Here is a 55,574-nt window from a genome sequence, read left to right on the forward strand (position 1 = left end):
GACGGCGCTGCCGCCAGCACTTGCCGCCGGCGCCGTCGCCTCGATCCAGCATCTGAAGGTCAGCCAGTTCGAGCGCGCCCGCCATCAGGACCGTGTCCGCAAGCTGAGAGCACTGCTCGACCAGCGCGGCATTCCGCATATGCCCAATCCGAGCCATATCGTGCCGGTGCTGGTCGGCGATGCGGCCAAGTGCAAGTGGATCTCCGACCTGCTGCTCGACAATTGCGGCGTCTATGTCCAGCCGATCAACTATCCGACAGTGCCGAAGAAGACCGAGCGCCTGCGCATTACGCCGACGCCGCTGCATTCCGACGCCGATATCGCCCATCTGGTCGAGGCGCTGCATTCGCTCTGGTCGCGCTGCGCGCTGGCAAGGCACGTCGCCTGATTTTTCGATGATCGCTCCTCTGCATCCCAACAATCGGGCTCAACGTCTCTACCTATCGACCTGAGATAGCGGAGATCTCGGCCGTGAGATGCCGACGCGAACCGACAAGGTGACCCCTTGGCGATACGCCGATACATGCGGCGATTGAACGGGCCGCTCGCAAGACGGCCCCGGAACCGGCGGTATTCGGCGAGGCGCTTTCCGCCGGATCGATGAAGAGCGGTGATGCTGACAGACGATTTCCCAAAGCGGATCCGGCGTGTTTCTCGGCATATATCATCGCTGCCACAGTGCGGGTCGACGCAGGAAGTCCAGTAGATCAAGATCGCTCCGTTGTTGATCGCGATCAAAGACTGACCACTGAATTGGGGTGAAAAGACCAGTCGATGCAAACCAGGAGTTCACGGCATTGATGATTGCCAAGCACGACCGCCTCGCCGATACGCCTGCATGTTGCACGGAGGCTACGGACCTCGGCGCAGCGAGAGAAGACCGCTCCCGCAGGTCGCTAGCGGGACTTGGAAAGCTGACGCCTCTTCTGCGCGCCCACCGGTGGCTGGCGGCCGGCGCCGTCGTCTCCCTTACGGCCGCCGCTCTCATCTCCCTCGCGCTGCCGACAGCGGTCCGGCGTCTGATAGATCGGGGTTTCGCCCGCACCGACGGCGCATTCGTCGACCACTACTTCCTCATGCTCGTCGTGCTGGCGATCGCTCTCGCCGTCGCAAGCGCCTGTAGATACTATTTCGTCGCCGCGCTTGGCGAGCGGCTGGTCTGCGATCTTCGTCTCCAGGTCTTTCAAAAGGTCGTTCGTCTTCCTGCAAGCTTCTTCGATGCGAACCGCTCCGGCGAAGTCTCGTCGCGGCTCACCGCCGATGCGGCGCAGATCAAGTCCGCCGTGAGCCTTGCTGCCTCCGTCGCGCTTCGGAACTCCATTCTCTGCGTCGGCGCCCTTGCCATGATGTTCGTGACAAGTCCCGGCCTGTCCTCAATCACGGTCGGAGCAATCCCGCTCATTGTCGTGCCCCTGGTGGTGTTCGGTCGGTCAGTCCGGCAAAAATCCAGGTCCGCACAGGACGCGCTCGCCGAGGCGTCGGCCTTTGCAAGCGAGATCGTCGCAGGAAGCCGGACTATACAAGCCTTCAACGGTGAGGAAGCCGCTCAACGCAAATACGTCCGCGAAATCGAGGCGTCATATGCCAGTTCGGTGAGCGCCGCGCGCTCGAGAGCCTTCCTCACGGCTTTCGCGATCGCCCTCGTTTTTGCGAGCGTCGTCGGCGTGCTTTGGATCGGAGCGCAGAACCTGCTGTCCGGCGCGATGACCGCAGGAGATCTCGGGCAATTCCTTCTTTACGCGGTGATCGCGGCAGGATCGCTCGGTTCGCTTTCGGAGGTCTGGGGCGAGCTCGCACAGGCGGCAGGTGCGGCCGGCAGGCTATTCGAACTGATGGACGAAGAGGACGGGCGGCCAGAAGCAGGTGCGACGCTGCCGCTGCGAACGCCCGTCGCGGGTCGGATCGAATTCGAGGACGTGCGCTTCGCCTATCCGGGTGCGCCAGATCGTGAAGTCTTGCGGGGACTGTCGATGCGGGTCTCTCCGGGCGAAACCGTGGCCGTGGTCGGAGCATCGGGCTCTGGTAAAAGCACGCTATTCTCCGTCCTTCTCGGCTTCTACGGCGTAGGCGATGGAAAGATCGCAATCGACGGTCGCGACGTCGCTACTCTCTCTCCGGAAGAAGTGCGGCAACAGATGGCCATCGTCCCTCAGGACATCACGATTTTCGCCTCCTCCATCAAGGAGAACATAGCGATCGGCCGGCCGGAGGCCATCCCGGAAGAAATAGAGGCCGCCGCCGCCAGGGCGCAGGCGCATGACTTTGTCTCCGCTCTTCCCAACGGATACGGCACGGTCGTAGGCGAGCGCGGTCTTACATTGTCTGGCGGGCAGCGCCAGAGAATCGCGATCGCAAGAGCTGTCCTGAAGGACGCTCCGATCCTTCTTCTCGACGAAGCCACGTCATCACTCGACGCCGAAAGCGAGATGCTGGTGCAGAAGGGACTCGACGAGCTTATGGAGAATCGCACGACGATCGTCATCGCACACCGGCTTGCCACCGTCCTCAAGGCTGATCGCATCCTCGTCATGGACGAAGGCCGAATAGTCGAAGAAGGGACGCATCCGTCGCTCGTTCGCCAGGGCGGCGCATACGCAAGGCTTGCGGAGCTGCAGTTCGATGCTCCGGCGTCGCTTCCAGTCGAAAGGAATGCGGCGTGATGAGCGCACGTCAAGGACTCAGCAAACCTTTCAGGATAGGCACCCGCGCAAGCCCGCCTACCATCGCCCAGGCATCGGAGGTGGCCGCGCGCCTATGCGCCTGCCATGGACTGCCCGCTGAATCCTTTGCATCGTGCCGCTGACGACGAAGAGCGACCGGCTGAGCGAGCAGCCGCTTCCGGACATCGGTTCTATCGTTACTCCATGCCGAGAGCGTTCATGTAGGTCTGCAGGATCGACTCCTCCTCCATGCGCTCGTTGGCGTCTTTTTTCCTTAGCCGGATAATCGTCTTCATCGCCTTTGTATCGTAACCCCGGCCCTTCGCCTCCCCGAACACGTCCTTGATGTCGTCGGCGATGGTCTGCTTCTCCTCCTCAAGGCGCTCGATGCGCTCGATGAATGCGCGCAACTCCGCGGCGGCGACGTTCTCGGTGCTGGTTTCGATCTCGCTCATTTGCTTTGAATTCCTCTTTGTCGGTCCGGCCGTCGAAGGCGCTTGCGCATATCGTCGCGGCCGTGTATTTTGCTTTCAAATCATTGATTCTACACGTATAAACGCCGATTCACGGGGGTTTAGCAGCCCATTCCCTTGGCCTCGCCATAGGCGTCCTTGATGTCGACGGCGATGGTCTTCTTTTCTTCTTCCAGCCGTTCAATGCGCTCGATGAAAGCGCGAAGCTGATCGCGGGCGACGCCATGAGCATCAGACATCGTGTTCTCCTGGTTTTTCGGTGATCAATTTTGGATGCCAGTGACTGCCGCGAAGCGGCGCCACGGTCAAGCCTGTTCGCGGCCAGCCAAGCTATTTGTGTGGATTGTTCAGTTCAAAAGCAGTCTTTTGCACTGGCGAGGCCTCGTTCTGGTGAAGATTCTTCCAGTCCTCATAGGGCATGCCATAGACCATCTCGCGCGATTCGTCCCTGGTAACCGGGACACCTTCGGCCTCGGCGGCTTCGCGATACCAGTTCGACAGGCAGTTGCGGCAGAAGCCGGCCAGATTCATCAGATCGATGTTCTGAACGTCGCTGCGTTCGCGAAGATGTGCGACGAGGCGGCGGAAGGCGGCAGCTTCGAATTCGGTCTGTTGTTCCTTGCTGAGCGCGGTCATCTCGCTTCCTTTCGTTAAAGTGAGGCCTTTCGTTAAATGGGGGCCTTCGTTCAATAGGGGCCGGAGCGCGACAGATGAACGTCGTATCCGTGCAAGGCGGGATCGGCATTCATCGCCGCAAAGATCGGCGCCAGGCGTTCGGCCCATGCTGATATGCCGGTCTCGTCTCCGATCAGGTCCTGGCGCACCTCGAGCAGCGCATGCGGAATGCCTGTGATCATGCAATGGCGGTACATGGTATCGCCCTTCAGCGCGCCGTCATAGGGTTCGTTGTCGCCAACGGCGAGATCGGGATCGGCGCGCAGCATCTCGAGCAGCGGGCCGACGGCGCGATGGTCGCTATCCCAGAGTACGGCGGCGTGCCAGGGACGGGGAATGCCTTTCCAGGCCGGCGTGAAGGAGTGCAGCGACAGCACCAGCGGCGCCCTGCCGGTGGCATTCGCCACGCTGTCGATCGTTGCGGCGACGGCATGGTGATAGGGGCGATGGAAGGTTTCGATGCGGTAGTCCCATTCCTGCGGCGTGATCGGATGATTGCCTGATACGACGGCGCCGTCGGAGATCTTCATGATTAGCGTCGGATCGTCTTCGCCGCGATTCGGATCGATCAGCAGGCGCGAAAAGCCGCCGAGCACGGCGGGAACGCCGAGTTTTTCCGAAAGCTGCCGCGTCAGGCCCTCGATGCCGATGTCATAGGCGATGTGGCGGGCGAAGGCCGCGTCGGGCAGTCCGAGCCGGCCATATCGCGCGGGAAGGCGGTTCATCGCGTGATCTGCGAGGATCACCATGCCTTTGTCATGTTTGCCGGATAGGATTTCGAAGGATTGGAAGTCGTCCATCAGGAATTGCCGTTCGTCATTTGCGCCGTCGGGCGCAGTGATCGCATGCGCCTGCGGCGGGTTCAAGCGCGGCACGAGGGAGAGGTTGAACCGGACCCTCGACGGATGGGTTATGAAAGGAAATATAATCGATTAGCATTGCGTTGACTTTCGCTTGACGGCGGCGCAAGAAGACACGGATACGAATAACCGTGGAGCTATTTGGGAGCCGTGTTGATCCAAGCCGCGCCAAGTTTCCTCACGCGGTCCGGACCGCTGGTCCGTCTCGCTCTGTTCGCTCTTGCAGCCGCCATGCCGTTTTTCATCGCAGATGCCGCACGCGCTGATTTTCGCGTCTGCAACGGAACGCAGAATCTCGTCGGCGTCGCGATCGGATACCGGGCCAAGGATGGCTGGGTGACGGAGGGTTGGTGGCAGGTGCCGGCAACGACCTGCGCCACGCTGATCGAGGGAGAATTGCAGTCGCGCTATTATTACCTCTACGCAGAGGACGCCGCCCGGGGTGGACGATGGACGGGTGACGTGCAGATGTGCGTTGCGGAAAACGAATTCAAGATCGCGGGTGTGCAGGATTGTTATGCCCGCGGTTACCAGAAAATGGGATTCAAGGAATATGATACGGGCCGCCAGGGTAGCTGGATGGTTCAACTCTCCGACACCCCAGGGACGCAAGAAAGCCAGAATTGATGAAGCGTAATCGCAAAGTTAAAATCCTCGCCACCCTCGGGCCAGCCTCCTCCGAGGAATCGATGATCGAGAAGCTGCACCAGGCCGGTGCGGATGTCTTCCGCATCAATATGAGCCATGCGAGCCACGACATGATGCGTACGCTCATCCAGCGCATCCGCTCGGTCGAAGCGCGCTCCGGCCGGCCGATCGGCATTCTCGCCGACCTGCAGGGACCGAAACTGCGTGTCGGCAAGTTCGTCGACGGCAAGGTGGACCTGAGGCCCGGCCAGACCTTCACCCTCGACAACAACGAAGCGCTCGGCGATCAGAACCGCGTCTATCTGCCGCATCCCGAAATCCTGGAATCGGTACAGCCCGGCCATCGTCTGCTGATCGACGACGGCAAGCTCGCGCTGCGCGCAGAAAAATGCGACGGCAAGAGCATCGTCACGACTGTTATTTCGGGCACGCGCATCTCCGACCGCAAGGGCGTCAGCCTTCCCGACACGCTGCTCGGCGTTGGCGCGCTGACGGACAAGGACCGCGCCGACCTCGACGCCGTGCTTGCCACCGACGATGTCGACTGGGTGGCGCTTTCCTTCGTCCAGCGTCCCGACGACCTTGCCGAAGTGCGCAAGATCGCCCGTGGCCGCGTCGGCCTGATGTCAAAGATCGAAAAGCCGCAGGCTCTCGAGCGCATCGAGGAAATCATCGAACTGTCAGACGCATTGATGGTCGCCCGTGGCGATCTCGGCGTCGAAATGCCGCTCGAATCGGTTCCCGGCATCCAGAAGCAGCTGATCCGTGCCTGCCGCCGTTCGGGCAAGCCGGTGGTCGTTGCCACGCAGATGCTGGAATCGATGATCTCTGCGCCGGTGCCGACACGCGCCGAAGTTTCCGACGTCGCGACCGCCGTCTTCGAAGGTGCGGATGCCGTCATGCTCTCGGCCGAATCGGCCTCGGGCGATTATCCCGTCGAAGCCGTCACGACGATGGCGTCGATTGCCACCGCCATCGAGCGTGAGCCGCATTATCCCGGCATCATCTATGCCCAGCGTGCCCAGCCGGAAGCGACCGGCGCCGATGCGATCTCGCTTGCCGCCCGTCAGATCGCCGAAACGCTGAAGCTGTCGGCGATCGTCTGTTACACCTCGTCGGGCACGACAGGCCTTCGTGCCTCGCGCGAGCGTCCGCAGGTGCCGATCCTGGCGCTGTCGCCGATCATCAAGACGGCGCGCCGTCTTGCCGTCGTCTGGGGCCTGCATTGCGTCGTCACCCATGACGCGACCGATCTCGACGACATGGTCAACCGCGCCTGCCGCATCGTCGCCGACGAAGGCTTCGGCAAGCCGGGCGACCGCATCATCATCTCAGCCGGTGTGCCGCTCGGCACGCCCGGCGCCACCAACATGATCCGCATCGCCTATATCGGCTCCGACGGCCAGAGCGGCGTCTGATCCAATCGCATGCCTTCGAAAGTCCGCTGCGTGAAGAGGCGGCGGGCTTTTTCGTTGACGGACTGGCATTGCCAAGCTTGGCGACGCATGCAAGTTTCGCTCCCTGGAGCTGGACATGCTCCGGGTTCGGAGGAGCATCATGGATATCGTCACGCTTCTGGCTTTTGCAGCCGTTTCTTTTGTCGGCATCGCGACGCCCGGGCCAACCGTGTTGTTGGCGCTGACCAACGGTTCTCGGCATGGCCTGCGCCGGGCAGTTGCCGGCATGATCGGCGCGGTGCTGTCCGATTTCGTGCTGATCGGCGCCGTCGCGATCGGGCTCGGTGCGCTGCTCGCTGCATCGGAATTCTGGTTCTCGATGCTGAAATGGGCGGGTGCCGCCTATCTCGCTTTTCTCGGCATCATGTTGCTGCGCTCGAAGGGCACGATCGATGCGGCGTTGAAGTCCGGAGCGCCTGCGGGCGCGACTTCGCCCTTCTCGATCGGGCTGAAGAGCTTCATGGTCGCGGCGACCAATCCGAAGGGCTACCTGTTCTTCTCAGCCTTCCTGCCGCAGTTCATCGACCCGACCCTGTCGCAGGTAACGCAATACACGTTGCTCGCGCTGGTCTTTGCCGCGCTCGATTTCCTCATCATGTTCGGCTACGCCTTCTTCGGTTCGCAGGCCGTGCGTTTCCTCAAAACCTCCGGCGCAATGTGGCTGGAGCGGGCCTGCGGTGGCGCGCTGCTGGCGCTTGCCGGCTCGCTGGCATTCTATCGCCGGGCAACCGTTTGAGCCTTGGGTCGAGGCAGGGACAGGTGGCCGACGCGATAAGCCTGCGTATGCGCGCCGATCTCGGGAACCTCGCGCCATAGCTTGAAGCGTATTCGCGTCCATGTCGTCGGTTCGAAGCCGGAGACGGAGGCGAGTGCGCCGCCTGTTGCCAGGTCGGCTTCGGCCGCCACGCTTTCGACACGGCGAATGTCGGCGAGCGGTGCGTAGGGTTCGGTTTGCAGGATATCGCGTGTGGCGAACCTGGCTGCGGCGATGCCGGATGAAACTTCCGACCGCCAGACGATCCAAGTCCTCACCCGCGGCCAGCCGAAGGCGTGCGTGAGAGCCTCGAAACCCGGACCACAGAGGAAGTCGCTTGACCCTTCCGGCTTCTGCCAGAGATAGAAGGGCGCATAGAGATTGTTGCGGCTGCCGAACTCCCCCTTGCGGGCGCTGAGATAGGCTTTGAAGCCGAGATTGGGAAAGCCGTCGAGCAACGGTCCCTTGTCGCGGATGCGGCGGCCGATGATCGACATGTCGTAATCGGCTGGCAGGGTGAAGCTGTACTGCATGGCAATCATTGCCGATCTCCGATTGCACGAAGCCGCCAGTCGGGGTCGGTCATCTGGGCAATGCCATTGCCGAAGGACCAGTCTTCCGGTGTACTGGTGCTGATGACGATCATCACGTCCTCGGGCCGGAGGCCCGGTGACTGCGCCAAGAGATCGGCGAGCCGCCGATAGAGCGCCGCCTTCGTCTCGACGGTGCGAGGCCTGCCGATCGTGATCGAGATATAGACGAAGTCGTCCGAGCGCGGGCCGGCGAGATAGCTGCGGTCGAAGATCAATTCGTTCCCGTCATGCTGATGAATGGCCTGGAAGCGGTCGTTTTCGGGCACGTCGAAGGTCTCGACCAGGGCGCGCTGGATGCTGTCGGCCAGTGCCATGAGGTAGTCCGGCGACTTGCCTTTGTGAAGGGAAATGCGAACGAAGGGCATCGGGATCTCCATGGTTCAGACCGCGGTCGGCCTTGACAGCAGAACCATCGCACGGCACGATGATGCTGAAAATCAGAATTTTATGGATAAACGGTCCTGAAAATCGGGATAATGCAATGCGACGGACGACCTTCGATCTCGACGTGCTTCGAACCTTTTCGACCGGCATGGAACTCGGCAATTTCGCCAAGGCGGCCGAGCGGCTCGGCCGTTCGACCTCTGCAGTCAGCGCGCAGCTGAAGAAGCTGGAGGAGCAGGCGGGTACGCCGATCTTCCGCAAGGCGGGGCGCGGGCTGGCGTTGACCGATGCCGGCGAGACGATGCTCGGTTATGCCAGGCGGCTGCTGGAACTCAACGACGAGGCGGCAGCAGCCGTCAACAGCGTCGAGCTGGAAGGCTGGGTGCGGCTCGGCCAGCAGGAGGATTTCGGTGAGAGCCTGCTGCCTGATGTGCTCGGCCGCTTTGCGCGCGCTCATCCGAAGGTCCGCATTGAAGCGCGGGTGGTGCGCAATGCCGAGCTGCTCGAGCGCGTCACTTCGGGCAAGCTTGATCTGGCGCTTGCCTGGAGCGATGGCACGCTGACGGCGCATTGCGAGCGGGTCGGCGAAGTGCCGATGCGCTGGATCGGACCTGCCGAGGGGCAGCCGTGCTGGCAAGCCGTAAGCGGCGAGCCGATGCCACTCGCTTCGCTGGAGGCGCCGTGCCTGCTGAGGAATGCAGCGACCAAGGCACTTGATGAGGCGGGCATTTCCTGGCGGCTCGCCTTCGTCAGTCCCAGTCTCGGCGGTCTCTGGGCCGCGACAGCGGCAGGCCTCGGCCTCACCATCCGCACGCCGATCGGCCTGCCGGCGAAGGTCCGGCCGCTGGCGCCGGAGACGATCGGCCTGCCGGATTTGCCGAAGGTCGGTCTGGTCCTGCATCGGGCGGAAGCCGAACCGCAGCCGGCTGCCGCCCGGCTTGCCGAGCTCGTGCTTCAGTCGGTGCATGGCGCGCTGCGCGAGGTGTCGGCTTGACATCTCCGGATTGACCCCTCGGGCGCAAGCCTGTAGCCTCGAACTGCTATGAAGATGTTCACCCTCAATATCGCTTCGGTCTTCTTCATGAGCCTCTAAGGGCTCTGCCTTCGGGCATCAGAAGATGCGGCCGCTGACAGCCTTCGTGGCTGTGCGTTGCCGTGAACTGTAACCACCCTGCATCTGGCCAAGGAAAGAGCCAGCAGGTTTGGCGATAGAGAGATGTTTCATGACAGCAGATGTCTACCCGCCGGCACTGAGTGCCGCGCAGATCGAGCGATTCATCGATGACGGTTTCGTCAGGATCGACGACGCTTTTCCCCGCGAATTGGCCATGGAAGCTCGTGCCATCATGTGGCGCGATATTCCTTTCGATGCGGATGATCCAAGGACGTGGACGCAGCCCGTCGTGCGGCTTGCCGGTTATGGCGGCGGGCCTTTCGAGAAAGCCGTCAACATGCAGGTATTGCATTCGGCCTTCGACCAGCTCGTCGGCAAAGGACGCTGGGTGCCGCGCAATGGGCTTGGCAGTTTCCCGGTGCGCTTTCCCCATCGCGATGATCCAGGCGATGCCGGTTGGCATGTCGACCTCAGCTATCCCGGCGAGGATTCCAATCCGGATGAGCAGCGGGACTTTTCCGCCTGGCGGGTGAACATCACCTCGCGCGGCCGGGCGCTGTTGATGCTCTTCCTGTTCTCAGATGTCGGGGAGGAGGACGCGCCGACCCGCATTCGCGTCGGTTCGCACAAGGATATCGCCCGCCTTCTGGAACCGGCGGGCGATGCAGGGATGGCCCACCTCTGGCTGGAGCATGTCGGGGAGGAGCGGCCGCTGGCGTTGGCGACAGGACGGGCTGGCACGGTCTATCTGTGCCATCCGTTCCTCATCCATGCAGCGCAGATGCACCGCGGCAAGCAGCCCCGTTTCATGGCGCAGCCGGGCCTTGCACCTTCCGAACCACTTCGGCTCGAACGGGAGGACGGCGCCTATTCGCCGGTCGAGACGGCGATCCGCCGGGCGCTTCAAGAGCGGTAACGAGAACAGGATGCGTCCTGCCGTCGCAGGCTGGATGTATCACATCTGCAGCTCCTGCAGGGCGGCGCGCCGAATTGCCTGCGGCGGCTGGCCGAAAGCGCGAAGAAAGGCGCGGCGCATGCGCTCGCGATCGGCAAAGCCTGTTTCGCGGGCAACGACATCGATCGGGTGGCGGCCCTGCTCCATCATCAGCCGGGCCGCTTCCAACCGCAGGTTCTCGACGGCCTTGGCCGGCGATTGGCCGGTTTCAGCGCGGAAGGCGCGGCTGAACTGGCGGGGGCTAAGATGGGCCGCTTCCGCCAACTCCTCGACTGAAAGCGCCGATTTCAGATTGCTACGGGCGTGGGCGAGCGCCTTCTGGATGCGGTCCGATTTGGGCTCCAGTTCCAGAAGGGCGGAAAATTGTGACTGGCCACCGGCGCGGCGGTGATAGACGACAAGCATGCGGGCAACGGCGCGCGCCACTTCAATACCGTGATCCTTCTCGACCATCGCCAAAGCCAGATCGAGACCGGCCGTCATGCCGGCGGACGTCCAGACGGAACCGTCGATGATGAAGATCCGGTCTTCCTCCATCTTTATTTTGGGATAGCGGCTTTGCAGTTCGCGCGAGACATACCAGTGCGTCGTTGCGCGGCGTCCGTCAAGGATGCCGGCTTCGGCAAGAAAGAAGGCGCCGGTGCAGATCGACGCCAGGCGACGTGTGGCGGGCAAGGCGGTGCGGACGAAGTCGGTTTCCGCCGCATTCGGCAGCCTGATGCCGGGCGCTCCCGCCACGATCAGCGTGTCGAGGGCTAGGTCCCCAAAGGCCTCCGTCTCCATCGCCATGCCAAGCGAGTTGGCAATTGGCCCGCCATGTTCGGAGAGATAGTGGACCTCGTAAACCTTTTCCTCGAGTTCGATATTGGCGAACTCGAAGGCCGAGACGGCAGCCAGGCTCATGATCTGGAAGCCGGGATAGAGAAGAAAGCCGACGTGCTGCATGACCATCGCGTCCTGAAATGATTATGTCCTGAAAGGTGGTATATATGACATTTGAGACATTCGCAATCGGACGTAAAACTCTCCTCAAGCGCAGGGCATCGGGCCGGCGTATTCATGGAGACGGATCATGACACAGGAACATAAGGGCACGGCTCTGGTAACCGGCGCATCCTCGGGCATCGGCGCGATCTATGCCCACAGGCTGGCGAAGCAGGGTTACGATCTCATCATCGTCGCCCGCAACGGCGAGCGGCTGCAGGCGCTGGCAAGTCGGTTGAGTGATGAGACCGGACGGACCGTCGAGACTGTCGTCGCCGATCTCGGCAACAGGGCCGGCCTAGCTCGCGTCGAACGCGTGCTGAAGGAAGATCGGAGCATCACGCTTCTCGTCAACAATGCCGGTTTCGGCGGGACGGCGCCGCTGCTTGCCGCCGATGTCGACAAGATGCAGGAAATGATCGAACTCAACGTCACGGCGCTGATGCGGCTGACCTATGCCGCTGTTCCTGGCTTCGTTGCGCGTGGCGGCGGTACGATCATTAACATTGCGTCTATTGTCGCGATCGCACCGGAACTCTTGAACGGCGTTTATGGCGGTACGAAAGCCTTCGTGCTCGCCTTCAGCCAATCGCTGAAGCATGAGCTGGCGGAGAAGAACATTCGCATCCAGGCAGTTCTGCCCGGTGCCACGGCAACGGAATTCTGGGGCATTGCCGGCACGCCAGTCGAACACCTGCCCAATGAGATCGTGATGTCGGCGGAGGATATGGTCGATGCGTCGCTCGCAGGCCTCGGGCAGGGCGAATTCGCGACCATTCCGTCGCTCGAGGATGCCGGTCTGCTTGCCGCCTATGAGCAGGCGCGCGAGGCGCTGATGCCGAACCTGTCTCGCAGCGTGCCGGCGAAACGCTACAAGATCGCCTGACCTTAAAAGATAGAAACCATCCGCTGCTACTGCTGCGGATGGTCAACGGCGTTCATTTGCAACGATATTTAGCCGAACCGTTCCAGAGCCATGGCGAAGATATCGGCATCGACATTGCCGCCCGAGGTGACGGCGACGATCGTGTCGCTTTCCAGGGCGTCGCCATGGAAGAGGGCGGCGGCAAGCGCCACGGCGCCGCCGGGCTCGACGACGATCTTCAGCCGTGTGAAGGCGAGCGCCATGGCGTGCAGTGCCTCCTCGTCGGTGACGACGATGCCGGCGCCGGCGAGACGCTTGAGGATCGGGAAAGTGATATTGCCGGGTTGCGGCGTGACGATTGCATCGCAGATCGAGCCTGATACCGACGTGTTGCGTTCGATCTTGCCGGAGGCGAGCGAGCGGGTGGTGTCGTCGAAATCCTTGGGCTCGCAGGGGCGGACGCGAAAGCCGGGGGCGCTCGCTTCGAGGGCGAGCGCAATGCCTGAGGTCAATCCGCCGCCGCCGCAGGGAACGAGAACTTCGGCTGATGTCACGCCTTCCTCTTCCGCCTGTTCGGAGATTTCGAGACCGGTCGTGCCCTGACCGGCGATGACCAGCGGTTCGTCGAAGGGCTTGATCAGCGTCAGGCCGCGCTCGGCCGAAAGCCTGGCGCCGATCTCGTCGCGATCCTCATTGACGCGGTCGTAGAGCACCACTTCGGCGCCGAAGGCGCGGGTGTTGGCAATCTTCAGCTTCGGCGCATCGCTCGGCATGATGATGACGGAGGGGATATTGTGCAGCTTGGCCGCAAGCGCAACGCCCTGGGCGTGGTTGCCGGAGGAGAAGGCGATGACGCCCTTCGAACGCACCGCAGCATCGAGGCCGGAGACGGCCGACCAGCCGCCGCGAAACTTGAACGAGCCGGAATGCTGCAGACATTCCGCTTTCACGAACAGACGCCGGCCGGCAATCTCATTCAAAAAAGGAGAGGAGAGAAGCGGCGTGCGCCTTGCATGACCGCGCAGACGGGCGCGGGCTGCGACAATCATTTCAATGCTGGCCATTCGGGAATCTTTCTGCTTGCGGGTTCGCCCATGCATAGGGCGCGGCAGGCCAATTGTGAACGGCGACTTTGTCACGGTAACATGAATGGTGCCACCGCTGCTTCTCGAGCCGCGTTGCGCTTCCGCCGACCGTTTGATCAGGCGATCCCGAAGCGTCAGTAGCCGCTTGCAGACCCTTCCGTTGCGCGGCTGTCCATGGCGCCGTTATACCGGGCGCCGCCGCCCTTAGCGATGGCGGCAAGGCTCTTGCCGCCGACGAGGATGCCGGCGGCCTGGCCCCATTGCGGCGTGTCATTGCCGCCATCCAAACTGTAGCCCATGGCGGCGAGTGTCTTTTCCGTATCCGGCGAAAGTGCATAAGGTTCGAGAAAGACCTTGTCGGGCTGCCATTGGTGGTGGAGACGCGGGGCGTTGACCGCCTGACTGATATCCATGCCGAAATCGACGACATTGAGGATTGCTTCCAGCGTTATCGTAATAATGCGCGAGCCGCCGGGGCTGCCGATGACCATGAAAGGCTTGCCGTCCCGGGTAACGATCGTCGGGCTCATCGAGGAGAGCGGCGTCTTCTTCGGGGCGATGGCATTGGCCTCGCCCTGCACCAGTCCGTAGAGGTTCGGCACGCCGGGCTTGGAGGTGAAATCGTCCATCTCGTTGTTGAGCAGCACACCGGTGCCGGGCGCTACGACCGCGGCACCGAAGGAGCCATTCAGTGTATAGGTGACGGCGACCGCATTGCCCTCGTCGTCGATGATCGAATAATGCGTGGTCTCGGTGCTTTCCTTGCCGCCGAGCGGCTTCAGGTTCGCCGAGGTGCCGGCCTTGTAAGGGTCGATCTTGGCGGCGATCTCCAAAGCATACTTCTTGTCGAGCAGCTTTGTGATCGGGTTCTCAACGAAATCGGGATCGCCGAGTGCAGCATTGCGGTCGACATAGGCATAGCGCATCGCCTCGACCATGATGTGCACGGTTTCGGCCGAGTTATAGCCGAGATAGGAAAGCGGATATCCTTCCAGAACGTTGAGGATCTCGCAGATGATGACGCCGCCGGAAGACGGCGGCGGCGAGGAGATGATGTCGTAGCCGCGGTAATTGCACTCGATCGGCTTCAGCTCGCGCACGGCATATTGCTCAAAATCCTCCTTGGCGAGGATGCCGCCCTTGGCCTGGCTCGCCTTGACGATCGCCTCGGCGGGTGCCGACTTGTAGAAGGCGTCGGGACCTTTTTCGGAAATGCCTGCAAGGACTGTGGCAAGATCCGGCTGCTGGAGTTTTTCGCCTGATGCATAAGGTTTGCCGTCCGCTTTCAGGAAGATCTTTGCCGCGGCTTCATCTTTGGCGAGGCGCTTGGCGTAGGCGGCGAAACTTGCGGCGTCGCCCTGTTCCAGCGTGAAGCCTTCCCTGGCGAAGCGGAGCGCCGGCGCGATCAGTTCTTCGCGCGACTTGCTGCCGTATTTCTCGCGCGCGGTCTCGAAGCCCATGACGGAGCCGGGTACGCCGACGGCAAGATAACCGTCGAGGCTGGCACGCGGCACGATATCGCCCTTGGCGTCGAGATACATGGTCTTGGTGGCGGCAAGCGGCGCGCGTTCGCGGAAATCGAGGAAGGTCTTAGTGCCATCCTTCAGGCGGATGGTCATGAAGCCGCCGCCGCCGAGATTGCCGGCCGAGGGATAGACGACCGCCAGCGCGTAACCGACGGCGACCGCTGCATCGACAGCGTTGCCGCCACCTTTCAGCACCTCGACGCCGACATCGGTCGCCAGATGTTGGGCGGTGACGACCATGCCGTGTTCGGCTTCGACGGGCGCAGGCGAGGCGGCAAAAGCCGAGGTCAGGCTCAGCGACAATGCTGATATGACGGAGATCATCCCGATATGCAGACGGCCCATGATTTCCCCTCCTATGGACATGATGGAAAAACATATGGGACTGCCTGGGCCCGAGGCAATGCAAGGGGTTGGCTTTAAAGCATGTCATGCAAACTTATGCAGCGGTTTGCGACAACGACATCCGTCAAAACAAAACCCAAAGCGTCAGCAGTTCGGCGAGTTTCCGGTTGGTGTCGGCGTTATCGAGCGGCGTATCGACGATGAGCTTTATCTTCGCCGGCTGGGTTGGCGTCAGGCCGCCGGTCGAAGGACATGCGGCCCTGGGCCGCATAGTTATACAATTCAACGTGCTACAGGATCCTTTGTGCGTCGGAAAAGACACGCGGCGCTGCAGGCGCCAGCGACGGCGCGGTTGCGACCGTCCGATCGCGTGAGGTGGCGGCAAGCCTCTCTTCGGCCTTGCGCGCGATCGCCTGCAGGTCGCGCGGCTTACCTGATATCTTCTCCATGGCGGCGACGGCGACATCGGTTGCGAGGTAATCCGGCTTGTGGCCGACGCCGCTGACGGTAATGAGCTCGGAGCCTGATATATCGCGGGCAAGGCCGCGCGAATGCAGGTGTTCCCAAACGATCTCGTCGCGGTCACCCGTTATGATGACGGTCGGCGCGGTGATCTGCGAATAAAGCAGCGACTGCTCCTTCACATAGGCGAGCAGTCTTTTGAAATCGGCGGCATTGTTGTGGAAGGCGCTGGGACGCAGCACCAGCGACGGACCTGTTTTTTCGATGTAGTCGGCCGGGCGAGGATTGGGACGGAAGACATTCAGCGTGCCGCGCTCCAGCCGGCTGAGCCCAAGCGGCACGACGATCGCATGGTTGAAGAGCCAACCGACGATCGGCACGGTCGCCACATGATAGTACCAGTCGATGCCGCCCGGCCAGGGATGGGTGGCGGGCGCGAGGAAGAGCAGGCCGGCAGTCTTGTCAGGATGGCGCAGGCCAAAGGCGGCGGTGATCGCGCCGCCGAAGGAATGGCCGATGATGATCGCCTTCTCGATGCCGCGCTTCTCCATCAGTCTGGCGATCGCATCGGCCTGGCCGGAGGGGAAGGCGTTCTCAGGGCCGCCGCGTTCGGAATAGCCATGACCGGGGCGATCGACGAAGAGCATTTCCGCCCGGCCTTCGAGTGCGGCGCGGAAGGCAACGACCTGATCGAGCAGATTGCCGCTGGCGCCGTGAATGAAGACCAGCGCCGGCAGATCCGCATTTTCGGGACGCGCGACGTGGACGGCATTCATGCAGTAACCGCCGACATCCGTCAGTTCGCCAATATTCGGATAGGCGTGTTCGAATTGCCGCGCCTTATAAGTGGAATAACCGATGGCTGCGGCGAGCGGGGCGAGAAGAGCGGAAACTTCTGCAAGCATGATCTCAACGAGCGATAATTGCGGGACGTCCTGCGGCGGACAACCGCCACATCGTTCCCTCTCTATTCTAAAATTGTGCAGCGTGATCCGACGTCAAGATCGCTGACCGGGAATCAGATGCGGTTGCCGGCAAGTTTTTCCGCAAGCGTGTTGGCCTGTTCCTGGGCGGTGCGTTCGGCGGGATAGATATCGAGAAAACGCTCCCACGCCTTCAAGGTCAGCTGGTCGTTGCCGGAATTGCTGAGGATCGCCGCCATGCCGGAGAGAGCGCCGAAATGGCGCGGCTCGAGATCGAGCACACGTTCGATATCGGACATCGACTTGCGATAATTTCCCATGACGAAATTCAGCGTGGCGCGGCGGTTCCAGCTTTCGGCATAATCGGGCTTCAGCGCGATCGCCTCATCGAGGAAATCGAGGGCCGCGGGATTGCGCTTTTCCTCGATCGCCTTGTCGGCCCACTGCATCAGCAGATTGACGGTGGCGCTACCGGAATCGTTCCATTCCATGCGGATTTCATTGGCGATGCCGCTGGCCTTTTCGGGATCGCGTTCACGCTTCAATTGGCTGAAGAGCTGGTCGAGGTGCTGCTTCGGCGAATTGTTGGCATCCGTCTGCTCGACGATGACGTCCTTTTTCGCCGTGGCGGCCGGCTGCTCCGCGGCGGTAGCCGGAAAGGTGGAGGCGAACAGGATGAGAGCGAGCGGCAGCGCCGCTGATGTCAAAGCAAAAAAGCGCATGGCGGACATATTAGCCCGCCAGCGCCGAAGATCAAACAAATTTGACGTGATCACCGCAGCGACCCACCGGATATATATGCCCGCGCAAACTCATACGCAGGGCGATCCGACGCGCGAAATCAGCCCTGACGAGCCTTGAAGCGCGGGTTCAGCTTGTTGATGATGTACATGCGGCCCTTGCGGCGAACCAGACGGTTGTCACGGTGACGAGCCTTGAGCGACTTGAGCGAATTCTTGATCTTCATTTTTCTGATCCGCGATCTCTATGGGGGAATTCACATTCGCCCGTATCTTTAACAATCAAAAGCGCGCCATCGGGCGCGCTGTTTAGGTGGGGAGCAGATACCCCGTCACCTTTTCCGTGTCAACCACATGAAGGTGTTTTTCCCAAGGCGCAGGGGTGTTTTCTCAGGCCAAAACCGGCGATTTCGGCGTCAGGGTGGTGACATGGCCCATCTTGCGGCCGGGGCGCCACTCGGTCTTGCCATAGAGATGAACCAGCGTATCGGGGCGCCGCAGCCAGTCGGGAACGGCAAGGATATCATCGCCGATCAGGTTCTGCATGACGCAGTCGGAATGGCGCTCGGCATTGCCGAGCGGCAGGCCGGCAACGGCGCGGATATGCTGCTCGAACTGGCTGACGACGCAGGCGGCTTCCGTCCAGTGACCGGAGTTGTGGACACGCGGCGCCATCTCGTTGGCGATCAGTCCGCCATCGGCAAGTACGAAGAATTCGATGCCGATGACGCCGACATAGTTCAATGCAGCAAGGATTTTCTCGGCCGATTGCCGCGCGGCGTCCGCTGCCGGCGCCGAGATCGCAGCGGGAACCGTCGAGGTGTGGAGAATGCCGTTGCGGTGGACATTCTCGGCGGGATCGAAGCAGACGACCGTACCGTCGGGGGCGCGGGCGGCGATGATCGAGACCTCACGCTCGAAGGCCACGAAGCTTTCGAGGATGAGCGGCACGCCGCCAAGTGCTGCATAGGCGCCATCCGGACTGTCTGCGGCCGAGCGGAAAACCTTCTGGCCCTTGCCGTCATAACCGAGACGGCGGGTCTTCAGCACGCCCTGGCCGCCGAAATCATTCAGTGCCGTCTCGAGATCGGCCTGGCTGTCGATCGCATGGAAGCGGGCAGTGGTTATGCCGCACCCATTGAGAAAGCGTTTTTCGACGAGACGGTCCTGGGCGGCTTCCAGCGCCTTCGGCGGCGGATAGACGGACACGCTCGCCGAGAGCGTTTCGGCGGCTGCGACGGGCACGTTCTCGAACTCGTAGGTGACGACGTCGCAGATATCGGCGAGTTCGGCCAGTGCCAAGGGATCGTCATAGGCGGCGGTAATCTGCCGGTTGGCGAGCTGGGCGGCCGGACAGTCCGCCTGCGGCTCGAGGATGACCGTGCGAAAATTCAACCTGGCGGCGGCAATGGCCAGCATGCGGCCGAGCTGGCCGCCGCCGATAATGCCGATCGTTCTCGCCGTCATAGATCGTCCATCGGGTATTCGGCGACGGCAGCACTCTGGCGCTCGCGCCATTCGTCGAGCCGGTCGGCGATTTCTTCGTCGGAAAGGGCAAGCACGGCGGCGGCGAGAAGGGCGGCGTTGACTGCGCCGGCCTTGCCGATGGCGAGCGTGCCGACGGGAATACCGGCCGGCATCTGCACGATGGAAAGGAGGCTGTCCTGGCCGGACAGAGCTTTTGATTGGACCGGCACGCCGAAGACCGGCAGCGGCGTCATTGCGGCGGTCATGCCCGGCAGGTGGGCGGCGCCGCCGGCGCCGGCGATGATGACCTTGAAGCCCTCCGCACGTGCGCCCTTGGCGAAATTGACCAGCCGGTCGACTGTGCGGTGCGCCGAAATGATGCGCGCGTCATAGGGAATTTCCAGCGCCTCCAGCGTGTCGGCGGCGTTTTTCATGGTCTCCCAGTCGGACTGGCTGCCCATGATGATGGCGACGGGTGGTCTGTCTGTCATCGTTGCTGCTATTCCCTCTCAGGCGATGATGTCAGGGATGATCTGATCTTCCAGCTTGGAGAGCCTGTCCTTGATAACGAGCTTCTTCTTTTTCATGCGCTGGATTCGCAGAGCATCGCATCCGGTCTGAATCATGGCGTTGATCGCGGCGTCGAAATCCTCGTGCTCCTGGCGCAGGCGCGCCACTATGAGCCTGATTTCCGCCTGTTCCTGATCGGCCATATACATTCCCCGTTTATCGTCCTTGGACCTTGTCCGATCTGGCGATGATTTCCGCAAGCTCCTATCACCAAATACAGGTAACGGCTAGTTAGTCTTGATCATGAAATTGCCATGCAGTCTTCATCTTTTGGCCTTCGACAAGCCGTCAAAAATATGTCACAGTCCCGCCCGTTGACACCTTGATCCCCGACGATGTTGGCCGGGGAGGGTAAGAGGAAGGAAGGGTCATATGACTGTTCAAGCTCATCTTGAGTCACTCCAGAAAAAGCATGTCGCTCTCGAGGAGGAGTTGCACGCGCTCAGAACATCTCCCTCTATTTCCGATACGGAACTTGCCGAATGCAAGCGCCGCAAGCTGCGCATCAAGGACGAGATTCAGCGTCTTAAGTCATCCGTCCACTAATCTTCCCAAGGGTCGCCGGGCGATCATCTTGCGCAACAAGGTAAATCCATCCATTCCACCAAAAATTTGCAAGAACCGGTGATTTGACACCATATTTGCGCCAGTCCGATGCATCCGGCATCGTGGCTGGCGCTTTTGCGTCTGTCACGTCTCACATCGCATCCTTATGATTCGCATCGTATCCCCAGATCTTACGGGAACATGCATCAGGCCCAGAACTGATCCAGCCACAAATTGAGCTTGTCGAAGCCACGGTTATTGACTGCATAGATGCGTTTGGTGCCTTCCGAGGTCACGGAAACGAGATTGCTGTCGAGAAGCGCCTTCAGGTGCTGCGAAACAGCAGGACGGCTGATCGGCAGGCCTTCGGCGAGCTCGTTGACCGTCCGTGGCGCGCGACGCAATTCCTCCAGCAGAAACCGCCGGTTCGGATCGGCAATCGCAGAGAAAGGGTCCGTGTTCGACATGGCGAGAACGCTACGTCAAACCGGCGGCACCAGCAAGGAAATTGTGCATTGCAGCGTGTTGCCGCAAAATTCCTTAAATCGAGATCGATCTAAGGAATCATGCAGCAATTCAAAGTGCTGCAGCGTCCTTTGCGCGCCTGAAGAGACGCGCGGCGCTGTAGGACCTCTTACCAGCCAAGGCCCTCGCGCACGATCAGGAAGGCGGCGATCAGCGCCATTGCATACATGAAGGGATAGAAGATCTGTGGCTTCATGCGGCGCACGCACCAGGCGCCGGCGATGGTGGCGAGCGGGGCGAAGGGCAGAAGCGTTGCGGAGGTCGCAAGGTTCTGGGTGCCGAGCTGACCGAGCGCGAAATAGGGGATCAGCTTGATGGCGTTGAGGATTGCGAAGAAGCGCACGCTGGTGCCGGTATATTCACGTGGCTGTAATTTGAGCGGCAGGGCATAGATCTGGAAGGGCGCGCCGCCGGCATGGGCGACGAAGCTGCCGTAACCGGAAAATGTGCCCCAGAGGTTGGCGGCCACCGGCCGTTGGCTGCGCGGCGGCACCACCTTGCCGGCGCCCGGGCCGAAATTGCTCCAGAAATAGCGCAGGCAGAAGAGGATGGTCACCGCGCCGATGACGATACGCAGCATGTTGCCCGGAACCAGCGCCGAGGTCGCCCAGCCCAGCGCAATGCCGATGAAGGCGCCTGGCAGCATGATCTTCAGCGTCGCCCAGTCGCCATGCTTGCGCCAGATGACAAGCGAAATCATGTCCATGAAGACCAGGATCGGCAGCAGGATGGCGGCCGCCTCGACCGGCGAGACGACGAGGGCGAGAAAGGGCAAGCCGATCAGCGACAAAGCGTCGCCCATGCCGCCTTTTGCGAGGCCCACCAGCAGAACGGCGGGCACGGCGGCGTAGTAGAATGACAAATCCTGCGGCATGCTTTCGACGTCCTCCTCTTGCAAGCCTCGTCTAACGGAACTACTCACACAAAACGAGTGCGGATCCCTCATTTCGAAGGGGAATTCGCAGGAAACGGAAAGACCCCATGACCGAACCGGAAAACCGCTGCCGCCTTGTGCTCATCGTAGCCGATATCGCCGATGCCGATGAACAGGCAAAGATCGTCGCCGACGCGCTGAAGGGCGGCGATGTCGCTTCGGTGATCGTGCCGCAATATGGGCTTGACGACGGCACCTTCCAGAAACATGCCGAAAAGCTGGTGCCGCTGATCCAGGACGCTGGCGCCGCCGCGCTGATTGCGGGTGACAGCCGTGTCGCAGGCCGGGCGAAGGCCGACGGCCTGCACCTTTCCGGCAATGCTGAGGCCCTTTCGGAGGCGATCGACAAACATGCGCCGAAGCTGATCGTCGGCGGCGGCAACGCAGCTGACCGGCACCATGCGCTGGAGATCGGCGAAGTCAGGCCGGACTATATCTTCTTCGGCAAGCTCGACGGGGACATCAAGCCGGAGGCGCATCCGAAGAACCTGGCGCTCGGCGAATGGTGGGCCTCGATGATCGAGATCCCCTGCATCGTCATGGGCGGCACCGATCCAGCCTCGGCGCTCGCCGTCGCCGAGACCGGAGCGGAGTTCGTGGCGATGCGGCTGGCGGTTTTCGCCGAGCCCGCCCGGGCGCCGGCTATCGTTGCCGAGATCAATGCGTTGCTTGACGAAAAAGCGCCACGGTTTGAGGATTGAAATCGCGCTCATGCCGATCCCGCCCGCCCGTCTTTTGAAATATTTCCTCGCCGGTATGGCCGCCTTCCTTGCGGCCGGGCCGAATGTTGCCATGGCGCAGGTGCCGGACAGCGTCATCAGTCAGCCGGGTACGGGACCGGCTTCGACCTTCCGCACCGACCGGCCTTCCAGCCCGGGCGTGCAACCCTCCGATGGTGTCGGCGTATTCGACCGCATGGGCGCGAAGCTGCCGGACCTGCCGCCGGAGAAGGATTACAAGGGGCCGATCGACGAGGCTTACGGCGCCTTCCAGCGCGGTTATTACCTGACGGCAATGGACAAGGCGCTGCCGCGCGCCCAGCTCGGCGATCCGGCGGCGCAGACGCTGATCGGCGAAATCCTCTCGCAGGGCCTCGGCGTCAAGAAGGACGTGAAGAACGCTGCCTTTTGGTACGGCAAGGCGGCCGAAGGCGGCGACGCGGCGGCGATGTTCAAATATGCGCTGATCCTGATGGAAGGCGAGGGCGTGCCGCGTGACAAGGTCAAGGCCGACGACTACATGCACAAGGCGGCCGAGGCGGGCAATCCTTCGGCGGAATTCAACTGGGCACAGCTTCTCATCGCCGACAATCCCGGCGAAAAGGGACTGAAGCTGGCGCTGCCATTCTATGAGAAATCGGCCGAGCAGGGCATTGCCGATTCGCAATACGCCGTGGCGCAGATCTATGCGACGCTGAAGGACCTGCCGGAAGAAAAGAAGAAGCTCGCCCGCGAATGGATGGTACGCGCCGCGCGCGCCGGCTTCGACACGGCCCAGCTCGATCTCGGTATCTGGTTCGTCAACGGCGTCGGCGGGCCAAAGGATTACGTCAAGGGCTTCGAATGGCTGAAACTTGCCGCCAATGGCGGCAATGTCGCCGCGCAGAACAAGCTCGCCCATCTCTATATCAACGCGATCGGCACGGCGCCCAATCCGATCGAGGCGGCGAAGTGGTACGTGCTGTCGCGCCGGGCCGGGCTCGCCGATCCGGCGCTCGAGGATTTCTACCTCGGCATCGAGGACACCCAGCAGAAGGCGGCGATCGACGCCGCCAACAAGTTTCGGCGGCGATAGCGGCCGCTTGGCGACCCGGCCGACGAGGCGGACGGGCTCCTGCATAGTCCCTTAAATCTGAATCGATTTAGGCATCATGCGGCTACAGCATCCTTCGCGCGTCTGAAAAGACGTGCGGCACTGTAGCGGTCCAACCTAAAAAAGCGCATCGGCGAAGAGGTCTTCATCGTTTTCGGCTTTGGCGGTTTCGGCGGGAGCGGAGGTGCTGTCCTCGCTCGCCGGAATGATGCCGCGATGAATGCTGCGCTCCTGGACCATCGTATAGTGTTTGAAGATCTTGCGGTCGAGCGGTGCGATCGTCTCTGCGAGATCGGAGATATCGGCGACATCGGTGCCGACGACGCCTTCGAGCATCTCGGCGCAGCCGGCAAGGACTTCCCCCAGATTATGCTGGAAATCGAGCTTGCCGATCAGCAGGCTGATCTTGGTGGCGACCTCGCGACCATTCTCGGCGAGCACCTTCAGCTCGTTTTCCATCACGTTGGCTGCAGAGCGGATGTTGCCGACGGCCGACGTCAGGCTTTCTCCGAGGTTGCCGGCTCCGGCATCCGTGGCGGGGGCGACGCGCCCGGCCGCAGCTTCGAGCGCCGGCAGGCCGTTGACGATGGCGTCGGCGGAATCGTCGAGCTTGCCGGCGAAGATACGCAACTCGGCGGTGACGACGTTGATCGACCTGCCTTCCTCGCCGAGCCGGCTGCAGCGCAGGTTGGTATTCAACGCCATATAGTGAATGTCGGTCTTGACGGCGCGGATGTTGCCGATCGCTTCGGAGAGCTTGGCTGCCGTACCGATCGTCGACTGGCTCACCTGGTCGGCCTGGCGGCTTGCCGTATCGACCTGCTTGACGATTTCATGGGCGGCCGAAACGCTGGATTCCAGCGCGCGCATGAAGTTGCCGCCGGCCTCGCCACTCTGACCGCTCATCTGATCGCGCAGCTTGAGAATCTCCCGCATGTCGTGGTCGAAACTCGCGATAGTCTTGACGACGTTTTCAGACTCCCGCTGGAAATTTGCGCACATGTCGCTCATCTGCGCCGCTGTCAGATGGTGAATGACGTTCTGGAGGCGCTGGCGCGCGCCGGCGTCGAGTCTGGCGCCATCTTCGCCGGCAAAGAAATCTTCAAGCAGCGAAAAGGTAGCCTGCACATGCTCGATGCGCTGGCGGGTGATATCGCCGATCTGCAGGGCGGACAGCGTCGAGGCGACCTTGCCCTGGACGGCGCGAGCAATTGCGCCGACCTCGCGGGCGATGACGCCGAGATCCTTGCGGTGTCCGGCGATCTTGGCGGCATCATCGCGCAGGGCTCCGGCGACGGCCGGAACAGTATCGGCATAGCTCTTGGAAACACCGGCGCCAAAGGAGGCGGCGAGCTTGACCTCCTTGTCGAGACTGTCGAGGTGCGTGGCGAAACGATTGACCTCATCGGTGCCGGAATAGATGCGCTCCAGGATCTCCTGGGCGAAGCCGGCGAATTCGGCAAGGCCGGCACCGGTGATCTTCACGGTGACCGCGAAGGTTCTCAGATAACGCATCGTCTCCTGCATGTCGGCGACGTGCTTGCGCAGTTCCCTGCCGGTATGCGCCAGCGAGACCAGCGCCTCCTGCCGGTTTTCCTCGGTGACGGGCAGCGCCATCAGGCTCTCCACCGTGGCGCGGAGATCGGCGCTGGTGTCGCTCGCCTCCTTGTTATCGAGCGCCGTGGTGACACTCTCGAGCGAGTTCAACAGACGGTTGAGGACATCCATCACCGACAGCAACACGGTGCCGCCTTCGAGGAAACGTTCCTCGACCTCGCTACGAGCAGATTCCAGGGTCTGGCTGATGTCCCGCCCTGACGTGTAGGCTACAGCGTTCGATGGTGCCAGAGCGTATGCCAATTTTATACCTTTTCTCAAAATACAGGCAATTCGACTCTATTTTTACGAGCAGGATGGAAACGTCCGGTAAACGCGCCGGGACTCGCCAGCGTTGTGATTAACGAAAGATGTCGATGGGGTGCCGGTGAAAGGGTCACGGTGGCGCGGCGTAATTCAACATACTGTTTTTATTTTATTTATTTCTAAATTTTGAGGAAAAAATACAACTTATCTCGGATGAGAATTGGGAGTCGCGGAACGCGCTATACGGCAGTTTCCTACAACCGCTGTTTACTCTGCATTAACGCTGTCGTGAGAGTCCTTTTAGGGTCATCAAGTATTTTTCTGGCCCAGGAGGCTGCATTGGATACTCATAAACAATATTACGAATCTATAAATTTGCCAGATGTCCTCAGTATTCGTAACGTGTCCGAACTATATTCAAAGTTTACTGATGAATTTCGCAGCAATGAGACAATCATCATCAGCATTCCCGAAGGCGCGGAAGCGGATCTGAGTTTCGTTCAACTCATCGAATCCTCGCGCCGCCAAGCAAAGGCCAAGGGAAAGACGTTCAAGCTTTCTTCGCCGGCCAGCGGCTCGGTCCTGAAGGTACTTGAGCGCGCAGGTTTCATCGAATCCTTCGATCATGAAGATGCAAAATTCTGGTTGCATAAAGAGGTGACGTTATGAGTGCAAATATCCTGACTGTCGACGATTCCGCCAGCATCCGTCTGACCACCAAGGTCACGCTGACCAATGCCGGCTATAGCGTCACCGAGGCGGTCAACGGGGCAGAAGGCCTCGCGACGGCCAAGGGCAGCAGCTTCGATCTGATCGTGACCGATCTCAACATGCCTGTCATGGACGGGCTGACGATGATCGAGGAACTGCGCAAGCTGCCGGCGCAGGCCGGTGTTCCGATCATCTTCCTGACGACGGAATCGGACGCCGATCTCAAGGCGCGTGCCAAGGCCGCGGGTGCGACGGGCTGGCTGACCAAGCCGTTCGACCCGGAAAGCCTGGTGAAGATCGTGAAGAAGGTTCTCGGACGATGAGTACGCTCGATCCGGTTGCCGTATTCCGCACCGAAGCCGCCGAATGCCTCGAAGCGATCGAGGCCGGCCTTCTAGACCTAACCCACCAGCTCGACAACAAGGATCTCGTCGACGCCGTGTTCCGCGGGCTCCACACGCTCAAGGGCTCCGGCGCGATGTTCGGTTTCGAGGCGCTCGCCGCCTTCACCCATCATTGCGAAACGGCCTTCGACCGTGTCCGCAAGGGCGAGGTTGCGGCGACCAGCGAACTGGTCGCCGCCGTTCTCGCTGCCCAGGACCATATGCGTGCCCTCGTCGACCAGCCGGACGCCGATCACGGCGATACCGGGCATAAGCTTTTGGCGCAGCTGCAAGCTGCTGTCGGCGGCAAGGAAGCGGCGCCTGCCGCTGTTCCCGTACCCGCAGCCGTGCGCGACGCAGCGGCGAAGAAGAAGAAGAACAGCTGGCGCGTCCGCTTCAGCCTGCCCGCCAATTCGATGGCCAACGGCACCAATCCGCTCGGCCTGCTGGACGAGCTGCGTGATCTCGGCGAATGCACCGTGCGTGCCAATAGCTCGGCCATTCCGCCGCTCGACGAGCTCACTCCAACGGAACTCCACATTTCCTGGGACGTGACGCTGACCAGCGAGCAGGACCGCTCGGCGATCGACGACGTCTTCATCTTCGTACTCGACGACATGGAACTCAGCGTCGAGGAGATCAGCGGCGCGGCAGCGGCAACCGCCGCTCCGGTCGAGGAAAAGGCTGCACCTGCCCCTGTCGCCGCAGCATCGGCGGCCCCCGTTTCACCGACCACTGTCGCGGAGTTCCGTCCCGTCGAGGCGGTTCCGGTCAAGCGCGAAGTGCCCGCCGCCGTCAGCCAGGCGAAGGCGGCCGAGAATGTCCGCGTTCCGGCCGAACGTCTCGATGAGCTGATGGACCGCGTCGGAGAACTCGTCATCGCGCAATCGCGCCTCAGCCAGCTCGCCAGCGCCAGCACCGATATCGCACTGCGCTCCGTCTCGGAAGAGATCGAACGTCTCTCCGGTGAATTGCGCGACACGATGATGGTGCTGCGCATGGTGCCGGTCGCCACCCTCTTCTCCCGTTTCCGCCGCCTCGTTCACGATCTCGCTCGCGAAACCGGCAAGGTGATCGAGCTGGTGACGGAGGGCGAGAGCACCGAAGTCGACAAAACCGTCATCGAGCGTCTGGCCGATCCGCTGGTGCATCTGGTGCGCAACTCAATCGATCACGGCCTCGAAACGCCGGCTGACCGGCTTGCCTCCGGCAAGAGCGAAGCCGGTACGGTGACGCTTTCGGCCCGTCAAGCCGGCGGCGAGGTGATCATCTCGATCAAGGACGACGGCCGCGGCATCAATCGCGAACGCGTTCGCGCCAAGGCGGAATCCTCCGGCCTCATCCAGCCCGGCCAGCCGCTTTCCGACTCCGAGCTGCTGCAATTGATCTTTGCTCCCGGCTTCTCGACGGCGGCGGCGATCACCAATCTGTCCGGCCGCGGCGTCGGCATGGACGTGGTCAAGAAGACGGTCGAAGCGCTTCGCGGCGCGATCGACATCGTGAGCGTGCCGGGACAGGGTTCGGAAGTGTCGCTGCGCATCCCGCTGACGCTCGCCATCATCGATGGCCTGCTGGTGCGTGTCGGCGCCGGCCGCTACGTGATCCCGCTCTCGGCGGTCGAGGAATGCCTCGAGCTGTCGCTCGAGGAAGATCTGCGCTCGCGCGGCCGCAGCTTTATCTCGCTGCGCGACAGCCTGGTGCCGTTCCTGCGCCTGCGCGATCTCTTCCGCACCGGCACCAAGCCCGACGTGCATCAGAAGGTCGTCGTCATCTCGACCGGCACGGAGCGCGTCGGCCTCGTCGTCGACCAGATCATCGGCGACCACCAGACGGTCATCAAGTCGATGTCGAAGCTGCACAACAACGTCGCGACCTTCTCGGGCGCGACCATTCTCGGCGACGGCAGCGTCGCTCTCATTCTCGACGTCGGGCACCTGGTTGCCGCGGGTCAGCAACAGGAGGCGCAATTGCGTGTAGCAGGATGAGTGCAACAGCAGCAGCCGAACGATTTGACAACCACTGGAACTATGCCGAGGAAGTCGAGGTCCTGACCTTCGATCTCAACGGCGAAACCTTCGCGCTGGAAGCTGTCATCGTCCAGGAAATCCTGGATCTGCTTCCCGAGACCGCGGTGCCGGGCAGCCAGCCCTTCGTCGCCAGCGTCATCAACTTTCGCGGCAAGGTCATTCCGCTCGCCGATCTGCGTCTCGCCTTCGGGATGGAAGCAGCAGAGGCGACGATCGACAGCCGGTTCATCGTCATCGAGATCGATCTGCAGGGCGAGCCGACGCTCGTCGGCCTCAGGACCGATAAGGTGAACGAGGTGACGACGCTTGCAAAATCCGCCAGCGAAGCGCCACCGAGCGTCGGCATGCGCTGGCGCGCCGATTACATCAACTGCCTGGTGAAGAGGGGCGGAGAATTCATCATTCTCCCCAATCTGCAGGCGATCTTTTCATCGAGGCACGACGCGGCGGGAGCCGCCAGCTGATGTCGGCTGAGTTCAAACTGGGGTTAGACCGATGCGATTGACAATCAAGACAAAACTGGTGACGGCGTTCACTTTCATCATCCTCATGCTTATGGGCACCGCTGCCTACGGCATTTTCAGCCTAGGATCGCTGAACGACACGATTGGCAATCTTCTCGCCGGTCCCGCAGCCCGTCTCGACCTCGCCCAGCAAATCAACATTGCTCAGCTCGAGGCCATCCGCCAGCAGAAGAACCTGCTCGCTGCCCGCACTGCCGACGAAACCGCAGGTGCGATCGCCAAGGGCAATCAGGCCCGCAAGGACTTCACAGATGCCTTCGGCCAGGTACTGGCGCTGGCAACCGAAGAAGGCAAGGCGCGCTGGGCTCGTATTGCCGAACTTTCCAAGAGCTTCACGGCAGCCGACGATCAGATTCGTGACTACGTGAAGGCAGGCAACGCAGAAGGCGCAAATACCGTCTCCGTGACGGCGGCGCGGGCCGCTGTCAACGATATCGACTCGACGCTTAGCGAAATCCTGGCACTTGAAAAGCAGCGCATGAAGGCCGCCGACGATGATGCCGACGCGCAGTATGCGGCCACACGCACCATGATGATGGCGGTGGCAGCTGTTGCTCTGCTGGTTGCTGCGATTACCGCATTCTGGATCGCCAGCACGATCAGCAAGGGCCTTAGCCGTGCCAACGCCGTGGTTCGGGAAGTGTCCGAAGGCGATCTGACGAAGATGGCCGATATCACCAGCCGTGACGAAATCGGCGAACTTCTGGGCAACGTCAATACCATGATCGAACGTCTGCGCGGCGTCGTTGCCGACGCACTGTCGGCCGCCGACAATGTCTCTTCCGGCAGCCAGCAGCTTTCGGCGAGTTCGGAACAGGTATCGCAGGGTGCCACCGAGCAGGCGGCTTCCGCCGAAGAGGCTTCCGCCTCGATGGAGCAGATGGCCGCCAACATCAAACAGAACGCCGATAACGCCGCCCAGACCGAAAAGATCGCTCGCCAGTCGGCCAAGGATGCGGAGATGAGCGGGGAAGCGGTGACGCGTGCCGTGGACGCGATGCGCACCATCGCCCAGAAGATCGGCATCGTCCAGGAAATCGCCCGCCAGACCGATCTCTTGGCGCTCAACGCTGCCGTTGAAGCTGCTCGTGCCGGCGAACATGGCAAGGGTTTTGCGGTCGTCGCCTCGGAGGTGCGCAAGCTTGCGGAACGCAGCCAGTCGGCTGCCGCCGAAATCAGCGCGATGTCGACCGATACGGTCAAGGCTGCCGCCGATGCCGGCGACATGCTCGGCCGTCTGGTGCCCGACATCCGCAAGACGGCGGAACTCGTTTCCGAAATCAGTGCCGCCTGCCGCGAGCAGGATATCGGCGCCTCGCAGATCAATGAAGCGATCCAGCAGCTCGACAAGGTGACGCAGCAGAATGCCGGCGCTTCCGAGCAGATGTCGGCAACTTCCGAGGAACTCGCCTCCCAGGCCGAAGAGCTGCAGACGTCGATCGCCTTCTTCAAGGTCGATACGGCAGGCAGCGCACGGCCCGGTGCCTACAAGGCGCAGCCAAAAGCTTCGACCAAGGTGATCAAGGCCCCAGCCGCTGTCCGCAAGCCCGCGCAGCAGGCTATCGGCCAAGGCCGTGGCCAGACGGTTTCGGCTCAGCAGCAGCGTCTCAAGGGCTTTGCTCTCGATATGTCGATGGGCGGTCCAGACGCCGGCGACGACGACTTTAGGGAGAGCGCATAGGCGCTCCCCTGGGGAAAGTGCATAAGCGCTCCCCCTGGCAAAAGCACCCGAACGCTTTCGCCATAATCCCTCGGGCTGTTCCGGTGGCCCGAGGTGGGAATATCCCCCAACGCATGTAGGCGTTGGCGCTGCGATCGATAGATGTCCGGCTGCCGGGAAGTGAATGTAGTCGCTTTCCCCCTTTTCAGACACATCACTTTCAAGCTCGACGCCCCACCGATGGGACGTGTCTCTATCCATTCGTTTTGACCGTAAATAGGGGTATCACATGCGTTTCACCATCAAACTCAAGCTGGGTCTTGCCTTCGGCATCATGACGCTGCTGCTGATCGGCATCGCGGTTTATGGAAGCCTGAGCCTCGGCACCTTGAACGAGGCAAGCGGCAATATGATCGCCGGCCCGATGCGCCGCCTTGAACTTGCGCTGAACGCCAATGTTGCCGAAGTCAATGCCATCCGCGCCCAGAAGAACGCTCTGCTTTCCACGGATACCGACGTGGCTGCCGGTTTCTACAAGGAAGCTGATCAGAATCTACAGGCCATGTTCGACGCCGTCGATGGCGGCCTTGCGATCGCCTTGCCGGAAGGCAAGCCCCATTGGGAAAAGCTGCGGACGGTCGGCGAGAAATTCCGTGAAAAATCCGCCGAGCTGCAGCAACTTGATGTTAAGGGCGACAAATCAGGCGCGCTGGCGCTTTCACTCGGTGATCTCCGGGCGATGACCAACGACATGGGCGATGCGATCGCCGCCCTTACCGAGATCCAGCGCAAGGGCATGCAGGCGACCGATCACTCGAATACCGAACTTTATAACTCGACCAAGCTGATCCTCGCCACCGCTTCCGGCATCGCCGTGCTTGTCGCACTCGGCGCCGCCTTGTGGATCACGCTCGGCATCAACAACGGCCTGCGGAAGATTACGACTGTTGCAAACGCAGTCGCGATCGGGGACCTCAACCAGAAGGTCGATGTCAAGAGCAATGACGAGATCAAGGATCTCATCAATACGGTCAATGCCATGACTGCCAATCTGCGCGCCACGGCAGCACTCGCCGATCAGATTGCCATGGGCGACCTCAGCACCGATGCCAAGCCGCTTTCGGACAAGGATACGCTCGGCATCGCGATGCAGAGCATGATCTCCAACCTGCGGACCACCGCCGGCATCGCCGATCAGATCGCGAACGGCGACCTGACGGTGTCTCCAAAGCCGCTCTCCGACAAGGATGCACTCGGTATCGCGCTCGAACAGATGGTCGAACGCCTGCGCGGCGTCGTCGCCGATGCGATCTCGGCCGCCGAGAACGTCTCTTCCGGCAGCCAGGAACTTTCGGCAAGCTCCGAGCAGGTGTCGCAGGGCGCCACCGAACAGGCGGCTTCCGCCGAAGAGGCGTCCGCCTCGATGGAGGAAATGGCGTCGAACATCAAGCAGAACGCCGACAATGCCGCGCAGACGGAAAAGATCGCCCGTCAGTCGGCCAGGGATGCGGAAGCCAGTGGCGAGGCTGTCTCCCGCGCTGTCGACGCCATGCGTACGATTGCCCAGAAGATCGGCATCGTCCAGGAAATCGCCCGCCAGACCGACCTTCTCGCCCTCAACGCCGCCGTTGAAGCCGCTCGTGCCGGTGAGCACGGTAAGGGTTTCGCAGTCGTTGCATCCGAAGTGCGCAAGCTTGCTGAACGCAGTCAGTCGGCCGCCGCCGAGATAAGCTCAATGTCGAGCGATACGGTGACCGCGGCCCAGGAAGCGGGCGAAATGCTCGGCCGCCTGGTGCCCGACATCCGCAAGACGGCGGAACTCGTTTCCGAGATCAGTGCTGCCTGCCGCGAACAGGATATCGGGGCGGCCCAGATCAACGAAGCTATCCAGCAGCTTGACAAGGTGACGCAGCAGAATGCCGGAGCCTCCGAGCAGATGTCGGCAACCTCGGAGGAACTCGCCTCCCAGGCTGAAGAGCTGCAGATGTCGATTGCTTTCTTCAGAGTCGACATGGCAGGCGGGCGCCGCGAGCGCGCACCGGCTACAAAACTCACCGTTCGCAACCGGGCTCCGGCCGCACCGCGCAAACCGGCTGGCAAGGCGCCTGCCAATACGGTCGCCGGCCAGCAGGCCCGCGTGAAGGGCTTTGCCCTCGATATGTCGATGGGCGGTCCCGATACGACCGATGACGAGTTCCGTGAAAGCGCATAGGGCTTTTCCGATGCAGAAGCGGGGGGCCGCGGTGGATAGCGGCCCTCGATTGAACCGGTGCATGGACGCACCTGGTCATGCCGGCTCCGCCGGTGACGCATGAAGCGTTTTTACGACGGCACGATGTGCGATCTGGCGGAATATCCGCCGCGGTACTAACGGGGGTTCTGAAATGCGCTTCACAATCAAATTAAAACTGAGCCTAGTGTTCGGTTTCATCGTTCTCCTGACCTGTGCGATGGCCGGTCTTTCGATCTATAATCTCTCGTCGCTGAACAGCGAGATCTCGATCATGGTTGCCGGTCCGGTCGCCAATCTGCGCGATTCCGGCGATCTCTCCGACGCCGTGATGCGCTCGATCCGCGCCGAAAAGGATGCGATCATCAACACCGATCCGACCAAGATCACCGGTTATGTCGATGAGATCTCGCAGCAGCGCGAGCAGATCAAGACATTGCAGGCTCGCCTCGCTGCTTCGGAAGACCCTGATATCAGGAATGGCATGAGCCAGTTCGGCGACCTCTACGGCAAGTGGACAGCGCTGCAGGATCGCGTCGCCGGTCTCGCCACGCAGAACACGACGGAGTCCAACACTCAGGCCGGCGTCATCTCGATGGGCGAAGGCCAGCAGGTGACGACCCAGCTTCTCGGCATCCTCACCAAGCTGAACGACACGGTGACCGGCAATGTCGCCGAAACCGACGCCGCCACCAACGATCAGTATGCGCACTCGCGCAATCTGCTGGTCATGATGACGATCGGCCTGATCATCGTCTCGTCGGCAGCAGCGATCTGGATCCTGCTCAACATTTCGCGGGGCCTGAAGCGCGCCGTCAACCTTGCCGATGCCGTCAGCATCGGCGACCTCGAACAGAACATCGAGCACAAGAGCAACGACGAAATCCGCGATCTCGTCCATTCGATGAGCCGGATGACGGCGAACCTGCGCACTACCGCAACGATCGCCAATCAGATCTCGAACGGCGACCTGACGGTTTCTCCGAAGCCCCTTTCGGAGAAGGATATGCTCGGCATCGCGCTGGAACAGATGGTCGAGCGCCTGCGCGGCGTCGTCGCCGATGCGATCTCAGCTGCCGAGAACGTCTCCTCCGGCAGCCAGGAGCTTTCGGCAAGCTCGGAACAGGTATCGCAGGGCGCCACCGAACAGGCGGCTTCCGCCGAAGAGGCTTCCGCCTCGATGGAGGAAATGGCGTCGAACATCAAGCAGAACGCCGACAATGCCGCGCAGACAGAAAAGATCGCTCGTCAGTCGGCCAAGGATGCGGAAGCCAGCGGAGAGGCTGTCTCCCGCGCTGTCGATGCCATGCGTACGATTGCCCAGAAGATCGGCATCGTCCAGGAAATCGCCCGCCAGACCGATCTGCTGGCTCTCAACGCCGCCGTTGAAGCCGCTCGTGCCGGTGAGCACGGTAAGGGTTTTGCGGTCGTCGCTTCGGAGGTGCGCAAGCTTGCTGAACGCAGCCAGTCGGCTGCCGCCGAAATCGGCGCGATGTCCGGTGATACTGTCAAAGCCGCCCAGGAAGCGGGCGACATGCTCGGCCGCCTGGTGCCCGACATCCGCAAGACGGCGGAACTCGTGTCCGAGATCAGTGCGGCCTGCCGCGAACAGGATATCGGCGCCTCGCAGATCAACGAAGCGATCCAGCAGCTCGACAAGGTGACGCAGCAGAATGCCGGCGCCTCCGAGCAGATGTCGGCAACCTCGGAAGAGCTCGCCTCCCAGGCCGAGGAATTGCAGACGTCGATCGCCTTCTTCAAGGTCGATATGGCGGGCGGCCGCCGTGACCGCACGCCAGCTGCCAGGATGACGGTGCGCAGTCCGGCTCCGGCCACCGCCCGCAAGCCGGGGGCCAAAAAACCAGCCGCCAACAGCGTCGCCGGTCAGCAGGCGCGGGCGAAAGGCTTCGCTCTCGATCTCTCCATGGGCGGTCCCGATGATGGGGACGCCGAATTCAAGGAAAGCGCATGATCATGGCCACGACCTCCCTGGAAGCGCAATTCGTGACCTTCAGCCTCGGCGAGGAGATCTTCGCCGTGCCGGTTGAGGTGGTGCGGGAAATCCTCGACTATGCGGAGGCCTTCAAGATTCCGAATGGTCCTGACTATTTGCTCGGTCTGCGCGACGTGCGCGGGCAGGGCGTGCCGACGATCGATCTTCGCTTGAAGCTCGGCATGACGAAGACCGTGCCGACGCCGCATACGCGGGTGCTCGTCCTCGACGTGCCAATGGAAAGCCGGCTTCTGACCCTCGGCCTCGTCGCCGACCGGGTCTTCGAGGTCACGCCGTTCCGGCGCGAGCAGATTGAGGCGGCGCCCGATATCGGCGTGCGCTGGCGCTCGGACTATATCGCCGGCGTCGTTCGCCGTGAACACGGCTTCGTCGTCATCATCGATCTTGCACGCTTGCTGTCGCGCGAGGACGCCTCGGTACTGCAATCGGCGGCCTGATCCGCGCATCAATTCGGAGTACTGCATTCTATGAGTATGGCAGCAGCGGTGGAAACCCAATTGCCGGGCGACCGGATCAGCAAGCGCAATTTCGACAAGCTTGCCCGGTTCATCTACGACTATAGCGGCATCAAGATGCCGCCGACCAAGCTGACGATGCTCGAAGGGCGGCTGAGGCGCCGCCTTCGCGCAACCAACCACGCGACCTTCGACGACTATTGCGACTTCCTGTTCTATGAGGATGGCCTCGCCCAGGAAACCGTCTACCTGATCGACGTGGTGACGACCAACAAGACCGACTTCTTCCGCGAAGCCAAGCATTTCGACTATCTGCAGAGCGTGGCGTTGCCTGCGATCACCAACAGCGGCGTGCGGACCATCCGCACCTGGAGTGCGGCTTGCTCGACGGGGGCCGAACCCTACACGATGGCGATGGTGCTGGCGGAGTTCGCCGAAGGCCGCAACGACGTCTCCTACAGCGTAATGGCGACCGACCTTTCCACCGACGTGCTGCAGACGGCGCGCCGCGGCATCTATCCGGAAGACCTCATCGCACCCGTGCCGCGCGACCTGCAGCGCAAATACGTGCTGACGGCCAAGCAGCCGGGTCGGCGGGAGGTGCGCATTACGCCGAAACTGCGTAGCAAGATCGGTTTTGCCCGTATGAACCTGATGGACGAGAAATACCCGATCGGCGAGCCGATGCACGTCATCTTCTGCCGCAACGTGCTAATCTATTTCGACAAGCAGACTCAGGCTGGCGTTCTCAACCGTCTCTGTGATTGCCTGGCGAAGGGCGGCTACATGTTCATCGGCCATTCTGAATCGATCACCGGCTTCGATCTGCCGTTGAAGCAGGTCTCGAATACGGTGTTTCAGCGTATCTAAAGCGCATCGCGTCATCCCAAAACCGCTGCGCACTTCTGGACGGCATGCATTAGGGGTATTCATGGCTAAGAAAATCCGCGTTCTCATCATCGACGATTCCGCCAGCATCCGCCAGACGCTGACCCATGTGCTGGAGCAGGATCCCGATATCGAGATCATGGCGGTCGCATCCGACCCGTTCATGGCGGCGCGGAAGCTGCAGGAAGAGATCCCCGATGTCATCACGCTCGATGTGGAGATGCCGCGCATGGATGGCATCACCTTCCTGCGTAAGCTGATGTCGCAACGGCCGATCCCCGTCGTGATGTGCTCGTCGCTGACGGAGGCGGGATCGGAAACGCTGCTCCAGGCGCTGGAGGCCGGTGCCGTCGACGTCATCCTGAAATCGAAGATCGGCGCCGCCGACAGCCTTTCCGACGATGCGATGCGCATTCGCGAAGTCGTCAAGAGCGCCTCGCATGCACGGCTTTCCAACGTCCGCCGCGCCGCCGGAACCATCCGCTCTGCCTCAGTCGAAGGGCCGGCCAAGAAGCTGACGGCGGATGTGATGCTGCCGCCGCCGACGGGGCGGGCCATGGCGAAGACGACTGAGATGGTCGTCTGCGTCGGCGCCTCCACCGGCGGCACCGAAGCACTGCGCGAGTTCCTGGAGGAACTGCCGGCCAATGCGCCTGGCATGGTGATCGTCCAGCATATGCCGGAGAAATTCACCGCCGCCTTCGCCAAGCGGTTGAACGGGCTCTGCGAGGTCGAGGTCAAGGAGGCCGTCGATGGCGATCCGGTGCTGCGCGGCCATGTGCTGATCGCGCCAGGCGACAAGCACATGCTGCTCGAGCGCCAGGGTGCGCGCTACTATGTGAGCGTCAAGACCGGGCCGCTGGTGTCGCGACACCGGCCTTCCGTCGACGTACTTTTCCGCTCGGCGGCGCGCTCGGCCGGCTCGAACGCCATGGGGATCATCATGACCGGCATGGGCGACGACGGCGCGCGCGGCATGCTGGAAATGCACCAGGCCGGCGCCTACACGGTGGCGCAGGACGAGGCGAGTTCCGTTGTTTTCGGCATGCCGAAGGAGGCGATCGCCAAGGGCGGCGTCGACCGTATTCTGCCGCTCGATCAGATCGCTCGCGAAGTGCTGATAACGCAGCAGAAGTTCTGAGATCGATTTCGATGAAACGGAGCAATGTCGCCGGTTTCTGGCACCGCAGGGCAGCCATGCGTGCCTCCCCTTGAAATTTCCCTGATTTTGTGGTCTTGAGGCCGCCAATCTTCGCAGCGCTGCCTGTCATGCATGTTCAGGGACACTTCCCGCCCCTGGCAGCGCGCGCGCCCCGTATCAGTCCCAAGGAAAAATGCGCCGATGGCCCGTTCAGCTCTTCTCAATGTCATGGTTCAGGCTGCCCTCAAGGCAGGAAAGTCGCTGGGACGTGATTTCGGCGAAGTGCAGAACCTGCAGGTTTCCGTGAAGGGACCGGGCGACTTCGTTTCCACCGCCGATCGCAAGGCCGAAAAGATCGTCAAGGAAGAGCTGCTCAAGGCGCGTCCGACCTATGGCTTCCTCGGCGAGGAAAGCGAGGAAATCAAGGGCACCGACGGCGCGCATCGCTGGATCGTCGACCCGCTCGACGGCACGACGAACTTTTTGCATGGCATCCCGGCCTTCGCTGTCTCGATCGCGCTCGAACGCAATGGCGAGATCGTTGCCGCCGTCGTCTTCAATCCGGCGACCGACGAACTCTATACCGCCGAGCGCGGCGGCGGCGCCTTCCTCAACGACCGACGCCTGCGCGTCGCTGCGCGCCGGGCGCTGTCGGATTGCGTTATTGGCTGCGGCGTGCCGGCGCTCGGCAAGCGCAATCACGGCAAGTTCCTGGTCGAGCTTCGCCACGTGATGGGCGAAGTGGCGGGCATCCGGCGCCTGGGCTCGCCGACCCTCGACCTCGCCTATGTCGCGGCCGGACGTTTCGACGGTTTCTGGGAGGCCGAGCTTGCGCCGTGGGACATGGCGGCCGGCATCCTGCTCATCCGCGAAGCCGGCGGTTTCGCCACCGACTGGGACGGTGGCGCAACGATGCTGGAGAGCGGCACGATCGTCGCCGGCAACGAGATTATCCACAAGGCGCTGATCGAAGTCGTCAAGCGGCCGGTTCCCGCCAAGTGACCGAACGAAAATCTGGCTGTTGTAAAGTCACGGTTTTCTCCCCGGCATACTTCAATTCGGCACAATGTTGTTCTAGTCTCCGCCAGCAGGGAATCCGGAGGCTGCGTAACCTATGGAAAATGTGAATGTGGCGGAGATCGGCTCCACCGAAAAGACGGCGGGCACTTATGCCTACAGGCTTTCGAGCCCCATGCCCTTCCTCTGGACGATGCTGCTTTTCCTCGTCATCGTCGGTTTTATCGCCGCCATCCTCTTCCGGCAGACGCAAACCGCCTTCATGCACAATCCGGGCCTCAACGGCCTGATCGTCGGCGTTCTCGCGGTCGGAATCATCCTTGTTTTCAATCATGTACTAGCGCTTCGACCCGAGGTGCGCTGGTTTAATTCCTTCCGCGCCGCCGGCAGCGCCGACAAGGTCAACCGCAATCCGCGGCTGCTTGCGCCAATGCGGGCGCTGCTCGGCAGCCGCAAGTCCTCGCTGGCACTGTCGACGACGGCGCTGCGCTCGATCCTCGATTCGATCGCCACCCGCCTCGACGAATCGCGCGACGTTTCGCGCTACCTGATCGGCCTCTTGGTCTTCCTCGGCCTGCTCGGCACATTCTGGGGCCTCATCGGCACGATCGGTTCGATTAGCATTGTCATCCAGTCCCTCGATGCCGGCTCGAACGGCACCGGAGACGTGCTCTCGGCGCTGAAGGAAGGGCTTTCCACGCCGCTTTCGGGCATGGGCCAGGCCTTCTCCTCCTCGCTGCTCGGCCTTTCCGGTTCGCTCATTCTCGGCTTCCTCGACCTGCAGGCCGGCCGCGCGCAAAACCGCTTCTACATGGAGCTGGAAAACTGGCTGTCTTCGGTCACGGATGTCGGCTCCGATCTTGCCCCAGCTCTCGAGGCCGTTTCCGGCGCTTCCTCGGACGACATGCGCGCGCTCTCCGATTATCTGCGTAAGGTCTCCGAAGAGGGCGGCGCCGGCAGCCAGCGCTCCGTCGCCGCCATGGCAAGCCTTGCCGAAGGCATTCAGGGCCTCGTCAAGAACATGCGCAACGAGCAGCAGATGCTGCGCGACTGGATCGAGGCGCAGCAGGACGAGGCCAAGGCGATGCGTCGCACGCTCGACCGGCTTGCCGAACGCATCGGCGTGCAGGAGCGCGGCGGCGAGAGGGGCGAGCGTTTGCGCGACCGCGCCAGCCAGGCAGAAAAGAGCGAGGGCAAGTAAGCCATGGCTCTTGCCCGCAACCGGCGCCGCGAACGCACGGTGGATTACTGGCCGGGTTTCGTCGACGCGCTGTCGACGCTGCTCATTTCCATCATGTTCCTGCTGACGGTTTTCGTCGTCGGGCAGTTCATCCTCAGCCGCGAGATCAGCGGACGCGATGAGGTGCTAAGTCGTCTCAACAGCCAGATCAACGAGCTGACGCAGCTTCTCGCGCTCGAAAAGGGCAGCAACCAGGATCTCCAGGATTCGGTCGCCAATCTGCAGGCCTCGCTTGCCACCGCCGAAGGTGACCGGTCGCGGCTGCAGGCGCTGCTGAATGCCGGTTCGGGCGGTCAGGATGCGGCGCAAAAGCGGATCGGCTCGATGACGCAGGAGCTCGACGAGCAGAAGCAGGTGAGCGAGCGGGCGCTCAGCCAAGTCGAGCTCCTGAACCAGCAGATCGCAGCGCTTCGCAGCCAGATTGCCGCCGTCGAAGCAGCCCTTCAGGCGTCGGAGGAGAAAGATCGAGTCTCGCAGACCAAGATCGCCGACCTCGGCAGCCGCCTCAATGTGGCGCTCGCCGCGCGCGTCCAGGAGTTGAACCGCTACCGTTCCGACTTCTTCGGCCGGTTGCGCGAGATTCTTTCGGACCGCGAGAATATCCGCATCGTCGGCGATCGGTTCGTCTTCCAGTCGGAGGTGCTGTTTCCCTCGGGCGGTGCCGATCTCAACCCGGAGGGGCAGACCGAGATGGCGAAGCTTGCTACCGCCCTTCTCGATCTCGCCAAGGAAATTCCGCCCGAGATCAACTGGGTGCTGCGCGTCGATGGCCATACCGACAATGTGCCGCTTGGCGGAACGGGCCGCTATCGCGACAATTGGGAACTCTCCTCGGCGCGCGCGATTTCGGTCGTGAAATTCCTGATCGCACAGGGCGTGCCGGCCGACCGGCTGGTTGCCGCAGGCTTCGGCGAATTCCAGCCGATCGCGCCTGGCGATACGCCGGATGCGCGCTCTACCAACCGCCGCATCGAGCTGAAGCTGACCGAGAAATGATTAACTTGATATCGCCTGCCGCGCTTCCTTTAGTCGGCCGGTGAGAAAATCGCGCACGGCGGGGCTGTCGCTAAGGCCGATGGCTGTCATATAGGCATCGGCTGCCGCGGTATCATCGCCGGCCTGGGTCAGGAGAAAGGCACGCACCGCCCAGTAGGGCTGGTAGCTTGCGATGTCGCGCGGATCGAGCTTGTCGAGCCGCTCCAGGCCGGCAGCGGCGCTCAGGGCCCTGCCGATCACCGCAGCCTGGCTGACACGCGCACCCAGCGTCGGCTTCATCATCACCAGCGCTGCGTAGAGTGTCGTCAGCGCCTGCCAGTCGGTCGCTCCCGACAGCCGGCGCGCTGCATGCACGGATTGGATCGCCGCCTGGCACTGGAAGGGGCCGAAACGATCGAAGCCGCTGGCCTTGCGCAGCAGTGCATCCGCCTCGGCAATCATGATCGCGTTCCACGCGGCCGCGTCCTGCTCGTCCAGCGGCACATATCGGCCGCTATCGTCGCGCCGGGCGTTGCGGCGGGCTTCGCAGTGGAGCATCAGCGACAGCAGGCCGATCGCTTCCGGTTCATCCGGCAGCACCGCCAGAAGCGCGCGGCCGAGCCAGATCGCCTCGCCGGCGAGCGAATGACGCTCTTCCTCGCCGTCGAGACCGTCCCAGCCAAGACCGTAGGCCGCGTAGATCGCCGAAAGCACCGTGGCGAGCCGCCCGGGCAAGGCGGGGCGAGGCGGAACGGCGAAGGGAATGCCGGCATCGCGGATCTTCACCTTGGCTCGCACCAGCCGCTGGCTCATTGTTTCCGGCGAAACGACGAAGGTCCGTGCGATGGTTCTCGCCTCGATGCCGAGAACGGTCTGCAGCATCAGCGCCGTATGCACGGAGCTGTCGATGGCGGGATGGGTGCAGGCGAAGAGCAGTTTGAGCCGCTCATCGGGAAAGACGGCACTGCCGGCCGCATTCATGCGTTCTTCCGCCTCCTCGAAGGCGACCGATATCGTCGTTTGTGCATTGGCCTCGACAGTGCGGTGGCGAGCAGCCTGCATGAGGTTGCGGCGGGCAGCCACCAGCAGCCAGGCTTCCGGATTGCCAGGAATGCCGCGCTCCGGCCAGACGCGAAGCGCCGAAGCCAGCGCTTCCGACAATGCATCTTCTGCCGCCGGCACGTCGCGCGAGCGGGCGGCGAGAAAGGCGATCAGTTTGCCGTAGGACTGACGCGCCACCTTTTCGGCAGCGCGTCCGGCATCGGGCGGCATGACCACCTCACATCTGCAGGCGCGGGCGCACCTCGACCGAACCCTTGTCGGAGATCGGAACCCGGGTTGCCCATTCGAGCGCAGTGTCCATGTCGGGGACGTCGATCAGATAGAAGCCGCCAAGCTGTTCCTTGCCGTCCGGATAGGGGCCGTCCTGCACATCGTGGTCCTCGCCTTTGCGGCGCACGATCGTGCCGGTCTCCGGGCCTGTCAGCCCGGCGCCGCCAGTCATGACCCCTGCCTGAGCGAGCGCCTGGCTGTAGGCGACCCAGCCGTCGCGATAGGCGGGATCGCTGCGGCGGGCGAAATCCTCGGCGGCTTCGCGAATGATGAGAGCATATTGCATGGAAAACTCCTGATCTCGTTGCTGACGTTGATCCGGGCATGCCGGCATCGGGGACCGATATCCCGAAAGCCGTGAAGCCCGGCGGAGCGGCGGAGCCGTTCCAAAACAATGAGGCGCGGCCACCGGTCTTTTCGACATGGCTTTCAAAAAAAATACGCGAAAAAGAAAAATGGCGCCGAAAATCGCAAGCAAGCGGGCCGGGCTCAAAGGCACCGGCGCTGCTTACGGGCGCGAAAGGGCAGGGCGGCAATTACGCCGCCGCTGCCGGTCTGCTCAGGATTCGGCCTTCGTCTGATCGACGATCTCGGCGCTTGGCGTGTTCTTCTTGATCGATTCGATGGCACTCATGGCGGACGCCTTGGCCTTGTAGCCCTCGGAGGAGAACATGGCTTCCCCGTTCGATGCTTTGAAGCGGAAGCGGAACTCCCCGCCCTTATCCTTATAGACTTCGAATTTATACATAGATGTCTCCCGAAATCCCAAAACGCTGAATTGCAACCATCAGCTTAGCGGAAGCTAGATCAAAATGGCGAGCTTTTCCACTGCCTTAATCAGGATTGGGTTGCTTAGCGTCCAATCGTCACCGTTTCCATTGGACGCAAGCGAATGAGGGCGCCGGCGCCTATACAGTCTGGGTCACTCCATCTGGATGTTCGCGCCCTTGACGACCGGTCCCCATTTGGCGAGTTCGGCCTTCACATGGGCGGCGAGTTCCTCCGGCGTTGAGCCGACGATGGTGGCGCTGAATTCTTTCATCCGTTCCGCGACGGCTGGGTCGGCGAGCGCCTTTTTAGCCGAGGCGTTGAGGCGCGTCACGACCTCGCTGGGCGTCTTGGCCGGGGCGAAAAGCGCGTTCCAAGTATAGGTCTCGTAACCTGGAATGCCTGACTCGGCGACGGTCGGTACGTCGGCGAAGGAGGGCGCGCGCTCGGCCGTGGTCACCGCCAGCGCCCGCAAAGTGCCGGCCTTGATGTGGCTCGACGAGGAGGGCAGGTTGTCGAACATGATCGGCACCTGGTTGCCGATGACGTCGTTCAATGCCGGACCGGCACCCTTATAGGGGATGTGCTGCATGCTGACGCCGGCCATGGACTTGAAGAGTTCGCCGGAAAGATGCAAAGGCGTGCCGTTGCCCGATGAGGCGTAGCTGTATTTGTCGGGTTCGGCCTTCAGCAGGGCGACCAGTTCCTGCACGGTCTTTGCGGGCAGTTCCGGATTGACGACCAGCACATTCGGCACGACGACAAGCAGCGAGATCGGTGCGAAATCCTTTTCGGCGTCATATGGCGTCGATTTCAGGATCAGCGGATTGAGGGCATGGGTCGCGACCGTGCCCATCAGGATGGTGTAGCCGTCCGGTTCGGCGCGGGCGACGTTACCGGCGCCGAGATTGCCGCCGGCGCCGGCGACGTTCTGGACGATCACCTGTTGGCCGAGATCCTCCGACATCTTCTGCGCGACGATGCGGGCGACGACATCGGTCGAGCCGCCGGCCGCGAAGGGCACGACCATGGTGATGGCGCGATCGGGAAAATCCGCAGCGGTGGCAGAGGCGCCGGCGGCAATGGCCGCAAGCATACCGAAACCGAGCGCAAGGCCCGCACGTCGCGTCATATCGGAAAGCGCCATTCCTATCTCCTCAAGGATTTCAGCAGCAATATCCCCACCCGGGGAATGAAGAGCTTAGGGCAGGACGCGCGAAAGACAACCGCAGAGAAGCGCGGCGGGTTCAAACTTTAGTCGCTGTTGGCGGGAGAAGTGCGCGCCGGCTATTTCGCGGCAGCGAGCACATCCTCGTTGGCGGCGTCGAATTGCAGCCGCGCCAGCCGCGCATAGATGCCGCCATGGCGGATCAGGCTCTGATGCGTGCCCTCCTCGACGACCCGGCCCTGATCCATGACGAGAATGCGGTCGGCTTTCAGCACCGTTGCCAGGCGATGGGCGATGACGAGCGTCGTGCGGCCGTCCACCAGACCGTCAAGCGCCTTTTGCACCAGCGTCTCGCTTTCGGCGTCAAGCGCGGAGGTTGCCTCGTCAAGCAGCAGCACGGGCGCGTTCTTCAGGATGGCGCGGGCAATGGCGATGCGTTGGCGCTGGCCGCCGGAGAGCGTGATGCCGCGTTCGCCGACCTCGGTCTCATAGCCCTGGTCCAGCCGGGCGATGAATTCGTCGGCCTGCGCGGCAAGGGCTGCGGCGCGGACCTCGTCACGCGAGGCGCCGGGACGGCCGAAGGCGATGTTGTCATGGATCGAGGCGGCAAAGATGGTGACGTCCTGCGGCACGATGGCGATGCGCTTGCGCAGTTCATCAGGCGTTGTCAGCTGCGCGTCGACACCGTCGATCTTCACGCTGCCCTGCTGCGGATCGTAGAAGCGCAGCAGCAGCGAGAATACGGTGCTCTTGCCGGCACCGGAAGGGCCGACGATGGCGACGGTCTCACCTGGCGTGATCGCAAAGCTTAAGCCATACAGCGCCGATTTGCCGGGGCGCGAGGGATAGGCAAAGTGCACGCCGGAAAATTCGACACGGCCACGGCTGGGCGACGGAAGCGGCTCAGGGCTGGCGGGGGCTGTAATCGGCGAGACCTCGTCGAGAAGCTCGGTCAGCCGGTCTGCAGCACCGGCTGCCTGCGAGAGTTCACCCCAGACCTCCGACAGCGCACCCAGCGAACCGGCGGAGATGACGGCATAGAGCAGGAACTGGCCGAGCGTGCCGGCCGAAAGCGTGCCGGCAAGCACGCTGTGGGCGCCGAACCAGAGCACGGCGACAACGCTGCCGAAGATCAGCGTGATGGCGATTCCGGTTAGCAGTGCGCGCGAGCGGATGGCGGCCCGGGCCGCCTCATAGGCAGATTCGACGGCGGTGCCGTAGCGCGTCGCTGCGGCATCCTCGCCGTTGAAGGCCTGGACGGTGCGGGTTGCGCCAATCGTCTCGTTGGCGAAGGCGGAGGCATGAGCCAGCGTATCCTGGGCGGCACGCGAGCGCTTGCGCACCGAGCGGCCGAAGGCGACGAGCGGGAAGACGATCAATGGGATCGCTCCGATAACGAGGCTCGAAAGCTTCGGCGAGGTGACGATCATCATGCCCATGGCGCCGATACAGAGGATGAAGTTCCTCAGCGCTACCGAGGCGGTGGCGCCGACGGCGGACTTGATCTGCGTCGTATCGGCGGTCAGCCGCGAGACGATCTCGCCGGATTGGTTGACGTCGAAGAAGGAGGGTGACAGCCTGGTCACATGGGAAAAGACGTCGCGGCGAAGATCGGCGACGATGCGCTCGCCGATGGTGATGACGAAATAATAGCGCAGCGCGCTGGCGACCGCGAGCACGATGGCCATGACCATCAGCATGGCGAAGTAGCTGTTGATGAAGCGGCCGTCGGACTGGGTGAAGCCGTGATCGATCATGCGACGCACGGCGAGCGGCAGCGCCAGCGAGGTGATGGCGGCAAGCGCCAGCGACATCAGCGCACCGGCCACCAGGCCGCGATAACGCATGACATAGGGCGTCAGCCTGCCGAGCGATCGCAGCGATCGCGTCTTGTTTTCCTCAGCCCGTGCCTGCTTTGCCAAATCGTCTCCGATCGCCCGCAGGACCCGCGCAATGCGGCCTGTTGGCTCTTGTTATCTAGGCGTCCTTCATGTATAGGCACCGCATCCTAATGGGAAGCCGTAGCCATCCGACTGCGGCTTCATTTATTCAATCGGTTCGTTGGCCGCAACTGCATGCGGCAAATTGAACTCCGGTATCGCAGGAAGATTGTTATGAAGGCAGGCATCCATCCCGAATATCACATGATCAAGGTGGTCATGACCGATGGCACTGAGTACGAAACCCGCTCGACCTGGGGTTCGGAAGGCGCTGTCATGAACCTCGAAATCGATTCCAAGTCGCATCCGGCCTGGACGGGCGGCAACCAGCAGCTCATGGACCGCGGTGGCCGCGTCTCCAAGTTCAACAAGCGTTTCGGCGGCCTCGGCCTCTAATCGCTTTTGCTCGACGGAATTTGAAGAGCCCGGTTTCGCCGGGCTTTTTTGCGTTCGCAATAGCTTACAGCGCCGCGCGTCTTTTCGGACGTGCAAAGGACGCTCCAAGGATGCCGGTGTTGAGCGGCAAAACAAAAAAAACCGGCCGCGTAAGACGCAGCCGGTTTGTATTCGAATTCTTGCAAGTCCGGTCAGTTGTTGCCGAAGGCGGTCTGCAACAGGGAAAGCTGGGCCTGGACGCTGTTCTGATTGTCATGAACAATCACCGCTTCGGACGGGCGGTAGATCTCGCGGTCAAGCAGGGCAATGCGGTTCTGCAGACGCAGCGAGCGTTCGACGAGGTCGCGGAAGGATTCTGGCAGGTCGCCCCAGCCGGGTGCGGCGCGGTCGACGTTGAAGCCGTCGAGGCGAACCTTGTTCTTTTCAGCCAGCACCTGGTCACGGGACATTTCGCCATTGTTGACGGCGCGCTGCAACAGCAGCCAGGAGGCCATCTGCATCAGGCGGGTGGTGAGACGCATCGATTCCGCGGCGTAGAGAACCGAAGCCATCCGCGGCAGAACCTTGGAAGCGGCGCGGCCCTGACCGTCGAGATAGGCGGCAGTCTCTTCGACCAGCGACATGCCTTCCGCATAAAGTGCCTTGAACTGCGAGGATGCAGCGGCGCGGCCTGCAAAACTGATCGTGTTCAATCCAACTTCCGACATCGCTATAGTCCCTGTTCGCACGCAGCTACATATATTCAGGTAACGCCGGCACCGACGTAAAAGTTTCCAGGGCCGGTCTTTATGACTTTAAGATGGTATCATTAGCCCAAATGCGCAAGCCGTTTCTTAAGAAAGGGTTAATCTCCACAGTTTCGTGGAAGTGCGCCGGCCATAGGAAAAAGAAGAGCCGCAAACGCGGCTCTCAAGGTAAAACAGGGAGAAAAATCAGACCAATTCACCGCTTGGAAAACTGTCTGAGATCCAGAGGAAATCCGGATGAATACAGTAATACCTTATAAAGCTTAATATTTTATTAACATTGTGCCAGATTAAGACTTGAGGCGTGTTATTTTATCCGCCTATAGCCTTGTTTTTCGGGGTTTTTATCGGATCACGAGCGGAAGAAGCTTTCCGCCGCCTGCCGCCCGGAGGCTTTGCGGGCAGCCTCGGCCTCGAGACGGGCGATCTCCGTCTTCAGCAATTCCACCCGCGCCTTCAATTCGTCGACCGAAAGCATGGAGAGATCGGCGCCGATCTCGTGGGCGACTTTCTTCTGCGGCCGGTCATCATCGATGAAGCTCATGGTTCGTCCTCCGTTCGCTGCCTAACCAAACTTTACAGCAGGATCGTCGCTTTCGGGAGACTTTCCGGTTTCGGGAGGTTTGCCGGCGCCGCGATCGGCAAGCGACATGCTTTCCGGTGTCAGGATCGCCGAGGTGCCGGTCGGGATCGTCGTGTAGGCGTCGCGGTCGCTGGCGGGGACCGCGGCGCGGATGCGGCTCCTGATGATGGCATAAACGGTGATCAGCACATGGGCGACGGCGGTAACGAGGAAAAGCGCATGCGGAGTGATCGCCGACATGACGGGACCGCTGAGCGTCGGGCCGATCACCGTGCCGATGCCATAGAGCAGCAGCAGGCCGCCCGAGACCTTGACGAAGTCCTCCGATGCCGCGAAGTCGTTCGCGTGGGCGACGGCGATCGGATAGAGCGTATTCGCCACGGCGCCGTAAAGGACGACGAGCCCGATCAGCAAGGTGGGGGACGTCGGGTGGAGTAGAAAGATCAGCAGGCCGGCAAGGGCGGCGATCCCCGACATGGCAGCGAGCACGTAGCGCCGGTCGATGCGATCGGAAAGCCGGCCGGCCGGCAGCTGCATCACCGCCCCGGCGAAGATGGTGGCGCTCATCATGACGGCGATGCTGGTGTCGGAGAGGCCGGCGCCGGCGCCGAAGACGGCGCCGAGCGTGCCGTAGGCACCGTTGGCGATGCCGACGAGCAAGATGCCGAGGCAGGAGACCGGCGAGTTGCGATAGAGCGCCGGCAGGTCGAGGCGCACCGCCTTCAACGGCTGCGGCGAAGCGGCGGTCGACAGCGTCGTCGGCAGCATGGCGATGCAATAGAAGATGCCGCAGATCATGAAGAGAACCGGTGTGCGCACATCCTCGAGCGGGATCATCATCTGGCCGCCGACGACGCCAATGAGTGTGATGCCGATATAAAGCGAGAAGATCATGCCGCGGCTCTCGTTGCTGGCGCGCTCGTTCAGCCAGCTTTCGATGATCATCGACGTGCCGGCGGTGGAGAAGCCGGTGACGGCGCGCAGGACCACCCACCAGACCGGATCGATGATGATGCCGCTGACCAACGCGATGATGGCGATGATCGAGATGAAGCCGGAAAAGGCACGCACATGGCCGACGCGGCGGACGATCTTCGGAGCAACCAGGCAGCCGATGACGAAGCCCCCGGCCCATGAGGTGCCGAGCAGGCCAAGCGTCGTCGTTCCGTAGCCTTCGAGATTGCCGCGCACCGGAAGCAGGATGCCCTGCAGGCCGTTGCCCATGAAAAGGAAGAGCGTGCCAAAGAGCAGCGCGGCGACGGACAGCAGATTTCTCTTCATTTCCCCAGACTCAGTCTTAGCGATTTGCAATGACATAAGGCAGGACCTGCGTCAGCCCAGCCTCAAGATGATTGATTGTGCCCCGGAATGTCTTTACGGCGTGTCGAGATCCTCTTGTTCGCGCGGAAAAATGTCCGTCCTGTGACATTCCGAAAAACGGAAAAAATAAAGCATGACAAAGCTGATAGCCTTGCTGCTCATCCTTGCCATGGCGATACAAGTGATCAAGCCGCTCGGGCTTCCCGGCCTCAGGCGGCGAATGGATTTCTGGAAGCTCGCGCTGATCGCTTTCGCCGTCTGGGCAATGGCTCTGCTTTCGCGCGATTTCCTGATGTAGCCCCGGATTACGTGTAACGCATGGGTACGGTCCGGGCTGCGACCGTCAGTCTTGCAAGCTAATTTCGCCGCGCATGACGGAAACGCAGCCTCCCGAGATGACGACATCGGTGACGATGCCGTTGGATTTCACGATATCAAGGGTGATGACGCTGCGGCGGCCCATTTCGACGCCCTGTTCAATGGTGATGCCGACGTTCATATCGGCCTCCGGCGCAAGCGAGACGAGATAGGCGCCAAGCGCGGCTGAAGCGCTGCCCGTTGCCGGATCCTCGGGCACATTGTCGAGGGGCGCGAACATGCGGGCGCGAATATTCCATGGATTTTCGGCTGTCCTCACATAAAGGAAGAGCGAGAAGTCGTGGCCGCTGGTCGTCTGGCGGCCGGCAGCTGCCTGGAACCCGGCAAGGTTTGAGCGGACGGCGGCCAGCGCCTCGAGCCCGTTCACTTCTGCAACGGCGAAATTCAGGCCGACGGATGCAAAGACCGGGGCATGGGTGGTGCTGACGATGACACTGGGATCGAGCGAGACGCAGCCGGCGATGGTTTCCGCGGCGATGGTGTCGCCGATCGTCAGCGGCTGCGGCGCGCGGATGGCGGCAGCAGCAACCTTTCCGCCGCTGCGTTTCAGGCTGATTTCGACGATGCCGGCCTTTTCTTCGAAACGCAGCGTATCGCCGACCGGCTTGCCGAAAATCTCCGCCTGCTGGCCGAGCACATAGGCGGTGCCGACGTTCGGATGGCCGGCAAAGGGTATTTCCATCGTCGGGGTGAAGATGCGCACGCGGGCGGAATTTTGCGGGTCTTCTGGCGGCAGGACGAAGGTGACTTCGGAATAATTGAACTCGGTGGCGATCTTTTGCATCGCCGCATCGCTCAGACCGCGCGCATCAGAGATGACGGCAAGCGGATTGCCCTCGAAGCGAGTGGAGGTGAAGACATCGACGGTGACGTAGGAGAGGGTGTTCATGGCGACTCCCGTTGTGACAGGGCGCTATGAGTAATCACGGTTTTTCGCGGAACGAAGCGGTTTCTTGTCGCCGTGACAATGAGAGGGAAGGAAACGGCAGAGAGGGCAGGAAGCTGCGTTCGCAGCTCCCTGCCCAAAGTTCAAAGCTCCAAAAATTCAGGCGGCCTTTTCCAGGTCTTTCTTCCAGTTGCCCTTGGCGGCAAGGCTGTTCATCTCGGCGCGGTGGGTGAACTCGCGCTGGCCGGCAGCGACGTTTTCCTGCTTGCCGTTCCAGGCCCTGAGCGCGCTGTCCTGCAGGGCGCGGCCGTAGGAGAAGGTGACGAACCAGGGCAGGTCGCCGCTGGCATTGATCGCCGAAAGATGGGCTGTCGCCTCTTCGGTCGTCTGGCCGCCGGAGAGGAAGGCGATGCCGGGAACGGCGGGCGGAACGGTCGCCTTCAGCACCTTGACGGTGCGTTCGGCAACTTCCGCGACCGAGGCCTTGCGAGCGTTCTTGCCGTCGATCACCATGTTCGGCTTGAGGATCATGCCTTCGAGGTTGACGCGGGCCTCGGCCAGTTCCTCGAAAACGATGCGCAGCGTGGATTCGGTCACTTGGGCACAGCGGTCGATATTGTGGTCGCCCGGTTTGCCGTCCATCAGGCATTCCGGTTCGACGATCGGAACGATCCCGGCCTCCTGGCAAAGTGCGGCATAACGAGCAAGCGCCTGAGCGTTGGCGCGGACGGAACCGCGGGTCGGCAAGGTCGACGAGATGGCGATGACGCCGCGCCATTTGGCGAAGCGGGCGCCGGCATCATAATATCTGGCAAGGCGCTCGCCGAGACCGTCGAGGCCTTCGGTAATGGTTTCAGCGGGATATTTGGCCATCGGCTTGGCCCCGGTATCGACCTTGATGCCGGGGATGGCACCGGCGGCGCGGATGATATCGACGAAGGGCGTGCCGTCCGCAGCCTTCTGGAACAACGTCTCTTCGAAGAGGATGACGCCGGAGATATATTTCTTCATCGCCTCGTCGGAGCGGAAGAGCATTTCCCGGTAGTCCCGCCGGCTCGTTTCGGTCGAGTCGAGGTTGATCGTGTCGAAACGCTTCTTGATGGTGGAGGTCGATTCATCGGCGGCGAGCAGCCCCCGGCCGCCCGTAACCATCTGCACTGCAATGTCTTCCAGTCGTTCGCTCATTTCGTTCTCTCCACAACAATAAACATCGGCACTTCAGGAATATAGAACGCGGATAACAGAAGTTTATAGCGAGGAAAATGGAAGGCTAAGTCATTGAAACGATTGAATTCAATTCAATCGTTTGAAAATTTGGGATTTTTTTCATCCGCTGAGCAAAAGACCGCGGAAGCTGTTTTTCTTCCACGGTCTATCCACATGTAAAATCTGCGGAATCAGTCGCGCCGACTATCCGGCGGCGTTGAGGACGGCGACGCCGGGAAGCTCTTTGCCTTCCATCCATTCGAGGAAGGCGCCGCCGGCGGTCGAGACATAGGTGAAATCGTCGGCAACGCCAGCATGGTTGAGCGCCGAGACGGTATCGCCGCCGCCGGCAACGGAGGTGAGCTTGCCGGCTACGGTGCGCCCAGCGGCGTATTTCGCGGCAGCGACCGTCGCGGTATCAAAGGGTTCGATCTCGAAGGCGCCGAGCGGGCCGTTCCAGACCAGGGTTGCGGCGCGCTCGATCCAGGCATTGATGGCCTCAACGGATTTCGGGCCGACATCGAGCACCATGGCATCGGCAGGAATGGCGTTGATATCGACCGTCTCGTTGGCGGCGCCCGCCTTGAACTCGCGGGCGATCACGCCATCGTCCGGCAGGATGATGGCGCAGCCGGCGGTGGCCGCCTCGATCATGATCTGCTTGGCGGTTTCGGCGAGATCATGTTCGCAGAGTGACTTGCCGACATTGGTGCCGCGGGCGGCGATGAAGGTATTGGCCATGCCGCCGCCGATGACGAGCGCATCGACCTTCTTCACGAGGTTCATCAACAGGTCGATCTTGGTGGAGACCTTGGCGCCGCCGACGATCGCGACGACAGGGCGAGCGGGATCACCGAGGCCCTTTTCCAGTGCTTCCAGCTCGGCCTGCATGGTGCGGCCGGCATAGGCCGGCAGGTGGTGGGCAAGACCCTCGGTCGAGGCATGGGCGCGGTGGGCGGCCGAAAAGGCGTCGTTGACGTAGATGTCGCCGTTGGCGGCAAGCGCCTTGGTGAAGTCGGAGTCGTTGTTTTCCTCGCCCTTGTGGAAGCGGGTGTTTTCCAGAAGCAGGATATCGCCGTCATTCATCGCGGCAACGGCGGAGGCGGCGGCTTCGCCGATGCAGTCGGAGGCCGTCAGCACGGCATGATCAAGCACTTCCTCGACGGAAGGGGCGATCAGCGACAGCGACAGCTCCGGCGAAGGGCCATCCTTCGGCCGGCCAAAATGGGCCAGCAGGATCACCTTGGCACCCTTTTCGGACAATTCGAGGATCGTCGGCGCCACACGCTCGATGCGCGTCACATCGGTGACCTTGCCGTCTTTCACCGGGACGTTGAGGTCGACGCGGACGAGAACGCGCTTGCCGCGGATGTCGGAAAGATCGTCGAGGGTCTTGAAAGAAGGCATGGGGAGGATCCTGTCGTGGTTGGCGAAAGTTGCGCCGAACATAGCAAGGATCATTCGAGACGCAAGGCGTTCAGCGGCCGTTTTCGCGTGTGCCTTCGTCGCGTCCGGCTGGTGGTTTCGGTGTGCTTTCGGAAGCTGCGGTTTCCCGGTTCCGGCGTCCGTTCAGTCGGTCGCGGATGCGCTGGATGATGTCCTTGAGATTGAGGAAGATCGGCAGCGTAATTGCCGGTTCGACTGCTTCGAGCGACATGCCGACGGAGGTGATGTGATCGTGCTCGTCGAGATCGCGGACGATGAGGATGATCGAGCCGAGGCGGACGCGGTCGGCATAATCGGCCTTGCCGCCGAGACGCTGCCGCATCAATTCGGCGATCGTCAGGCCCTTTTCGGATTCGTTGAGCAGGCCGGGGCCATAGGCGGCGTCGAGATCGGCGGCGGGGCGGGCGGGAGAGAGCGCGAAGGCCCCGAAGAATTCGGCATCGTCGTCATCGACAGGCGCCCGGCTGGCGAAGAGCCGGTCGAGCAGGCGGGAATAGCTCGGCACGATGAAGAGATAGACGAGATCGTGCTCGCGCAGCCGCCCGGCATATTGATAGCGCATCGACTTGCCGTCGCGGATGACGAGCGAGGGGGTCGCCCAGCGCGGAATGCGCTCGCCGCGCAGCACCGGGCTATCCTTAATGACGCGGTAGGAGAGCAGTTCGTGGTTGGCCGCGCCCGGCAGGTCGACCTCGACCTTGTCGACGGCGCCGATGCGCGGCGGAATGATCAGCCCGAGCTTCTTGGCGACGGGTTTGATCGTCCAGCCCTGGAGGAGCAGCGAGACCAGCACGATGATGAAGGCGGTGTTGAAATAGATCTGGCCGTTCTCAAGCCCGCCGAGGATCGGCATGATGGCAAGCAGGATGGAGACGGCGCCGCGCAGGCCGACCCAGGCAACGAAGCCGATTTCCTGCTGCGTGTAATCGAAGGGAAGCAGCGACAGCCAGATCGCCAACGGCCGGGCGACGAAGATCAGGAAGAGGGCGAGCAGGATGGCCGGCACGATGATGGCAGGGAATTGCGACGGCGTGGCGAGCAGGCCGAGCACCAGGAACATGATGATCTGCGCCAGCCAGGTCATGCCGTCCTGGAAGCGCTTGATGGTGCCGATCGCCTGCATCTTGCGGTTTCCGGCGTAGATGCCGGCAACATAGACGGCGAGGAATCCGCTGCCGCCAACCGCGCCGGTGAAGGAGAAGACGAGAAGAGCGAGCGCCAGCACGAAGATCGGTGTCAGGCCGCGATCGGTATCGAGCTTGCTGACGATCAGCACGATCATCATGCCGCCGAGCAGGCCGAGAATGACGCCGAGGCCCATCTGCTGCACGAACATGGCGAGCATGCCGATATTGATGCCGGCATAACGCTCGCCGCTCGCCAGCACCTCGACGAGGGCGATGGTGAGGAAGATCGCCATCGGGTCGTTGGTGCCGGATTCGACTTCCAGCGTCGAGCGCACCTTGTCACGGATGTTGATGCCGCCAATGCGCAGCAGGAAGAAGACGGCGGCGGCATCCGTCGATGCGACGATCGAGCCGAGCAGCAGTCCTTCCAGCCAGGTGAAATTCAAAAGCCACATGGCGGCGAAGGCAAAGAGCGAGGCGGTGATCAGCACGCCGACCGAGGCGAGCGCCAGAGAGGGCACGGCCGCCAGCCGGAAGGCCTGTATCGGCGTGCCGAAGCCGGAATCGAACAGGATGACGGCCAGCGCGATGGAGCCGAGAATATAGGCGAGATAATTGTTGCTGAACTCGATGCCGAGGCCATCGACGCCGGCAGCAAGGCCGATCATCAGGAAGAGCAGCAGCAGGGGGGCGCCGAAGCGGAAGGCGAGCAGGCTCGAAAAAGCGGCAAGAAGCACGAGTGCCGTCGAAACCAGCACCACGATATAGAACGCTTCCATGCCCACCCCTTTCCATCGACTGCTTCGCGAACACACCCGCCCGGCCGATCCGCCTTAATTCACCCCCTCCGTCACGCGCGGCGATCCGTCAGTAAACGGCAAAACGTCAAAGAAGGGTAGGCCTTGCGGCTTAACCTCGTCGCGATGCTGCTTCATGCTGCTGAACGGCTGCCGGACGGCCAACCGACACGGAATGCTACGGGAGAAAGTCTGTATAAAGAATGTATAGGAAAATCAGGCGAGAGCAGGGCAAAAGAGACAGGCACGGATTTTTCCTGCCGGTATCTGCGAATGGCAACAACATAAGACACGCTCCTCCTTTCACGCGGCCCGTTTGCCTTGTCCAATCACGGGAAGATTGGATTGCAGGCGCGGATGCAGCGAGGGGAAAAATGAGCGCTGAGATATTTCGATATCGGGTGGAAATGCCGGCCGCCCAGCGAGGGCAACCGGCTGTAGTTTTGCGCCAGAAGCGGCCGGCCCTTGCTCTGCTATCCCAACACGGCCTGAAGTATGATGATGGCGAGAAAGGAGAGGCCAATGAACGCGGCGACCCAGATGACCAGACGATTGGCCTTTGCCAACACGGCAGGTCTGACGTCCCGCTTGGGGTGAAACCGTTGCCGCCGTTTGAGGGTGGTGTGGGACAAGCGTTTTTGTGCCTCTGCCATTTATCACCTCCACTTGGCTCATTTTAGCCATTGTGCAGCGCTGCGCATTTCCTCAATCTAGCACGCTTGGCCGGCGGATTGCCAACCCGTGATCCATCCGTGCAGCCAGGGATTTCGTCGGCGATGGTTTCGCGTAGGGAAGCCTGTCGAATTCGAACCCGGGGCAGCCTCAACTGCACCGACATCCTGTCCTGCGAACGGCGGCGTCATATCGAACCCGCCGCTTCGATATGGCTCGAAACCGGAAAAAGATGCGGATCGTCGATCAGTCTTCGACGGTATCGTCTTCGCCAGCGGTCAGATCCGCGACCGGGACCAGGAAAACGACGAACTCGTCCTCGAT

At 61.9% G+C, this 55,574-nt stretch carries 57 protein-coding genes and 2 pseudogenes (1 of these 59 running past the window's edge); 26 read left to right on the forward strand and 33 right to left on the reverse strand.

Annotated elements, in window-relative coordinates:
* Positions 1-388 (forward strand): aminotransferase class I/II-fold pyridoxal phosphate-dependent enzyme (locus tag RWK44_RS24990; protein WP_316029537.1); only part of this gene is annotated, 388 nt, incomplete at its 5' end.
* A gap of 412 nt (positions 389-800) precedes the next feature.
* A complete protein-coding gene (locus RWK44_RS24995; RefSeq protein WP_131665552.1) occupies positions 801-2,660 on the forward strand; it encodes an ABC transporter transmembrane domain-containing protein in 1,860 nt (619 codons plus the stop codon).
* Between the two features lie 197 nt (positions 2,661-2,857).
* Here RWK44_RS24995 and RWK44_RS25000 read toward each other — a convergent pair whose 3' ends face one another.
* From RWK44_RS25000 to RWK44_RS25015, 4 genes and pseudogenes are all read right to left on the reverse strand, one after another.
* Entirely contained in the window at positions 2,858-3,115 is a 258-nt protein-coding gene (locus RWK44_RS25000; RefSeq protein ID WP_131665551.1) for a DUF2312 domain-containing protein, read from the reverse strand.
* A 125-nt stretch (positions 3,116-3,240) separates the two neighbouring features.
* Positions 3,241-3,372: pseudogene (locus RWK44_RS25005) on the reverse strand (GapR family DNA-binding domain-containing protein); the annotation flags it as partial.
* Positions 3,373-3,463: 91 nt separating this feature from the next.
* On the reverse strand, positions 3,464-3,769 hold the full coding sequence (locus RWK44_RS25010) for a DUF1244 domain-containing protein (RefSeq protein WP_168284276.1): 306 nt from the start codon (positions 3,767-3,769) through the stop codon (positions 3,464-3,466).
* 50 nt (positions 3,770-3,819) lie between these two features.
* The gene (locus tag RWK44_RS25015; RefSeq protein WP_131665562.1) at positions 3,820-4,608 is read right to left on the reverse strand and encodes an N-formylglutamate amidohydrolase; all 789 of its coding nucleotides are present in this window, start codon (positions 4,606-4,608) and stop codon (positions 3,820-3,822) included.
* Between the two features lie 201 nt (positions 4,609-4,809).
* Here RWK44_RS25015 and RWK44_RS25020 point away from each other — a divergent pair, with 201 nt between their 5' ends.
* The 3 genes from RWK44_RS25020 (at position 4,810) to RWK44_RS25030 (ending at position 7,509) form a co-directional block, all read left to right on the forward strand.
* Positions 4,810-5,295 carry a DUF1036 domain-containing protein gene (locus tag RWK44_RS25020; RefSeq protein WP_020051593.1) on the forward strand — a complete coding sequence of 162 codons (486 nt, stop codon included), beginning with the start codon at positions 4,810-4,812 and terminating at the stop codon, positions 5,293-5,295.
* Positions 5,295-6,734 carry a pyruvate kinase gene (gene pyk / locus RWK44_RS25025; protein ID WP_020051592.1) on the forward strand — a complete coding sequence of 480 codons (1,440 nt, stop codon included), beginning with the start codon at positions 5,295-5,297 and terminating at the stop codon, positions 6,732-6,734. The genes RWK44_RS25020 and pyk overlap by 1 nt, the downstream gene beginning before the upstream one ends.
* Before the next feature lie 139 nt (positions 6,735-6,873).
* A complete protein-coding gene (locus RWK44_RS25030; protein WP_077979523.1) occupies positions 6,874-7,509 on the forward strand; it encodes a LysE family translocator in 636 nt (211 codons plus the stop codon).
* On the opposite strand, the gene RWK44_RS25035 is transcribed toward RWK44_RS25030, so the two are convergent.
* Both RWK44_RS25035 and RWK44_RS25040 read right to left on the reverse strand, forming a co-directional pair.
* Positions 7,488-8,069 (reverse strand): DUF4865 family protein, encoded by a 582-nt coding sequence (locus tag RWK44_RS25035; protein ID WP_168284275.1) that lies wholly within the window; start codon positions 8,067-8,069, stop codon positions 7,488-7,490. The two genes, RWK44_RS25030 and RWK44_RS25035, sit on opposite strands and share 22 nt — an antisense overlap.
* The gene (locus RWK44_RS25040; RefSeq protein WP_168284274.1) at positions 8,066-8,485 is read right to left on the reverse strand and encodes a tautomerase family protein; all 420 of its coding nucleotides are present in this window, start codon (positions 8,483-8,485) and stop codon (positions 8,066-8,068) included. The genes RWK44_RS25035 and RWK44_RS25040 overlap by 4 nt, the downstream gene beginning before the upstream one ends.
* A gap of 116 nt (positions 8,486-8,601) precedes the next feature.
* Between RWK44_RS25040 and RWK44_RS25045 the strand changes: the two genes are divergently transcribed.
* Entirely contained in the window at positions 8,602-9,498 is an 897-nt protein-coding gene (locus tag RWK44_RS25045; protein WP_316029538.1) for a LysR substrate-binding domain-containing protein, read from the forward strand.
* Between the two features lie 229 nt (positions 9,499-9,727).
* On the forward strand, positions 9,728-10,534 hold the full coding sequence (locus RWK44_RS25050; RefSeq protein ID WP_132612276.1) for a phytanoyl-CoA dioxygenase family protein: 807 nt from the start codon (positions 9,728-9,730) through the stop codon (positions 10,532-10,534).
* 39 nt (positions 10,535-10,573) lie between these two features.
* On the opposite strand, the gene RWK44_RS25055 is transcribed toward RWK44_RS25050, so the two are convergent.
* Entirely contained in the window at positions 10,574-11,518 is a 945-nt protein-coding gene (locus RWK44_RS25055) for a GlxA family transcriptional regulator (RefSeq protein WP_132612274.1), read from the reverse strand.
* 127 nt (positions 11,519-11,645) lie between these two features.
* Between RWK44_RS25055 and RWK44_RS25060 the strand changes: the two genes are divergently transcribed.
* Positions 11,646-12,443, forward strand: coding sequence for an SDR family NAD(P)-dependent oxidoreductase (locus RWK44_RS25060; RefSeq protein WP_077979528.1), 798 nt, complete (start codon positions 11,646-11,648; stop codon positions 12,441-12,443).
* 68 nt (positions 12,444-12,511) lie between these two features.
* Here the strand turns inward: RWK44_RS25060 and RWK44_RS25065 are convergent, their stop codons facing one another.
* The 9 genes and pseudogenes from RWK44_RS25065 to RWK44_RS25105 all read right to left on the reverse strand — a co-directional run bounded on the left by RWK44_RS25065 (position 12,512) and on the right by RWK44_RS25105 (position 19,683).
* A complete protein-coding gene (locus RWK44_RS25065) occupies positions 12,512-13,486 on the reverse strand; it encodes a threonine ammonia-lyase (protein WP_077979529.1) in 975 nt (324 codons plus the stop codon).
* A gap of 155 nt (positions 13,487-13,641) precedes the next feature.
* Positions 13,642-15,378, reverse strand: coding sequence for a gamma-glutamyltransferase (ggt, locus tag RWK44_RS25070; RefSeq protein ID WP_316029539.1), 1,737 nt, complete (start codon positions 15,376-15,378; stop codon positions 13,642-13,644).
* A 124-nt stretch (positions 15,379-15,502) separates the two neighbouring features.
* Positions 15,503-15,641: pseudogene (locus tag RWK44_RS25075) on the reverse strand (transcriptional regulator); the annotation flags it as partial.
* A gap of 27 nt (positions 15,642-15,668) precedes the next feature.
* Complete coding sequence (locus tag RWK44_RS25080) at positions 15,669-16,745, reverse strand: alpha/beta hydrolase (RefSeq protein WP_316029540.1); 1,077 nt, start codon at positions 16,743-16,745, stop codon at positions 15,669-15,671.
* Between the two features lie 113 nt (positions 16,746-16,858).
* Positions 16,859-17,494 (reverse strand): hypothetical protein, encoded by a 636-nt coding sequence (locus RWK44_RS25085; RefSeq protein ID WP_168256355.1) that lies wholly within the window; start codon positions 17,492-17,494, stop codon positions 16,859-16,861.
* A gap of 110 nt (positions 17,495-17,604) precedes the next feature.
* Complete coding sequence (ykgO, locus tag RWK44_RS25090) at positions 17,605-17,730, reverse strand: type B 50S ribosomal protein L36 (RefSeq protein ID WP_003542835.1); 126 nt, start codon at positions 17,728-17,730, stop codon at positions 17,605-17,607.
* Between the two features lie 163 nt (positions 17,731-17,893).
* Positions 17,894-18,970: a 5-(carboxyamino)imidazole ribonucleotide synthase gene (locus tag RWK44_RS25095; protein ID WP_168284272.1), complete on the reverse strand. Its 1,077-nt coding sequence runs from the start codon at positions 18,968-18,970 to the stop codon at positions 17,894-17,896.
* Positions 18,967-19,461: a 5-(carboxyamino)imidazole ribonucleotide mutase gene (purE, locus tag RWK44_RS25100; protein WP_011653459.1), complete on the reverse strand. Its 495-nt coding sequence runs from the start codon at positions 19,459-19,461 to the stop codon at positions 18,967-18,969. Before purE ends, RWK44_RS25095 begins: the two co-directional genes overlap by 4 nt.
* An 18-nt stretch (positions 19,462-19,479) precedes the next feature.
* A complete protein-coding gene (locus RWK44_RS25105) occupies positions 19,480-19,683 on the reverse strand; it encodes a YdcH family protein (RefSeq protein WP_003542832.1) in 204 nt (67 codons plus the stop codon).
* Between the two features lie 229 nt (positions 19,684-19,912).
* Between RWK44_RS25105 and RWK44_RS25110 the strand changes: the two genes are divergently transcribed.
* A complete protein-coding gene (locus tag RWK44_RS25110) occupies positions 19,913-20,086 on the forward strand; it encodes a YdcH family protein (RefSeq protein WP_003542831.1) in 174 nt (57 codons plus the stop codon).
* Positions 20,087-20,292: 206 nt separating this feature from the next.
* On the opposite strand, the gene RWK44_RS25115 is transcribed toward RWK44_RS25110, so the two are convergent.
* Both RWK44_RS25115 and RWK44_RS25120 read right to left on the reverse strand, forming a co-directional pair.
* Positions 20,293-20,553, reverse strand: a complete 261-nt coding sequence (locus RWK44_RS25115; RefSeq protein WP_003552646.1) for an ArsR/SmtB family transcription factor — start codon at positions 20,551-20,553, stop codon at positions 20,293-20,295.
* Positions 20,554-20,720: 167 nt separating this feature from the next.
* Positions 20,721-21,485: a sulfite exporter TauE/SafE family protein gene (locus tag RWK44_RS25120; protein WP_077979534.1), complete on the reverse strand. Its 765-nt coding sequence runs from the start codon at positions 21,483-21,485 to the stop codon at positions 20,721-20,723.
* A gap of 107 nt (positions 21,486-21,592) precedes the next feature.
* Between RWK44_RS25120 and RWK44_RS25125 the strand changes: the two genes are divergently transcribed.
* Together RWK44_RS25125 and RWK44_RS25130 are read left to right on the forward strand one after the other, a co-directional pair.
* Positions 21,593-22,246, forward strand: coding sequence for a thiamine phosphate synthase (locus tag RWK44_RS25125; protein ID WP_003542828.1), 654 nt, complete (start codon positions 21,593-21,595; stop codon positions 22,244-22,246).
* Positions 22,247-22,256: 10 nt separating this feature from the next.
* Positions 22,257-23,339 carry a tetratricopeptide repeat protein gene (locus tag RWK44_RS25130; RefSeq protein WP_077979535.1) on the forward strand — a complete coding sequence of 361 codons (1,083 nt, stop codon included), beginning with the start codon at positions 22,257-22,259 and terminating at the stop codon, positions 23,337-23,339.
* Positions 23,340-23,474: 135 nt separating this feature from the next.
* Here the strand turns inward: RWK44_RS25130 and RWK44_RS25135 are convergent, their stop codons facing one another.
* A complete protein-coding gene (locus tag RWK44_RS25135; RefSeq protein ID WP_316029541.1) occupies positions 23,475-25,217 on the reverse strand; it encodes a chemotaxis protein in 1,743 nt (580 codons plus the stop codon).
* 342 nt (positions 25,218-25,559) lie between these two features.
* Between RWK44_RS25135 and RWK44_RS25140 the strand changes: the two genes are divergently transcribed.
* The 13 genes from RWK44_RS25140 to RWK44_RS25200 all read left to right on the forward strand — a co-directional run bounded on the left by RWK44_RS25140 (position 25,560) and on the right by RWK44_RS25200 (position 40,506).
* The gene (locus tag RWK44_RS25140) at positions 25,560-25,889 is read left to right on the forward strand and encodes an STAS domain-containing protein (RefSeq protein ID WP_316029542.1); all 330 of its coding nucleotides are present in this window, start codon (positions 25,560-25,562) and stop codon (positions 25,887-25,889) included.
* A complete protein-coding gene (locus RWK44_RS25145) occupies positions 25,886-26,254 on the forward strand; it encodes a response regulator (RefSeq protein ID WP_003552634.1) in 369 nt (122 codons plus the stop codon). The genes RWK44_RS25140 and RWK44_RS25145 overlap by 4 nt, the downstream gene beginning before the upstream one ends.
* Positions 26,251-28,299, forward strand: a complete 2,049-nt coding sequence (locus tag RWK44_RS25150) for a chemotaxis protein CheA (protein WP_316029543.1) — start codon at positions 26,251-26,253, stop codon at positions 28,297-28,299. The genes RWK44_RS25145 and RWK44_RS25150 overlap by 4 nt, the downstream gene beginning before the upstream one ends.
* Entirely contained in the window at positions 28,296-28,805 is a 510-nt protein-coding gene (locus RWK44_RS25155) for a chemotaxis protein CheW (RefSeq protein WP_017962036.1), read from the forward strand. The genes RWK44_RS25150 and RWK44_RS25155 overlap by 4 nt, the downstream gene beginning before the upstream one ends.
* Positions 28,806-28,836: 31 nt before the next feature.
* Positions 28,837-30,546, forward strand: coding sequence for a methyl-accepting chemotaxis protein (locus tag RWK44_RS25160; protein ID WP_077979539.1), 1,710 nt, complete (start codon positions 28,837-28,839; stop codon positions 30,544-30,546).
* Positions 30,547-30,814: 268 nt separating this feature from the next.
* The gene (locus tag RWK44_RS25165; protein WP_316029544.1) at positions 30,815-32,737 is read left to right on the forward strand and encodes a HAMP domain-containing methyl-accepting chemotaxis protein; all 1,923 of its coding nucleotides are present in this window, start codon (positions 30,815-30,817) and stop codon (positions 32,735-32,737) included.
* 172 nt (positions 32,738-32,909) lie between these two features.
* On the forward strand, positions 32,910-34,727 hold the full coding sequence (locus tag RWK44_RS25170) for a methyl-accepting chemotaxis protein (RefSeq protein WP_077979541.1): 1,818 nt from the start codon (positions 32,910-32,912) through the stop codon (positions 34,725-34,727).
* Positions 34,724-35,206: a chemotaxis protein CheW gene (locus RWK44_RS25175; protein ID WP_017962033.1), complete on the forward strand. Its 483-nt coding sequence runs from the start codon at positions 34,724-34,726 to the stop codon at positions 35,204-35,206. Before RWK44_RS25170 ends, RWK44_RS25175 begins: the two co-directional genes overlap by 4 nt.
* A 30-nt stretch (positions 35,207-35,236) precedes the next feature.
* Positions 35,237-36,094, forward strand: a complete 858-nt coding sequence (locus tag RWK44_RS25180; RefSeq protein ID WP_131641685.1) for a CheR family methyltransferase — start codon at positions 35,237-35,239, stop codon at positions 36,092-36,094.
* Positions 36,095-36,155: 61 nt separating this feature from the next.
* Positions 36,156-37,253 carry a protein-glutamate methylesterase/protein-glutamine glutaminase gene (locus RWK44_RS25185; RefSeq protein ID WP_011653450.1) on the forward strand — a complete coding sequence of 366 codons (1,098 nt, stop codon included), beginning with the start codon at positions 36,156-36,158 and terminating at the stop codon, positions 37,251-37,253.
* A 201-nt stretch (positions 37,254-37,454) separates the two neighbouring features.
* A complete protein-coding gene (locus tag RWK44_RS25190; protein ID WP_029871935.1) occupies positions 37,455-38,255 on the forward strand; it encodes an inositol monophosphatase family protein in 801 nt (266 codons plus the stop codon).
* Positions 38,256-38,367: 112 nt separating this feature from the next.
* Positions 38,368-39,471 carry a MotA/TolQ/ExbB proton channel family protein gene (locus tag RWK44_RS25195; RefSeq protein ID WP_168271598.1) on the forward strand — a complete coding sequence of 368 codons (1,104 nt, stop codon included), beginning with the start codon at positions 38,368-38,370 and terminating at the stop codon, positions 39,469-39,471.
* A 3-nt stretch (positions 39,472-39,474) separates the two neighbouring features.
* A complete protein-coding gene (locus RWK44_RS25200) occupies positions 39,475-40,506 on the forward strand; it encodes a peptidoglycan -binding protein (protein ID WP_131665530.1) in 1,032 nt (343 codons plus the stop codon).
* Here the strand turns inward: RWK44_RS25200 and RWK44_RS25205 are convergent, their stop codons facing one another.
* The 5 genes from RWK44_RS25205 to RWK44_RS25225 form a co-directional block, all read right to left on the reverse strand.
* On the reverse strand, positions 40,507-41,757 hold the full coding sequence (locus tag RWK44_RS25205; RefSeq protein WP_316029545.1) for an RNA polymerase sigma factor: 1,251 nt from the start codon (positions 41,755-41,757) through the stop codon (positions 40,507-40,509).
* A gap of 7 nt (positions 41,758-41,764) precedes the next feature.
* A complete protein-coding gene (locus tag RWK44_RS25210; protein WP_168284261.1) occupies positions 41,765-42,103 on the reverse strand; it encodes a YciI family protein in 339 nt (112 codons plus the stop codon).
* Between the two features lie 273 nt (positions 42,104-42,376).
* Positions 42,377-42,565 carry a YegP family protein gene (locus RWK44_RS25215; RefSeq protein ID WP_003542808.1) on the reverse strand — a complete coding sequence of 63 codons (189 nt, stop codon included), beginning with the start codon at positions 42,563-42,565 and terminating at the stop codon, positions 42,377-42,379.
* A 174-nt stretch (positions 42,566-42,739) separates the two neighbouring features.
* Positions 42,740-43,732 carry a Bug family tripartite tricarboxylate transporter substrate binding protein gene (locus tag RWK44_RS25220; protein WP_168284260.1) on the reverse strand — a complete coding sequence of 331 codons (993 nt, stop codon included), beginning with the start codon at positions 43,730-43,732 and terminating at the stop codon, positions 42,740-42,742.
* A 140-nt stretch (positions 43,733-43,872) separates the two neighbouring features.
* Positions 43,873-45,675: an ABC transporter transmembrane domain-containing protein gene (locus RWK44_RS25225; RefSeq protein ID WP_168284259.1), complete on the reverse strand. Its 1,803-nt coding sequence runs from the start codon at positions 45,673-45,675 to the stop codon at positions 43,873-43,875.
* A 192-nt stretch (positions 45,676-45,867) separates the two neighbouring features.
* Between RWK44_RS25225 and rpmE the strand changes: the two genes are divergently transcribed.
* Positions 45,868-46,089: a 50S ribosomal protein L31 gene (gene rpmE / locus RWK44_RS25230; RefSeq protein WP_003542805.1), complete on the forward strand. Its 222-nt coding sequence runs from the start codon at positions 45,868-45,870 to the stop codon at positions 46,087-46,089.
* A gap of 191 nt (positions 46,090-46,280) precedes the next feature.
* On the opposite strand, the gene rcdA is transcribed toward rpmE, so the two are convergent.
* The 3 genes from rcdA to RWK44_RS25245 form a co-directional block, all read right to left on the reverse strand.
* The gene (rcdA, locus tag RWK44_RS25235) at positions 46,281-46,796 is read right to left on the reverse strand and encodes a protease adaptor protein RcdA (RefSeq protein ID WP_003542804.1); all 516 of its coding nucleotides are present in this window, start codon (positions 46,794-46,796) and stop codon (positions 46,281-46,283) included.
* A gap of 391 nt (positions 46,797-47,187) precedes the next feature.
* Positions 47,188-47,379 carry a DUF1192 domain-containing protein gene (locus RWK44_RS25240; protein WP_003542803.1) on the reverse strand — a complete coding sequence of 64 codons (192 nt, stop codon included), beginning with the start codon at positions 47,377-47,379 and terminating at the stop codon, positions 47,188-47,190.
* A 21-nt stretch (positions 47,380-47,400) separates the two neighbouring features.
* The gene (locus RWK44_RS25245; protein ID WP_168284258.1) at positions 47,401-48,699 is read right to left on the reverse strand and encodes an MFS transporter; all 1,299 of its coding nucleotides are present in this window, start codon (positions 48,697-48,699) and stop codon (positions 47,401-47,403) included.
* A gap of 172 nt (positions 48,700-48,871) precedes the next feature.
* Between RWK44_RS25245 and RWK44_RS25250 the strand changes: the two genes are divergently transcribed.
* Positions 48,872-49,036: a hypothetical protein gene (locus RWK44_RS25250; protein WP_168271592.1), complete on the forward strand. Its 165-nt coding sequence runs from the start codon at positions 48,872-48,874 to the stop codon at positions 49,034-49,036.
* Between the two features lie 45 nt (positions 49,037-49,081).
* Here the strand turns inward: RWK44_RS25250 and RWK44_RS25255 are convergent, their stop codons facing one another.
* The 6 genes from RWK44_RS25255 to RWK44_RS25280 form a co-directional block, all read right to left on the reverse strand.
* On the reverse strand, positions 49,082-50,005 hold the full coding sequence (locus RWK44_RS25255; RefSeq protein ID WP_316029546.1) for a PhzF family phenazine biosynthesis protein: 924 nt from the start codon (positions 50,003-50,005) through the stop codon (positions 49,082-49,084).
* Positions 50,006-50,161: 156 nt separating this feature from the next.
* On the reverse strand, positions 50,162-51,187 hold the full coding sequence (locus RWK44_RS25260; protein WP_131665526.1) for a class I fructose-bisphosphate aldolase: 1,026 nt from the start codon (positions 51,185-51,187) through the stop codon (positions 50,162-50,164).
* Between the two features lie 225 nt (positions 51,188-51,412).
* Positions 51,413-52,615, reverse strand: coding sequence for a phosphoglycerate kinase (locus RWK44_RS25265; protein ID WP_316029547.1), 1,203 nt, complete (start codon positions 52,613-52,615; stop codon positions 51,413-51,415).
* Between the two features lie 70 nt (positions 52,616-52,685).
* Complete coding sequence (locus tag RWK44_RS25270) at positions 52,686-54,560, reverse strand: potassium/proton antiporter (protein WP_026158864.1); 1,875 nt, start codon at positions 54,558-54,560, stop codon at positions 52,686-52,688.
* A 491-nt stretch (positions 54,561-55,051) separates the two neighbouring features.
* Positions 55,052-55,231, reverse strand: a complete 180-nt coding sequence (locus tag RWK44_RS25275; protein WP_130656185.1) for a hypothetical protein — start codon at positions 55,229-55,231, stop codon at positions 55,052-55,054.
* Positions 55,232-55,496: 265 nt separating this feature from the next.
* Positions 55,497-55,574, reverse strand: partial view of a hypothetical protein gene (locus RWK44_RS25280; RefSeq protein ID WP_168284256.1) — the end only. The gene runs 240 nt beyond the window's last position; 78 of the gene's 318 nt are visible here — the last part of the coding sequence; its start codon lies off the right edge, out of view; the stop codon is at positions 55,497-55,499.

The sequence above is a fragment of the Rhizobium sp. 25PS6 genome (genome assembly GCF_032464655.1).
In the GTDB taxonomy this organism is placed as follows: Bacteria; Pseudomonadota; Alphaproteobacteria; order Rhizobiales; family Rhizobiaceae; genus Rhizobium; species Rhizobium laguerreae.

Bases quoted from the DNA above. Each gene is read 5' to 3' on its own strand.
- RWK44_RS24995 (WP_131665552.1), top strand. From the start codon at position 801: ATGATTGCCAAGCACGACCGCCTCGCCGATACGCCTGCATGTTGCACG.
- RWK44_RS25000 (WP_131665551.1), bottom strand. From the start codon at position 3,115: ATGAGCGAGATCGAAACCAGCACCGAGAACGTCGCCGCCGCGGAGTTG.
- RWK44_RS25010 (WP_168284276.1), bottom strand. From the start codon at position 3,769: ATGACCGCGCTCAGCAAGGAACAACAGACCGAATTCGAAGCTGCCGCC.
- RWK44_RS25015 (WP_131665562.1), bottom strand. From the start codon at position 4,608: ATGGACGACTTCCAATCCTTCGAAATCCTATCCGGCAAACATGACAAA.
- pyk (WP_020051592.1), top strand. From the start codon at position 5,295: ATGAAGCGTAATCGCAAAGTTAAAATCCTCGCCACCCTCGGGCCAGCC.
- RWK44_RS25030 (WP_077979523.1), top strand. From the start codon at position 6,874: ATGGATATCGTCACGCTTCTGGCTTTTGCAGCCGTTTCTTTTGTCGGC.
- RWK44_RS25035 (WP_168284275.1), bottom strand. From the start codon at position 8,069: ATGATTGCCATGCAGTACAGCTTCACCCTGCCAGCCGATTACGACATG.
- RWK44_RS25040 (WP_168284274.1), bottom strand. From the start codon at position 8,485: ATGCCCTTCGTTCGCATTTCCCTTCACAAAGGCAAGTCGCCGGACTAC.
- RWK44_RS25045 (WP_316029538.1), top strand. From the start codon at position 8,602: ATGCGACGGACGACCTTCGATCTCGACGTGCTTCGAACCTTTTCGACC.
- RWK44_RS25050 (WP_132612276.1), top strand. From the start codon at position 9,728: ATGACAGCAGATGTCTACCCGCCGGCACTGAGTGCCGCGCAGATCGAG.
- RWK44_RS25055 (WP_132612274.1), bottom strand. From the start codon at position 11,518: ATGCAGCACGTCGGCTTTCTTCTCTATCCCGGCTTCCAGATCATGAGC.
- RWK44_RS25060 (WP_077979528.1), top strand. From the start codon at position 11,646: ATGACACAGGAACATAAGGGCACGGCTCTGGTAACCGGCGCATCCTCG.
- RWK44_RS25065 (WP_077979529.1), bottom strand. From the start codon at position 13,486: ATGGCCAGCATTGAAATGATTGTCGCAGCCCGCGCCCGTCTGCGCGGT.
- ggt (WP_316029539.1), bottom strand. From the start codon at position 15,378: ATGGGCCGTCTGCATATCGGGATGATCTCCGTCATATCAGCATTGTCG.
- RWK44_RS25080 (WP_316029540.1), bottom strand. From the start codon at position 16,745: ATGCTTGCAGAAGTTTCCGCTCTTCTCGCCCCGCTCGCCGCAGCCATC.
- RWK44_RS25085 (WP_168256355.1), bottom strand. From the start codon at position 17,494: ATGTCCGCCATGCGCTTTTTTGCTTTGACATCAGCGGCGCTGCCGCTC.
- ykgO (WP_003542835.1), bottom strand. From the start codon at position 17,730: ATGAAGATCAAGAATTCGCTCAAGTCGCTCAAGGCTCGTCACCGTGAC.
- RWK44_RS25095 (WP_168284272.1), bottom strand. From the start codon at position 18,970: ATGACGGCGAGAACGATCGGCATTATCGGCGGCGGCCAGCTCGGCCGC.
- purE (WP_011653459.1), bottom strand. From the start codon at position 19,461: ATGACAGACAGACCACCCGTCGCCATCATCATGGGCAGCCAGTCCGAC.
- RWK44_RS25105 (WP_003542832.1), bottom strand. From the start codon at position 19,683: ATGGCCGATCAGGAACAGGCGGAAATCAGGCTCATAGTGGCGCGCCTG.
- RWK44_RS25110 (WP_003542831.1), top strand. From the start codon at position 19,913: ATGACTGTTCAAGCTCATCTTGAGTCACTCCAGAAAAAGCATGTCGCT.
- RWK44_RS25115 (WP_003552646.1), bottom strand. From the start codon at position 20,553: ATGTCGAACACGGACCCTTTCTCTGCGATTGCCGATCCGAACCGGCGG.
- RWK44_RS25120 (WP_077979534.1), bottom strand. From the start codon at position 21,485: ATGCCGCAGGATTTGTCATTCTACTACGCCGCCGTGCCCGCCGTTCTG.
- RWK44_RS25125 (WP_003542828.1), top strand. From the start codon at position 21,593: ATGACCGAACCGGAAAACCGCTGCCGCCTTGTGCTCATCGTAGCCGAT.
- RWK44_RS25130 (WP_077979535.1), top strand. From the start codon at position 22,257: ATGCCGATCCCGCCCGCCCGTCTTTTGAAATATTTCCTCGCCGGTATG.
- RWK44_RS25145 (WP_003552634.1), top strand. From the start codon at position 25,886: ATGAGTGCAAATATCCTGACTGTCGACGATTCCGCCAGCATCCGTCTG.
- RWK44_RS25150 (WP_316029543.1), top strand. From the start codon at position 26,251: ATGAGTACGCTCGATCCGGTTGCCGTATTCCGCACCGAAGCCGCCGAA.
- RWK44_RS25155 (WP_017962036.1), top strand. From the start codon at position 28,296: ATGAGTGCAACAGCAGCAGCCGAACGATTTGACAACCACTGGAACTAT.
- RWK44_RS25160 (WP_077979539.1), top strand. From the start codon at position 28,837: ATGCGATTGACAATCAAGACAAAACTGGTGACGGCGTTCACTTTCATC.
- RWK44_RS25165 (WP_316029544.1), top strand. From the start codon at position 30,815: ATGCGTTTCACCATCAAACTCAAGCTGGGTCTTGCCTTCGGCATCATG.
- RWK44_RS25170 (WP_077979541.1), top strand. From the start codon at position 32,910: ATGCGCTTCACAATCAAATTAAAACTGAGCCTAGTGTTCGGTTTCATC.
- RWK44_RS25175 (WP_017962033.1), top strand. From the start codon at position 34,724: ATGATCATGGCCACGACCTCCCTGGAAGCGCAATTCGTGACCTTCAGC.
- RWK44_RS25180 (WP_131641685.1), top strand. From the start codon at position 35,237: ATGAGTATGGCAGCAGCGGTGGAAACCCAATTGCCGGGCGACCGGATC.
- RWK44_RS25185 (WP_011653450.1), top strand. From the start codon at position 36,156: ATGGCTAAGAAAATCCGCGTTCTCATCATCGACGATTCCGCCAGCATC.
- RWK44_RS25190 (WP_029871935.1), top strand. From the start codon at position 37,455: ATGGCCCGTTCAGCTCTTCTCAATGTCATGGTTCAGGCTGCCCTCAAG.
- RWK44_RS25195 (WP_168271598.1), top strand. From the start codon at position 38,368: ATGGAAAATGTGAATGTGGCGGAGATCGGCTCCACCGAAAAGACGGCG.
- RWK44_RS25200 (WP_131665530.1), top strand. From the start codon at position 39,475: ATGGCTCTTGCCCGCAACCGGCGCCGCGAACGCACGGTGGATTACTGG.
- RWK44_RS25205 (WP_316029545.1), bottom strand. From the start codon at position 41,757: ATGCCGCCCGATGCCGGACGCGCTGCCGAAAAGGTGGCGCGTCAGTCC.
- RWK44_RS25210 (WP_168284261.1), bottom strand. From the start codon at position 42,103: ATGCAATATGCTCTCATCATTCGCGAAGCCGCCGAGGATTTCGCCCGC.
- RWK44_RS25215 (WP_003542808.1), bottom strand. From the start codon at position 42,565: ATGTATAAATTCGAAGTCTATAAGGATAAGGGCGGGGAGTTCCGCTTC.
- RWK44_RS25220 (WP_168284260.1), bottom strand. From the start codon at position 43,732: ATGGCGCTTTCCGATATGACGCGACGTGCGGGCCTTGCGCTCGGTTTC.
- rpmE (WP_003542805.1), top strand. From the start codon at position 45,868: ATGAAGGCAGGCATCCATCCCGAATATCACATGATCAAGGTGGTCATG.
- rcdA (WP_003542804.1), bottom strand. From the start codon at position 46,796: ATGTCGGAAGTTGGATTGAACACGATCAGTTTTGCAGGCCGCGCCGCT.
- RWK44_RS25240 (WP_003542803.1), bottom strand. From the start codon at position 47,379: ATGAGCTTCATCGATGATGACCGGCCGCAGAAGAAAGTCGCCCACGAG.
- RWK44_RS25245 (WP_168284258.1), bottom strand. From the start codon at position 48,699: ATGAAGAGAAATCTGCTGTCCGTCGCCGCGCTGCTCTTTGGCACGCTC.
- RWK44_RS25250 (WP_168271592.1), top strand. From the start codon at position 48,872: ATGACAAAGCTGATAGCCTTGCTGCTCATCCTTGCCATGGCGATACAA.
- RWK44_RS25255 (WP_316029546.1), bottom strand. From the start codon at position 50,005: ATGAACACCCTCTCCTACGTCACCGTCGATGTCTTCACCTCCACTCGC.
- RWK44_RS25260 (WP_131665526.1), bottom strand. From the start codon at position 51,187: ATGAGCGAACGACTGGAAGACATTGCAGTGCAGATGGTTACGGGCGGC.
- RWK44_RS25265 (WP_316029547.1), bottom strand. From the start codon at position 52,615: ATGCCTTCTTTCAAGACCCTCGACGATCTTTCCGACATCCGCGGCAAG.
- RWK44_RS25270 (WP_026158864.1), bottom strand. From the start codon at position 54,560: ATGGAAGCGTTCTATATCGTGGTGCTGGTTTCGACGGCACTCGTGCTT.
- RWK44_RS25275 (WP_130656185.1), bottom strand. From the start codon at position 55,231: ATGGCAGAGGCACAAAAACGCTTGTCCCACACCACCCTCAAACGGCGG.